The following is a 57,671-nucleotide window of genomic DNA, read 5'->3' as shown; positions in this document are numbered from 1 at the left end:
AAATCTTCACCGCCAGATGATAATGCAAGCACAAATGATGAAATGCTTTCCCAAGCGCTGCTGCAGAAATCTTCAGGCTTTTCCCATCCATTAGCAATAAAAGTGTCTCCAAGCTCTACATCACATTCATGTTCCATTGGATTTTCGTATTTTTCAATCAAGTCATCATATCTTGCTTTTTTCATTACAGTGATTTTTACTTTTTTCATCATAGCACCTGTTTAAATATCTCTTGGTTTTTTTATTTATTTTTTATTTTTTCTTAAAAAATTTTAAATACTTTATTCTATTAAAATTTAAAATGGAATATAAAGGTGGGAAGATAAAATGGATAAAAAATTGATTTTCAGATATGTAATGCTTATTGTTGGAGTAAGTATAATGTCCTTAGGTATCTCATTATCCATTAAAGCTACTTTAGGAACTGCCCCAATATCTTCTGTTCCTTATGTTTTATGCATTATTTTTCCTTTAAGCGTTGGAGTATTTACAATACTTTTCAATGCACTTCTTGTTTTATTTCAAATGCTTCTTCTCAAGAAAGTTACAGTTTCACAGATTGCACAAATGCTTATTTGCATATTATTTGGGTATATGATTGATTTCACCCTTGGGTTCCTAAGCTTTATTAATCTCACTGATTACATCAGTCAATGGATTTTATGTATTGTGAGTTGTTTTGTTCTTGCTTTTGGTTTAACCATTGAGGTTAAGTCAAATCTTACCATGCTTCCAGGTGACGGTGCAGTTCTAGCTATTGCAGAAGTATTGAATAGGGACTTTGGAAAGGTAAAGCCATTTTTTGACATATCTATCATAACTATGGCTGCAGTTATCTCATTCATATTCTTAGGCCATCTCGAAGGAGTTCGTGAAGGAACCATTTTTGCAGGAATTGTTGTAGGTTTCATCATCCAATTTTATGATAGGATTTTTGGCAAAAAAATTGATGAATATTTAGAAGATTAACTGATATTTTTTATGAGAGAAATTTTCCAATAATTTCATTTTTATAAGAATTTCTGATTTTTTCAAAAAAGACAAATTTTCCTTTTTTTAATAAAAATACTCTTGTTTGTTCTTTATTTTTTGTTCGGGGGTTTTAAAATTTTATTATTACTCAAATAACTTTTTTTAATAATTTGCAAAAAATTTTTTCTATTATATAAATGTTTTGTTTTGATTTTAACATTAAACTTTATAAAAAGCAAATACTATAAATATAATTGTGATATTATGGTAGTTAAAATCGCTATATTAAGAAGTGGTAATATTGGTTCTTCACCAATATTAGATTTATTATTAGACGAAAGAGCAGACAGACCAAACATCGACGTAAGAGTATTTGGATCTGGAGCAAAAATGAACCCTGAACAAGTCGAAGACGTTGTACCTAAGTTCAAACAATTCGACCCAGATTTCTGTATTTTCGTAAGCCCAAACCCAGCTGCACCTGGTCCAGCTAAAGCAAGAGAATTATTATCTGCAGAAGATATTCCTGCTATTATCATCGGTGACGCTCCTGGTAAAGGTAAGAAAGACGAAATGGATGAACAAGGTTTAGGTTACATTATTGTTATGGCTGACCCAATGATCGGTGCAAAAAGAGAATGGTTAGACCCAACTGAAATGGCTATCTTCAACGCTGACATCATTAAGGTATTAGCTGAAACCGGTGCTTTAAGATTAATCCAAAAAACCATTGACGGTGTAATCGAAGCTGTAGAAGCAGGTAACGAAATCGAATTACCTAAACTCATTGTAACTGCTGAAAAAGCAGTAGAAGCAGCTAAGTTCCAAAACCCATACGCAAAAGCAAAAGCTATTGCTGCATACGAAATGGCTGGTGCTGTAGCAGGTTTAGACATGAAAGGTTGTTTCATGACCAAAGGTTTCGAAAACTTCATTCCTTTAGTAGCTGCTGCTCACGAAATGGCTGCATGTGCTGCTGCATTAGCAGCTGAAGCAAGAGAAATTGAAAAATCCAACGACACTGTATTAAGAACCCCTCACATGAAAGAAGGTAACGTTGGTTGCAAACTTGATTTAATCAGCAAACCAGAATAAGTGTATTGGATTTAAGTAGCTTTTTAGCTACTTATTTTTCTTTTTTCTTTTTTAAAACAAATTCAAATCAAATCAAATAAATCAAATCTCAAATCAAACCAAAATTTACTTTTTTTATTTTTATTTAAACTCAATTTCAAGACTTTTTATTTAATAATTTAATTCGTTAAAATACTAACAATATGATTGAAATGCTATCATTTTTTTATGGTGATGTGAAATGCCTTCTATAGATTACTTTGAATGTGAGGATTGCGGATTCAGATGGAAAGATCAGGGACCATTGCTCTTTTGCCTAAATGAGGACGGCGAGATTGAAGAGTATATCCTGATTAGAAAAGCCTATGATTTGGATAGGGATTCCTTAATCTCAGGAGACATTGTCGAAACTTATTGCGTGAATTGCGATAGGAAGATAAAGCTATACATCATATCCGTCATTAGGAATCCATCTGATGAAGATGAAGCTATTTCCTTAATAGAAAACTTGGCTAAGGAAAATAGGATTTCCAATGAAATCCTAAAGCCATTCATAAAATCTTCAGATTTGAAGGATGACTGTTATATTGTAGACCTATCAAGAAACTTCCACTCTTCAAAGAAGTATCACTGCCCTAGCTGTGACAGTGAGATTCCAAAATATATCCTATCAAAAAACAAATGTCCAAAATGCAATGGTGAAATAAAAGTAGTTGATGGGATGTGCTTGGATAAATTCTAGAGAAATAGATTAAGAAATCATTAAAAAGTTAAAAAAATAATAAAAAATAGATTAAAAATAAATTTAAAAAAAGAAAAGTAAAAAAATAAAAGGCCAAATAAACCTTTAAGTTACAATACGCCTTTTGTACTTAAGATCTCATCATGCTCTATCTTACATGCATCATACAATGATTTTGCAAATGCCTTGAAAAGAGCTTCGCATTTGTGGTGGTCATTTGAACCTTCACAGGTTCCATAGACATTGATCTTTCCGCTTGAGGCAAATGACTCAAAGAAGTGAACTACAACATCACTGCTCAAATCACCGATCTTATCGCATTTAAAGTCAAGCTTCATATTGCAGTAGCTGCGGCCGCTGATGTCTATGGCAACTGTTGCAACGGAATCATCCATAGGGACAATCGCATGGCCCATTCTTCTGATTCCTTTCTTATCGCCAATAGCTTCAGCAAAAGCCTCACCTAACAATATGCCAACATCTTCCACAGTGTGGTGGTCATCTATTTCAATGTCACCTATTGCCTTGATCTTCAAATCAATGAAGCTGTGTTTTGAAAATGATTCCAGCATGTGGTTGAAGAAATTGACTCCGGTGTCAATTTCATATTTTCCGCTTCCATCAATATTCATTTCTATTTCAATATCTGTTTCAGATGTCTTTCTTGAAACTTTAGCTGTTCTAGTCATTGAATCACTCACTTGATTTAAGTTTTATAATAGTATGATATAGTCAACAATTTATCGCAAAATTTTAAACTATAATTTAATTAAAATAACGATTAATAATTCATTCATCTGGCGCATTTCTCATAATTTTAATTGCATCTGGACCGCATTTCATTGCACATAATGTACAAACATGACAATAATCCAGGTTTGATACATGTGCAACCTTATCAATTGTCCAAATATATCCACCTTTAGGGCAAATTTCCTTGCAATTTCCACATGCGGTGCATTTGTCCTCATCAACTATAATTTTTAAAATAATATCACCATTGAATAAATCTGTAAATAATCTTATTTTGTTTAATCTATATAAAACTATAGGCTAAATTATTAGATTATCTTATTTTTAAGCATTTAAAAAATGATTATAATTTTAAAGTAGCTATTGACAATGCCTTGAATCCAATGTAAACTTCTTTTCCCAAACTCAAATCTAAGTCTTTTCCTGCAGACAAGGTAATGTCTGAGAAAATATCCACTCCGCCAATATCTATTTTAACACGAATCATCTCATCCTGAAGCTTCATTTCAGTAACTCTGCCTTTGAAGATATTTCTTATGCTGGATGTTTGAGGCTCCAACATTATGAAGATATTGTCATAGCTTATTAAAGCCAATATCTGATCTCCAACTTTATATTCCTTTTTCAAAGGAATTGTTATGGTCAATTCATTCATTTGAATTTTCATGACCCCTTTTGCCTTATCCACTTCAAGAATTTCCGCTTCGATTTCGTTGGTTTCCCTGTGGAGTTCCATGATGGCATTGATCTTTTTGCATTCCTTCAATATTTGCAAGCCCTCTTCGGTAAGGGTGGTACTGCCTCCACCACCGCTTCCTCCTTTTTTTGTGCTTACAATAGCTATATCCAAAGCGGATTCTATTTTGTCGATATAGTTCAAAGCGGTTCTGTAAGAAATTTTAGAACGCTTAGCCGCTTCTGTAATGGATCCGCTTTCATTAATATAAATCAATAGATTGAATTTCTTTTGATCCAAAAGAAAAGAATTTCCATCAATATTGATCTTATATTCAACACCAGCCTTAACTTCAGTCATTTTAATCGTCCCTTTTACCTTATTAACAACTTATTTTATAAAAATTACCCTTTATTGATAGTTAATATATACTTTTTATTAATTAAACTTATTTATTTTAATCTAATAATCGATAAAATTTTCAAAGTTTAACAGTGGTTTAAATCGTGATTTTAGCTAAAAAAAGAGTTGATATTCATTTTTATTCGTTATGAGCAATATTCGTAATCGATAATTTGCTTATAAAGGGCATTTTCCTTTTCAATCGATATAAATTAACTAAGGAAAGTTTTAAATCATGATAAAAATAGTAAGGCTTCAAATTTAATTAAAAGGTAAAAATCTAAAAATAGAATTAAATAATAAAAATAATTGATTTTAAGAGCTGTATTTATCGATGATATCCAATAGCTTGTTTGCATATTTTCTTAAAGGTCCTAATTTTGTGGTAAATCTTCTGAATCCTGCCACATCATCATGTGACAAGGTTTTAAGTGCCACTATTGCAATCATGTAGATTATAGGACAGATGATCAATCCTGCAATCAATCCATAGCTGTCGTTTGGAAGCACAAATACAGGCAATGCCATGATCAATGAAGCTATTGTGACTTTGGCGAGGAACATGTAAGGGGCATGGGTCTTTGTCAATCTGAATTGAAGCAGGAACATTGGAATCATCATTATGAATGAAGCTATTGTGGTTGCAAGCGCTCCCCCTTCAATGCCGTAGGTAGGAATCAGATACCATCCAAGGCCTAAGGTGATGATACATCCGAATATCAAAAGGTACATTGGAATTCTTGGGTTTCCTATACCCTGCACAATGCTTCCGGAAATTGTGTAGATTGAATAGAATGTCATGCCGATAACAAGAATTGCAAGGGACATTGCACCGTTCATGTATGCAGAATTGGTGAAGTATACAAGCCCCATGATTTCCTTTGCGAATATTGCTATTCCCACACACATAGGGATTACAAAGAACATTCCGTATTTATAGGATGCATTCACATATTTTTCAAGAAGGTTCTGGTCCTTTAGGGCATATGCTTCAGATGCCGCAGGCAGTATTGTGGTTGCAAGGGAGCTTGAGACGATCAATGGAAGCCTTGAGATAGGGTCTGCAGCTGTGAAGTAACCGATTGCGGTTGCAGCCAAAAATCCTCCCATAAGCAAGGTGCAGATACTGTAGATACCCATTTCAGCAAGTGCGGTGATTGTCACTGGGATTGAAAAGAAGAGCAACCTTTTTGCAAGGCCCATTTCCTGTTTGAATGTGAACTTGAAGTCAGGATTTGCAGGAGGTATGTACTTTCCCATATATCTTTTGAATATGTATACTGCAGAAACTGCAGATGCCGCAAAACCGAGAACGGAACCTAATACTGCACCAAAGGTGGACAATCCTAAAATTACAAGTGCAGTTGCAAAGAGAATCATGAATATCTGTTCGATTGCACGTGTGTAAAGGATGTATTCCATTTTGTATACACCTTGGAAGGCACCTCTGAATGCTCCTACAATTACACTGAAAGGAGTGATGAGACCTACAGCCTGGAGAGGCAATAGCGCTTCAGGCTTGTGATAATAGTTTGTAATGATAGGTGCGGCTACAAATACCATGACCAGTCCAAAGAAGAATCCTAAAAAGACCATTATCTTCAGTGCTGTAAAGACGGTCTGGCGAGCCAAGTCCTCCTCATCGAGAGCATTGTACTCAGATACGTATTTAGCTATTGCAGGCGGAAGCCCTGCCGCAGACAATACCTGGAAGATTCCTTGAAATGGAGTTGTAAGTCCAAGTATACCATATGCTGCAGGTCCTAAAAGTGATGCCATAAGGAAACGGTAAAGGTATCCTCCCACACGGAAGATGACATTACCAATCAGGATTATTGCACTTCCCTTAGCCACTTTGGAACTTCCAGTCGCTTCGCCCATTTTTTCACCATCAAAATTAAAAAGAAGTATTTTTTTTATTTAATATTGTTTTAAACTTAAAACAATTAATAATTTCTTATATATTATAATTAGATATTCCTATATAAATTTTTAGTTATATATCTTTTGCAAATCTCTTAAAGTCATTAGGCATCATGATTTGAATTCCAATAGGAACTCCTTAAAGTGACTTATGGTCATATCCAATGTCTTAAGGCCATACTCATCTTCCTTGACTCCATCTGCACCATCGTCCTGTGACCAAAGGCATGCACCTAAGTTGGCACCAAAGGATCCTCCGCTCACCGGTATGATTTTATTCAATAGGTAGAATGTATTGATTTGCTGAATGGCCAATTCCTGACCGCCGGACCTGTCTCCTCCAACGACTATTGAAATCCCTACCTTGTTCTTGAAGATATCCAAATCTTCCATGATCATGGCCTGGCATCTGTCGATTACGGCCTTTAGTTGTGCGGAGATGCTTCCAAAATGAATTGGACTTGCAAGTATGATTCCATCAGCTTCCCTTAGGGCTTCATAGATTTCATCCATGTCATCAGCTATTGAACATTTCCCTTTGCTTCTCTCGCAGTCGTTGCAATGAGTGCATGGAGAGATGTTCCTATCCTTTACAGATATGAATTTTGTTTCAAATGAATCTTCATTTTCCAATTCATCCAATGCCCTTTTCAGCAAATATTCGCTGGCTCCTTCCCGTGGACTTCCACAAATTCCAACAATTTTCATTATCTTGCCCCATTTTTTATTTTTAAATAATTATTTTTTTAAGTGATAATTTCTTAAGGATTGTTTTTTAACTATACATATTTTTATAATAACTTTGATTAAAATTTACTTTTTATTTCCTTAAAAAAATTATAAAACTTATATAATATAAATCATATATTAATATTATAATCGAATTTTATTGACAAATTTTTGTCTTGAAAACGATGTTTTTAATTTTTAATTTTTTTTAATGGTTATATTCTAAATGGTGTTTTTATGGATTTCGTAAAAGGTATTGTTAAAAAATATTTTAGGTCTTACAATAGGACATTGAAGGATGGTACTAAAAAGACCTATAAGACAGAACAGGTTCAGGTCACTGTATCCAAGTCTGACAATATCTTTGAGGATAAGGAAGAGGTCTTCATCCTATCACAAGCCCAAGCGGAAGAGCTTGAAGAGCTTGATGAAATGCAAGCGGCAATGGAATTGTTCAACGCCATGTTAGCCGATGAGAATGAAAAGCTAACAAAGGAATTGACCGAAGTCAAGGATGAATTGATTGACAATGCCTCAAAATTGGAGGCTTTCACAGTTGAATTGGATGAAAGCAAATCCGAACTTGGGGAATCCAACAGGAAACTGCTTATTTTAAAAGAGGATTGCTCAAATCTAAGGGATCAGCTTGAGGAAAACAAGAACACCATTTCCAGTTTAAGAAAACAATTGGAAGACAAGAACTTCATCATTTCAGATTTGAATGATGATTTGGCATTGTTGAATGAAAAATTAAGCAATGGAGAATCAGATGATTCCGAGTTCATCAGCAATGAGCAGTTCACATCCAGTTCAAGTTCCTATACTTTTGACGATTATGTGGAATTGCAGAAAGAGTACATAGCATTGCTCAAAAAATACGAAAGGTCTCAGGAAGACCTATACAATGAGAAAGTCAAGGTCATCCACTATAAGAATCTCTTGGATAAATTCAAAAACTTCATTTTAAGAATACAATAATTTATTATTCTAACAAATATCAACTACTTTTTTTTTAAAATTAATCTTAAAAACAGTTTATTTAATAGCTATTTTTTCTATTTTTAAATTTTTAAAAAAATTAGTAAATTTTAGTCTTTTCATTGATTTTAAATTTTTAAAAAAATTAGTGATATAGAAGTTAAAACTTTAATGAAAACTTCTATAAATTCAAAAATCTTGTTTTGATTAGAACATGTCTTTGGCATTTCCTCTGTAACCCATGACAGGTTCCTCATCCTCATCGATTTCATCGTCAGGATTTGGATTCCATCTCTTTAGGTTTGGAAGGAAGTTGCAAAGCAAACCGGTTGCTTCCTCTTCACGCAAGTCAGGGTTTCTCTTCATCATCCTTTTTGCATGTCTAATGATCATTTCGTTTATGGTTATGTCAGGTTCTGTAAATTCTCCATTTTGGAAACAGTCTTTACAGTAATCCATATTCTGACTGCCATCTTCATTTGTACCGCAGTCATTTCTTCCCATAGGTCTGCCGCAAGAATTGCAAAATCCCATATTTTCACCTTTATTGTTTGGTTCTTAAGCCATTGGCATCATGATAATTCTTATTTTCAAAAATCATTTAAAAAAAATAGCTAATTAGAATAATCTAATTAGCTGATGCCTTAATAATTTTTATTGACGAACTTAGATTTGCTCATCATCTTCCATGACCACTCTCATGTGGTTTGGATCTACAGGCATTTGTGCCAAGAAGTCTTCTGCAGCTCTTCTTGGGTCACCGGAACCGATGATGTATCTTCCTGCAATGATGATGTCTGCACCTTTTTCAAATGCTTCAGGTGCTTTTTCTGGAGTTACTCCTCCAGCTACAGCAACTAAACCGCCAGTGATTTTCTTGATCTCTTTGATGTTACCCCATGCGCTTACGTCATCAAGGTTCTTGCCTTCAGCTCTAAGCTTACTTTCGAGGTCAACGTTTCTGTGCAATAGAACGATGTCAGGCAAGTACTCCTTGTTGAGTTTCTTGAGCTTTTTGGTGAAGTCATCCACATTCATCATATCGAGGATGGAGTAGATTCCTTGTTTTTGACATTCGTGGATAGCCTTTTCAATGGATTCAATGGTACCGAGACCGGAGATAGCCACTGCATCAGCAGTTTCATCCGCAGCCATCTTGACTTCAACCCTACCTACATCCAAGGTCTTCAAGTCAGCAATGATGAATCCGCTTGGAGCCAATTCTCTGATTTTACCAACTACGCCGACACCGAATTTCTTAACAAGAGGAGTTCCTGCTTCAAGGAGGATTCTTTCTCTGTTAGGGAGTTGCTTGATGATTCTTTCCATAACTTCCAAGTTGTCAAGGTCAAGAGCAACTTGCAAGTAAGGTGGTTCGTAGAGCTTGATTGCCTTGAATCCCATGATTGCGTGGGTTCCACGGTCTTTTTCGTATAATACCTTGTCAATGTCAGGGTATCCTTTCAATGCTCTTTTGATTGCAAGCTTGGTTGCAGCATAATTGTATTGGTAAATCTTTCTGTAGTCTTCAGCAGCTGGGCTGATGAATACGCTTGCATTGATTACCCAGTCTTCCACTTTGTCTTTAGGGATGATTCCTTCTTCCACACAGTCAGCTACTGCTCTACCTACAGCGGTTTGAGCTGGTCCAAAGATCTTGCTTGCATCCTCTAAGTCACCAACGGTTACCTTAGGGATGATGATGGTAGCTGGCTTGGTCATTAGGTTAGGTCTGATTACACTGAGCAATGGAGTGTGTCCAACAGATAATTGGCTTAATCCATTAGCAAATGCGTTTCCTACAGGACCGTCTTTTTCACCAATAAGTAAATCAACGTGTGCTAATTCGTCTCCGTCTCCAATGAGAGCTTCTCCTATAAACATTTCATATCCTCCAATTTCAAGAATAATTTATAATTTTGATTTTTAATTATCATTTATTTAAATCATTTATTTAGTTTAAATACTCATTTATTATTTTCATAAAATCTAAGTATTTATACAATTATAATTTATGTTTTAATATAATATATAGTTAAGTAATTTAAATAATGTGAAAAATAGTTTTGATATTTATAATAATTGATGAAAAAAGAAAAGTGATAAGTTGATTTAATTATACTTTATGATATTTATGATGAAGAAAAGAAAAGTGATAAGTTAAAAAAAATAAGGGATTATGGATAGATTACCCCTTCAGGCACTCCATAATCTTTATATTTTTGAGCAATCTTATCAATGGTTCCATCTTCATACATTTCATTTAAGGTTTCTTGGACCTGGTCTCTCAATTCAGTATTGTCCTTTGAGAATCCGACACCATACTGTTCAATGGATAATGGAGTTTCCAAGATTTTATAATCTCCCTCATCATATTTTGTATTGATTATGTATTTCATGACATCACAATCGCCAAGAACAGCATCACAGGTTCCAGATTCCAAATCCATGAATGATGTATCATATTCTGTTATTTCATTGACATTTCCAAAACTGTCTTTTAAGGTCTGATTGTTTTCAAGAGCGTTAAGGGCACTGCTTCCCATCTCCACATCTATAGCCTTTCCTTTCAAGTCTTCAAATGAGGAAATGCTGGAATTTGCTTTCACTACAAATACTTGGGAATTGTTGAAATATGGTTCGCTCCAAGCGTAATCGTCTTCACGACCATTGATTGTAAATCCGCTCCAAATGCAGTCTATAGCACCAGAGTCAAGTTCCGCTTCTTTAGTGTCCCAATCGATTATCTGATGTTTCACCAATGTCCAATTGTTTCTGTCACAGACTTCCTGAGCCAAGTCCAAATCGAATCCGGTCACTTCACCATTGTCATCTGTATACTCGAATGGTGGAAATTCAACGAAATATCCGACAACAAAATTGGTTTCATTATTTTCAGCGCTTGAACCATCACCTAGAAAATCAAACCAACCTGCACTAACTGAGCTTATCATCAAAAATGAAATAAGCAAGACAGTTAAAACCATAAAAATTCTCTTTATATTAATCTTAAGCCCCTCCAATAAAAATTAAGGCAATCCATATTCAATAAAAATTATACGGAATAAATTGTTCAATAATAATTGTTCATATTACTATTTATTCAATTTAATATTTAAATATAGGATTGTTAATCAATTTAAGATTTAAAAAGAGCATGAAAAAAAATAAAATTTGTTCCTATACGAACATATAAAAAACTGTTAAAAAAAAAAGAAATTATAAGTTGATTGAATCAACTTATTTGAAATTAATTCTTTCTGAAACGTTTCTTGGCAATGGAAGTCTTCTGAATGGCATTCCTTCGGTTTCTTCCTTGACAGATGCGATAAGTTCATCTGCAGTCATATCAAGCTTTTCACCGGTTTTTCTTACGGTTACATTGTAATTGTCGGTTTCAACTTCCTTATCACCAATCACTACAATGTAAGGTATCCATTCCTTGGAAGCGTTTCTGATTTTCTTACCTACCCTGTCATCACTGTTGTCGACATCCACACGAATGTTTTCAGCTGCAATTTTGTCAGCCAATTCGTTAGCATAGTCTAAGTGTTTTTCACCGATTGGCAAGATTCTAACTTGAGATGGGCTTAACCAAATCGGAAGCATTGGGGATATTCCATCCTCTTTTGCAGTGTTTTCAAGCAAACTGCAGATAACCCTTTCCACACTTCCGGTAGGGGAACAGTGCAAGATGATTGGGTTTTGAGGATTTTCGTTTTCGTCAACATATTCGATGCCGAATCTTCTACCGCTTTCAACATCTATCTGTACGGTAGGATTTTCGATAGGTCTTCCTAGGTAGTCGATAGCTGCAAAGTCGATTTTGCAGGACCAGTAATGTTTTCTTTCAGGCAAGATTTCGAGTAACAATGGCTTGCCGATTCTTTTTGCGGTTGCTTCCATCCATTCCTTGTTTTCTTCGTAGAAGTCTTCGGTTGCCCTGAAGATCGCTTCGTAGTTAACATCAAGGTCAACACCGGTTTGGACACACATGTCAACTTGAGCGTCAAACTCATGAAGGGCTTGTGGCATGTCGGCACAGAAGCTGTGCATATCAGGCATGGTGAATGCCCTTAGTCTCTTAAGACCTACAACTTCTCCTCTTTTCTCGAATCTGAAACTGTAGGTGGATAATTCGTAAACCTTTGCAGGGAGGTTTTTCCAGGTAAGGAAAGATCCGCCAAGAACTCTGAATGCACCGAAACAGCATGCAAATCTGAGCATCAAGTCCTTTTTGGTTGCGGTCTTGTATTGTCTTTCACCGAACTTTGCCGCATGTTCCCTGATTGCATCGTTTGCAAGGTCATAGAAGATTGGAGTTTCAATAGGCATTGCGCCTAAGTCAACTACAAAGTTGTAAACGTAATCTGCAAGCAAGTCACGAACCAATCTGCCTTTCGGATACCATTTGAGGTTACCGATGTCAGAGGCAAGTTCATAGTCACATAATTCCTTTTCCCTCATGATCTTTACATGTGGAGGTTCCCCTTCATCGGAAGCACCTTCTCCAAGTTCGTATGCAACCAGTTTTTCCAAGTCCTTGCTTTCATAGTTGTATTTCTTAGGGTCAAAGGTTTCCCCGTCCTTGAATATTAACCAGGTGGATGGCTTTTTCTCTTCTTTTTCTTCCTCTTCTTCAGCGTCTGCAGTGATGGTTCTTGAAAGTTCAGACAATGGGTGTCCTTTACAAGAAATTTCAAATGCCTTATACCAGCCGAATGGAACTCTAAACACATCCAATCCTTCTTCCTTAAGTGCCTCTTCAGCATCCTTCAATATCTGCACTGCCACTTTAGGGGCACCAAGGGATGAAGAAAGGTGAGCATATGGGTACAAGACGATTTTTTCTGCATTGACTTCTTCGTTGGTTTTGATGACTTCAGCAACCAAATTTTTAACGATAGCGCTTGGATTTTCCTCATCCTCTTTTTCAATGGATGAGAAAACGACCAAAGCTTCATCGAAAGCCCCATTTTCCTGAGCTTCCTCAATTTCTTCAGCTACTGGAGTTTTGTTTTTTACTTGATATTTTATATAATCAGAGTGAATAAGTAAAACTCTCATATTTTCACCGTTTTCTAATTTAAGTAATTTTTGATAAATATTAATTATAAATTTTAATTTACAATATAATATTATAGGTTTATTTTTTATATTATTTAATTATTAGTAATAATCTTGATGATTTGATTATTTGAAAAATAGATTAGAAAAATAAAAAAAATGGCATTTGAATGAAAATAAAAAAAGAATTTAGATTAAGGATTTAATCTAAAATTAATTTCAAATCAGGGTTTTCAACTGATGCATCCTTGAAGGTGGCTATCAGGTCTTCATCAAGTTCGGAGCTGTCCTTGATGATGATTATCCTTTCATCCAATTCACAAAGGCAATCATATAATGCATCAAGATTTTCACCGTAATAATCTGGGAAATCCAGTTTTTCCTTTATGTATTCATGGGGATTTTCCTTCATTTCTTCCCCATACAAGACTATTTCATTCATGTTATCTATCATCTTTTTCAGTTTTTTTCTAAGTCGTCTGTTTTCCAATAGTTTATTTGTCATATGAATCGTTATTTTATGGTTTCAGTTTATTATTTAGCTTGATTAAAATTGATTTTAAATCTTTTTTAAGTCAAATGCTCAAAGCTTGCGTAATGATCTCCAGTATAGTAAACCTCAAAGTCATCAGTGGAATAAACTATCCTTTTAGGTCCTCTGCTGCTTGCACCTAAGGTGTCGATGTCACATTCCTTATACTCATGGGTTATAGGCAAAATGGATTGACGGTTTGTAAATATGTCCCCTCCAATGCATTTTCCAGGAGCGTATTTTTCAACGCTTCCACCATGCCATCCAAGAGCCTTCGCTTCCCTTTTGGTTATGTAATTGGAAGGAAGCTTGTGATATTCAACGATATATGCCGCAACCTCTTCCTTTGAGTCATAGGTTCCATCTTCTGTAATGTCAATACCATCCACCACAAGAGCTGAAGAGTCGGAGTCGGAATCCTCTCCGATGCAACCGCTGATTGCCACAACAGCAAGCAGAATGATTAATATTAATCCGATTATTTTCCAGTTTTTCATTTTCAATCACTTTTAGTTTATTAAGAATATTGCTTAATTTTAGTTTATTTTTCATTTTTAATATAATTTTTTAAGTTTTTTCAATAAAATTTTTTAATAAATCTTGTTTTAGATAATTTCTTTAAAAAAAACTTCTTAATTGGATTAATTTTTCTTAAAGTATATAAAATATTATGAATATAAATTTAATAGTACAAATTATTGTAAAGTTCATTTATTGATTTTTTAATCAATAAAATCAGTTTTAATTATTTTTATTTTTCATGAGGGGAATCTTTGTGGACAAGAAAAAGATATTGATCATTGTAACAGGCAGAGGCTTAGGTGGAGATGCCGGAATAGCATTGAATGTTTACAATGCACTCAAGAAGAGAGGATATGATTGTGAGATTGCACTGGATGAATCCGCTCCAGGTATCCTGTTCAAGAAGAACAATATAGAGTGGAATAAGGTAATCATTCCACAGGCTGGAGGCCATTCCGCAACAATCACTACCACCATCAAGGCAGCTGTCAGAGCTGTCAGGGCTGTTTTCAAAACAAGAAAGCTATTGAAGTCCAAAAAGTTCGATTTGGAACTGGGGATTCTCGGTGGTGGAGCCATTGTAGGAGCACTTGGCGCAAAGCTTGCAAGAATCCCAACCGTAAGTCTTTTGATCACTCCACTTGATACCAAAATATGCAGTCATATTGGAACTCCAATAATATTGCCTGAAAACAACTTGTTCCTCTCAGAAGACATTCCAGACAATATGGTGAAATCCTTCTTGCCTGTAAATGAAAACATCACTCATGGAAACAAGGAAATTGCACTCGAAAAGATAAAGGCCCATTGCAGTGAAGTCAAATCCAAAAACCCTGATGCTATCGAGTTTGATGAAAGCAAGCCGACAATCGTTTTCTCATCAGGCTCTTCATTGTTTGAAAAGACAGCGCAGGCCATTGACCAGTTCTCAAAGTACTGTGATAAATATAATCTTGTCTTGGTAGGTGACCCTTTACAGGAAGAGTTTTACAAGTACATCGATGAGACAAAGATAATCAATCTTGGATTTATCGATTGGGTGAATGACTTATTGTGCTTGGCTGACCTTGCAGTGCTCACCAATGATGGATTGATGCTTCATGAGGCCATGGTATGCAATTTGCCTGTTGTAATTTTAAAAAGAGTGAAATATGGCAGATACCACGATATGGTTTCCATATTCAAAGGCGCAACTGTTGAATGTGACCTTGAGGACTTGGATGAAAAGATCTTCGAAGTCATGGACAATTACGATGAGTTTGCAAAAAGAACCGATGAGTACAGGACAGCCATTTTGAATGTGGATGAGACCATTTGCGATATTGTTGATGAATCATTGAAAAAATAACTATTTATCTATAATTCCATTATTCTGTTTTTCCTTTGTTTTTCTTATTTTGTTTAGCTTTCATCTTATTGAACTGATTCAGGAATCTCTCATCAAAGTTCTGGCAAATGTCCTCATATCTGTTCTGCACACCTACAGATGTTTCAGGAAGCACGGATTTCTCTTCTCCTGTAAATTTTACTATAGTACGGAAAAGCTCTTTTCCATCTCTAATTATGATTTTCACAAATTTGATGTCTGTTTCTATAATCTCTAGATTGTCCAGTTTAGCTTCCTCAAACATTTTGATGATTTCCAATTTCTCACCATTGATATAACACTCTGGTGTTGCAAGGATTCTTATTGGAATTCCTCTTGGAAGTTCCTTGAAGGCCTTTATAAGAGCTTCCCCTTCACCTTCAAGCAGGAATCCTATTCTCATGTTGATTGATTTTCTTGCTCTTTTGACAATTTCTAGCTCTTTATTTATGATATTCTCGCTTGTTTTAATCAACCATACAGGAGCTTGAATTTCGGATATTTGGTCATTATAAATCTCGTCTAATTTTTCTTGTGATAATTCAAGTTCCTTAATCAGTTCCCCTTTTTTCCTTTTGAATATTTCGTTTGGAGGAACAACTTGATATAGAAGAGGTCTTGTATGTGTTATTGTAATGAATCCTTTTTTATCAAGTTCCTTTAATGTATTGTAGATTTTTGATCTTGGAATTTCAGATGTCCTGGCTATTTCTTCAGCTTTTCCGGATATTAAGTTGGTCATTCCTATGTATGCCTTTGCTTCGTATCTTGTAAGGCCGAACTTTTGTAATGATTCTATTATTGATTCCATGCAATTCCTCTCCTAACTATATATTACTCTATTATTTTGTTTTATAAATATATTTTGTTACTTTTCACCCTACACTAGTTACAAAACCTTTATAAGTACTATAAGGAATATCTTTAATTACATAAGAATAAAAATAGAAAAAATTTCTTATATAGTTCAAGCCATTTAAGCAATTGAAGGCTTGCATTATTAAAATTCTTATTTAGGCCTATTTATTGATTTTGATAAAACTATGTTGCAATTGAATTTCTATTTTCTAGTCTTAAGAGAAGTAAAATTTGATTTAAAATTAGGAAAAGGATGTGTTTTTAATGAGTGATTTCAACATGTTTTGTTATCAATGTTCCCAAACTGCAAGAGGAACTGCATGTACAAATGCAGGGGTATGCGGTAAAAACGGTACCGTTGCAAGACTTCAGGACAATTTGATCTTTGCAATGAAAGGTATTTCCGCTTACAACTACCATTGCAATGAATTAGGAGTAAGGGATGAAAGTGTAGATGAATTCTTGACTAAAGGATTATACTCCACTTTAACCAACGTAAACTTTGATGTAGGAGATTTAGTTCAATTAGGGCTTGACTCTGGTGAAGCAAACTTTAAAGTTATGAAAATGCTTAAAGAAGCTCACATCAAGAACTTTGGCGAACCAGTGCCAACTGAAGTAAAAGTTGGAGCTCAAGAAGGTCCAGCCATTATCGTAACTGGCCATGACTTAAAAGCTTTAGAAGAATTATTAAAGCAAACCGAAGGAACCGATGTAAAGGTCTACACCCACAGTGAAATGTTGCCTGCTCACGGATACCCAGAACTTGCAAAATATGAATCCTTGGCAGGTCAAATCGGTGGAGCATGGATTGACCAAAAGAAAGTGTTTGCAGAGTACAATGCAGCTATCTTAGGAACTACCAACTGTGTATTATTGCCAAAAGCGGAATATGCAGACAGATTGTTCACCATGGATATAGTAAAGATTCCTGGCGCACAGGTAATTGAAGATTACGACTTCAAGCCATTGATCGATAAGGCTATTGAATTAGGCGGACTCGAAGCTGAAGAACTCTCAACTATCACTACCGGTTTCGGCTTAAGCACTATTTTATCCTTAGCACCTCAAATCAAGGAATTAGTGCTTGCTGGAAAAATAAAGAGATTCTTCCTTGTAGCTGGATGTGACACTCCAAACCCAAGGATGAGCTACTACAGAGAGTTTGTTGAAAACTTGCCTGAAGATACAATTGTGCTCACTTTAGCATGTAATAAGTTCAGGTTCAACGATCTTGACTTGGGAGACATTGAAGGAATTCCAAGACTATTGGACTTAGGCCAATGTAACGATGCAATTGTAGCCATTGAACTTGCGGTTGCTTTATGTGACCTGTTCGAGATGGAATTGAATGAATTGCCTCTTACCATCGTATTGAGCTGGATGGAACAAAAGGCAGCAGCTATTCTCTGGACCTTGTTATACCTTGGAAAAACCGACATGTTCATTGGACCGGTTCTTCCAGCATGGGCCAATGAGGATATCTTGAATGTCTTGGTTGAAAACTTCAACTTGACTCCAATATCAACTCCAAAAGAGGACATTAAGAAAATAATGGGATAATATTAAATCCCTTTCTTTATTTATTTTCAAAATTCACATAATAAAAATAAATATTAGATAAAAGTTAAATTAAATTAAAAGGAGAAATTACTATGGAATTAAAAGGAAAACCAATTGAAATGGAAAGCTTGATTGAATATCAGGAAGGCTCCGTTGTAAGTATGGAAGTCATCAAAAAGGAACTTGGTACTGTAACCATTTTTGCATTTGACAAAGGTCAAGGGTTAAGTGAACATAGTGCTCCTTTTGATGCTATGGTTCAAATAATCGATGGTGAGGCTGAAATCACCCTTGCAGGAGAACCTCATACAGTCAAGAAAGGTGAGTTTCTGATCATGCCTGCAAACGTTCCACATGCCTTGCAAGCAGTAAACGGACCATATAAAATGGTTTTAACCATGATTAAATCTGATTAGATTTAGTCATTTATTTTCTTTTTTTCAATTTTCTTATTTTATTTATATTACAGATTTTCTTACTTTTCAACTTTTTACTCATTTTAGAATTATTTTTAAATTAAATTTAATAAACATTAATTACTAATAAATAATTAGTAAAATTATTTTAATGATTGATTAAGAAATAATTCAAATTGATTCTTATTGGATGATTAATATGAATAGTGATAACATAAAGACAGGAGTTCAGAGGGCACCACACAGATCATTATTGCGTGCCTGCGGATTGAATGATGATGATTTCGATAAGCCATTCATTGGGATTGCAAACAGTTACACAGATATCGTACCTGGCCATATTCACTTGGGGGAATTGGTCGATTATGTAAAGGAAGGTATCAGGGCAGCTGGAGGAATTCCATTTGAATTTGACACAATGGCCATCTGTGACGGAATTGCAATGAACCATGACGGTATGAAATATTCCCTTGCTTCACGTGAAATCGTAGTAAGCACTGTAGAGAGCATGACCATGGGCCATTGCTTTGACGGTCTTGTACTCATTCCAAGCTGTGACAAGGTTGTTCCAGGAATGCTGATGGCAGCTGCAAGATTGGATGTTCCGTCCATCTTTGTAACCGGCGGGCCTATGGAACCGGGCAGTTTCAAAGGCAAGAATGCAGATTTGATCACCGTGTTTGAAGCTGTCGGTGAACTGTCTTCCGGCAAGATTACAGAAGATGAATTGTATGAACTCGAATGCTGCGCCTGCCCTGGAGCGGGAAGCTGTTCAGGATTATTTACAGCAAACACCATGGCATGCATTACCGAAACCCTTGGTATGAGTTTGCCTACCTGTGCTACTGCTCTAGCATTAAGTGATGAGAAAAAAGATTTGGCGATAGCAAGCGGTAAAAGAATTGTGGAAATGGTCAAGGAAGACTTGAAGCCATCTGAAATCATGACCCAACCTGCCTTTGAAAATGCAATTGCAATGGACATGGCCCTTGGCGGATCAAGCAACACTGCACTCCATATTCCAGCTATTGCATATGAGCTTGAGGAAAAAGGTGTTCATGCAGACTTGGACCTATTCGATGAAATCAGTGAAAAGGTCGCACACATTGCACTCCTATCCCCTGCAGGACAAGACACTATGGCAGACTTGCATGATGATGGAGGAATTCCTGCCGTACTCAAAACAATTGAATCCAAATTGGATACAACTGTCATGACCTGTACCGGAAAGACCTTGGAAGAAAACCTAAAGGATGCAAAGGTAAGTGGAAACGGAGTCATCCACTCACTTGATGACCCGATTCATGAAGCTGGAGGGCTTAAGGTACTCAAAGGAAACCTTGCTCCAAACGGTTCAATCGTAAAGTCTGCTGCTGTACCTGAAGACTTGATGCAGCTTAAAGGACCGGCTAAAGTCTATAACAGTGAAGAGGATGCTGTAGAGGCAATCTTCAACCATGAGCTTAAGGAAGGGGACATTCTTGTTATCAGATGCGAAGGACCAAGAGGAGGTCCTGGAATGAGAGAGATGTTGAACCCAACTTCAGCCATCATGGGAATGGGCATCAAGAATGTAGGCCTTATCACCGATGGTCGTTTCTCTGGCGGTACAAGAGGCCCTTGCATAGGTCACGTATCCCCTGAAGCCATGAGCGGCGGACCAATCGCAGCACTCAAGGATGGAGACATAATTGAAATTGACATAACCAATGGAAAATTAAGCGTCGAATTGTCTGATGAGGAAATTGCAGAAAGAATTGCAAATGCAGATCTTCCTGAGAAGAAGGTCAAGGGATGGTTGAACATCTACAGACGTTCAGTATCCTCAGCAGATGAAGGAGCTATTTTAAGATAGTTCCTATTTTCTTCTTTTTTTTTAAAATTTTTTAATTCTTTTTTAGATGACTTAGATTAATTTAAATGTTCTATTATTTTTGCTATTTTTAATTAAATTTAAATATTTTATAAAAGATATTAAATATATTATAGGCATTAAGAATTTATAAATAATCAAAATTCTTAATTATTATAATTCTTATTAATTTATTCTAAAAAATATGAAAAGGTGTTATTTTGGAAATAGATTTAAAAGAAATAGCAATTTATATTGTCCTTATCATAGCTGTCCTTATTGTTGCACAGCACTTGAATGTTGTTGTATCCGGCAGTATGGAACCTGTAATGTATAGGGGAGATATTGTAGTGCTTGAAAAAGCTAATCTATTAGGATTCAATGAATTCAACGTAGATGACGTTGACGTTGGGGACATTGTGGTTTATGTAACCCCTCATCATGATGGGCCTATTATCCATAGGGTTATTGAAAAGGGTCAGGTCAATGGCACTACCGTATTTAAGATCAAGGGGGACAACAATGATGTTGCCGATCCGTTCTTGGTGACTGAAGGTCAGATCACCTCAAGGGTATTGACTTTTAATGGCCAACCAATAATTATTCCTAAAATAGGATATATCTCCATATGGCTAAGAGGACTTTAATATTTCATGATTAATTATATTGATTTTATAATCATTTTAACTGATAGTTTTTTATATTAAATCAATTTTAATTAATCGTTATTTTTATTATTTTAATAATAATTTTTTTATGGAAAATGGTTTTGATTTTCGCCTATGGCGGAAGCCATTTAATGAATATAAAAACTGTTTTCAATTTCAATTAAAATTTATATTTATCGGTGTTTATATGTACTTTAAAATAAAATCAGAAGCTCAAGAAGCTTTAAAAAAGGCAGTTGATCAATTCGACTGTGATTTTGATGATGAGATTAAGTTGGAGTTTCCGCCTAATCCTGAATTAGGTGACTTGGCAAGCACTGTTTCATTCCAATTGGCCAAGCATTTGAGAAAGGCTCCAAATTTGATCGCTCCTGAAGTCGTGGAAAAGATTGAACTTCCTGAAATTTTCGAAAAGGTTGAAGCTACCGGACCTTATGTAAACTTCTTCATCAATCATGACATCTTTGCAAAGCAATTGTTGGATTCCGTAGATGAGGATTACGGAACCCTTGCAAAAGTTGATGAGAAGATCATATTGGAGCACACTTCAGCCAATCCTAACGGACCATTGCATATTGGCCATATCAGGAACTCCATATTGGGAGATTCCTTAAGAAGGCTTTTGACAAAGGCAGGAAGGGAAGTGGATACCCAATACTATGTAAACGATATGGGAAGGCAATTGGCCATGATAGTTTTCGGTATGGAAGAGCTTGGACTCAAGCTTGAAGACCAACCTTCCGAGAAAATCGACCACAAGGTTGGAGAGCTCTACTTCAAGGTCAATCAGATGTTGAAAGAGGACGAGTCATTAGGTGAAGGTGTGGATGCAACCATCAGAAAATATGAAGGGGGCCCATCCGAACTTGATGAGAAGTTCGAATATGCGGTAAACAGCTGTCTTGAAGGAGTAAGGGAGACCTTGAAGAGAATGAATGTGAAGCATGACGCATTTGTTTGGGAAGGACAGTTCGTTAGGACAGGCATCGTTGACAATCTTACCCAAGAATTGATCGATATCGGCTATGCAAGATATGATGAAGTCTTGTATCTTGACTTGACTGAATATGATATTGACAAGCATCTTGTACTTAGAAGGGCAGACGGAACTTCCCTTTACTCTACAAGAGACATTGCATATCACATATACAAATCCAGAAAATGCGATAAGATACTCGACATCTTCGGTTCTGACCATAAATTGGCTGCAAGACAAGTTGAACTTGCCCTTGAGATTCTTGAGGAAATTGAGCCTAACAGTGACAAGATGGAAGTCATCTTCTATGAATTCATCACCTTGCCTGAAGGATCCATGTCCACAAGAAGAGGAGTGTTCATCTCTGTGGATGAATTGATGGATGAGGCTGTAAAGAGAGCTAAGGAAGAAATTAGCTCAAGAAGGCCAGACCTTGATGAGGAAACAGCTGATGAGATTGCCGAAGAGATCGGTATCGGTGCAATCAGATATTACATTGCAAGATTATCTCCTGAAAAGCACATCACTTTCAAATGGGATGAGGCATTGAGCTTTGAAAGAGGCTGCGCTTCAATTCAATACGCTCATGCAAGAGCCTGCAAATTGCTAAAGAAGGCTCAAGATGAAAAGGGCATTGACTTAGCAAATATTGAGGCTGAAGAAAACTGGTCATTGGATGACAATGAGAAAGAATTGGTAAAATTGATTGCCAAGTTCCCAAGCTTGATTGAAGATTCAGCAAATATAAAAAGAGTTCATCCGATTGCACAATACTGTCAGGACTTGGCTGGTGCATTCAACAGGTTCTATAAGGCAGAGCAAGTAATCGGCTCTGATGTGGAAAATGCAAGATTGATTTTAGTTGAAAAGTCTAGAATCACATTGAGAAATGCATTGGACATTTTAGGAGTAAGTGCTCCGGAGATGATGTAGCCAAACTTTTAGAAAAAGTTTGATCAAAATTCTTTTCACTAGTTGGGAGTATTTACTCTAACTAGTTTCTTTTTTTATTTATTTTTAAAATTTTAAAACAAGCTATTTTATTTTTTTTTAAATTATAAAATGAGTTTTTTATTTATTTTTTCTATTTTTAATTAATGATGATGTGGGATTTATTTAAGCTATTTTTGCAAATGGTGCATCATCAAGTGATTTCATCCAATTGATTACAGCTCTTGTAATTGGATAGACTATGATTTCATAAAGTATTTTGAATGCTCCTTGGCATATAATCATTGTAATTATGACATCATTAGGCATGGTGCCTGCAAAGGCTATTGAAATGAATAGTATTGCATCCAATCCTTCACCGAAGAGTGTGCTTATTGAACATCTTGCAAAGAGATAGTCTGTGTATCTTTCCTTTAGGACTTTCATGAAATATGCATTCACATAGGATCCTACAAGATATGAGATGAAGCTTGCCAAGAGGATTCTTGGTGTGCTACCTAAAATGATGCTGAATGCATTTGAGCTTGCAATGTCTGTTCCAGGTAAAAAGATAGCTATTTGATATGCGACAATTGCAATCACGTTTATTATGAACCCTAAATAGATTGTTCTTTTTGCAAGGGTGAATCCATAGATTTCTGTTAGAACATCCCCTACGATATATACAATAGGAAATATTACCACACCGCATGGCAATATGATATCGTATAAGGAAAATGTCTTTGAAGCAAGGATGTTTGATATTAAAAGACATCCGCAGAACAATGCAGTGATGATCGGATACAGTTCCATTTGACTAGGCTTACTCTTTAAAATTGTCATTCTATCACAGATTTATCTTAATGTCTTCTAATATTTTTAAAAATCCTATTCTTTGAGTAATGCTTCAACTCTTTCCTTGGCTTCTACAACTTCAGAGTCGGTATTGTCGAATTCCAAGAACTTTTCATAGTTTTTGAGAGCGCTTTCATACTTCTCTCGGTCCTCTTGGATAATGCCGATTTCGTAGTAGGTGTAGTGATAGTTCGGATTGATTCCAAGTGCAAGGGAGAATGCTTCAAGCGCATCGTCATCCTCTTCCAATGCATGCAATGCAACACCTTTGTTGTGATAGGCGTTTTCCAATTCGAAAATGGTCTCATAAGGATTGTCAGTATATCTTTCAATGCATTCATCCAAAGTTTGAACGGCCTCCTTATGCTTTTGAAGCTTGATTAGGCAGCTTCCTTTTAAAAAGAGAATATTGGAATTGTTTTTGTCTGATTTTAAAGCTTTATTGTAAGTCTTTAAGGCGTCATCAAATCTTTGATGGTTTTCAAGGACATATCCTTTGCTCATCAAATCGTAAATGTCACTCACTTCGGTTTCCATTACAATGTCATAAACTTTTGAAGCCTCTTCGTAATTGTCCATAAGTTCATAAGTGTTTCCTTTGGAAATCAAGGCGGAAAGGTTGTTCGGATCCAATTCCAATGCATTATTGAAACAGTCCAAAGCATCTTCAAATTGCTCTGTAATGGTTAGGACAGTTCCCTTCTGAATGAATTCCTGAGCAGTGCTAGGTTCAATGTCAAGCATTGCATTCATGTCGTCAATGACCCTTTGCTCATCGATTTCCATGCTGTTTCCAGGCTTTATGATATCTTCATCGCTTAATGCGCGAGATTCATTTTCAGCCATTTCCTCGTTTTCTGCCATCAATGTCTGGAATTCTATAGAGTTCATCAGGATGTTTGCAACTTCAGGATACTCTTCAATGATGATATCCATGTATCTCGCTGCCTCTTCCCTATTGTTTTCTTGAAGTGCAATTGTAATCTTGTTTACTAAATGTTCTAATGCAGGGTCATTAAAGTCCATATTTCCACCCTTTCCTAAATACTATAATTATTCTTTCATATAATGATTAATATTATTGTTTTTAAAAAACAATAATTAAAATGATAATTGGAGTCGTTAAATTGTCTAATTCAGTATAATTTTTTGATTCTTTGATTTGGAGTTGAACCGTTTATTGCAGTTCTTTAAGGAAGTAGTATAATACAGCCTTTTGTGCATGCATTCTGTTTTCCGCTTGGTCGTATATTACAGAATGAGGGCCGTCAATCACTTCAGCGCTCACTTCCTCTCCTCTGATTGCAGGCAAGCAGTGCATGAAAATCACATCATCATCTGCCAAATCAATAAGTTCCTGATTTACTTGATATGCCTTGAAGTCCTCTCTTCTCTTATCCGCTTCCTTCTCATCACCCATACTTACCCAAACGTCAGTATAGATGACATCAGCGCCGCTTACAGCAGCCTTCACATCACTTGTGATGGTGATGGTTGAATTGTTCTTTTCGGCATACTCTTCAGCTTTTGCCACAATTTCAGCGTCTGGTCTGTATTCATCAGGACAGGCTACTGCCATATCCATTCCCAAGCATCCGCAGATCAATAGAAGGGAGTTGCATACATTGTTTCCATCACCGACATAAACGAATTTGCCATCAAATCCTCCTTTATGTTCCTTGACAGTCAACATGTCTGCCAATGCCTGGCATGGGTGTTCCAAATTGGTCAATCCGTTTATGATTGGAACGCTTGCTTCATCCCTAAGCTCTACAACATCATCGTGTTCGATTGCTCGAATCATTATTGCATCACAGAATCTTGACAATACCTTTGCTGTATCCTTGATAGGTTCCCCTCTTCCCAATTGAAGGTCATTGGAGGATAAGAAGAGTGCGGTTCCACCCAATTCATACATTCCAACTTCAAAGGAAACTCTTGTTCTTGTGGAGGACTTTTCAAAAATCATAGCCAATTTTTGGTCCTTAAGAGGTTTTTCCTCTATCTTTCCAGCTTTAAAGTCACTAGCAATATCTAAGATTTTAGTGACTTCATCTTCAATATCACTTACTGATAATAGACTTCTCATTTTAGACTCCTTCATAAAATTTATTTAAAATACTTATTTTCACTATAATAAAAATAAATATATATTTTTAATAATATTAAAACTTATCACATTAAAGCGTATATTTTATATAAAAATAAGTAAAAATAGTTAAAGAATAGTTAAAAAATACGCATAAAATAGTTTTTGTAAAAATAGAAAAATAATTATTGAAAATTATCAACCAAATCCTAAAAGTCGGAAAGTGTTCTTTGCTTCAAGTCAGTTTCCACATGGGCTTTAATGTTCTCTTCTCTAGCCAATTTGACAAGTCTTCTTTGGTATATTAAAGCCTTTTTAAACTGATTCTTATCATTCAAGTATGATATGATATCCTTAAGGCCTTGGATTTCCTCTTCAATAGTGTATTTTCTAGTGATTTCTGTATTATCAGTTGTTTCCAATATGTCTTCTTCCTCTTCTTCAGGGTTGATTATTTCTGAGAGAGTAACTACACTTTTTTCTCCAAGTTCAGACATTTCTTCCAAAATTTCGTTGGTTTCTTCCATCACTTCCAGAGCTTCATTGCTTTCTTCAGTTTCAGCTGATGTTTCAACTGGACTGTCTTCCGGCTCTTCCTTTTTAGGCTCTAGGAATTTTCTTAATTTGGCTCTGATTGCCTCTAGATTGAAATTGGAATTGGCTATTTGCTCCTTAGGATTTTCAAGGATAAGCTCCAGATATTGATAGGATGTCTTCATAACGTTTTCCACAAAGTTTTCAAGTTCATGGGGAACCTTGCTTTCAATGAACTCCGCATCGTTTTTTATGCTTTCGTAATTGTCCTTGACCATTTCATTCAATACAAGAATGGTTTCCAGATTGTCTATCAACAGTCCTCCTGCAAGGTATGATTTTACGATTCCTTCACTTGCCAGGTTTTGGGTCTTGAGTTCAAGATAGTTGTCAAGGGTATTATAGATTTTTAAAAGCTCTATCTCCTGTCCTTCCTCTAGAAAACTAGTGAGTTTGATTTTATATTCATTGATGAGTCCTATGAACTCATCGTTGTTGTAATATTCCACAAGGAGATCTATCTTCAATAGAATAAGGTTTTCTTCAGCGACAGTACTGTCTAAATATTCATCACAAAGTTTTAAGGCCTTTTGGTATTTTCCCTGTCTTTCTAACTTTTTCACCTTTTTCAAGGTTGTGTTTTTGGATTTTGCTGATTTAGACATAAAATCACCGAATTATTTAAAAGTATTAGTGAGTTAATTAGTTTAAAACTAATTAACTTTTGGATTTATAAAAATTAAAAAAACAATTAATTTTTAAATTATCTATTCATTTCTGATTGCTTCCATATGATCGATACGTTTTTGGATTAAGGCTTGGGTACCAACGTCTCTTCTATGGTAAACGTTTCCACCAACTAAGCCGCAAGCCTCTTCAGCTATTTTTTCAGCTTCAGCAATGGTTTCTCCTTGAGCAACGATTCCTAAAGCTCTTGAACCGGAGAGGTGAATTCCATCTTCCTCTTCGCTTACAGCTGCATAGAAGACTTTTGCACCGAGGGCTTCAATTGCTTCCTCATCTACTTCGATAAGCTCTCCTGCATGAGGGGTGTCTGGGTATCCGTCAGGTACGATGTATTTGCATACGGAAGCCAAATCCTCAAACTCTACATCTCCAAGAGTTCCATCTACAATTGATTTACAGATGTTAATCATTGGAGTCTTGAGTAATGGAAGTACGTTCATTGCTTCAGGGTCACCGAATCTTGCGTTGTATTCGATTAATTTAGGGCCTTCGTTGGAAAGCATGAATTGACCATAGAGGATTCCTTTGTATGGAGTGGTTTCCTTAGCTATTGCCTTCAATGTTTCCTTCATGATGTCAACAGCTTCGTCATAGTCTTCTTGGCTTAAGAATGGCAATAGACCTCCTACATCTGAGTAGGAACCCATTCCACCAGTGATAAGGCCTTGATCGTTTTCAAAAGCGTGAGGGTGGTCCTGTGCCGCAGGCATTGGAGCCAAGTTTTCACCATCGCAGAATGCTTGGATGGTAAATTCTTCTCCAACTACTTTCTCTTCAATGATCACTTGTGCAAATCCGCCCATCGCATTGTCCATAACCTCTTTTGCATAGGCTTTTGCATCCTGATTGTCCTTAAGGTGGTCACCTACGATCTTTACGCCTTTACCGCCGGTCAATCCTACAGGTTTCACTACAACATCCTTTTCATATTCATCCAGGAATTTGCTGATGTCTTCGTAGTTGTCAAATACCTTGTAGGTAAGGGATCCCTTGATTTCGTATTTTTCAAATAGGTTTCTCATAAAGGATTTGTCTGTTTCAATCCTTGCGGATTCCTGTGCCGGTCCGACACAAGGGACTCCAACCGCTTCAAGAGCATTTACGATTCCTTTTCCAAGAGGGGATTCAGGTCCGATTACAGCCAATTCGATTCCGTTTTCCTTTGCGAACTTGGCCACTTCATCAACTTCTCCTTCATCTCCCTTTTTGAAGGTGGAAATCTTGCTGATTCCAGGGTTGTTCTTGCTCATGTAAGCATATAATTCCACATCATCTTTTATCAATGCATCACAGATTGCATGTTCTCTTGCACCGGTTCCAACAACTAATACTTTCATTTTTAATCTCCCAATAGATTGGATTTTTGATAATTCTATAAGATTTTTTTAAAATTTGCAAATTTTAAATATATATTAATTCTTATGTCTTTATTAGTATATATTTTTTAAAAATCATATGTTAATATTTATATCTATCTTAGGATATATATTATTATATTACAAATCAAAAGAATAAAATTTAATTTTCTCATCCTTTGAGAAAATGATTATTTTATCAAACTTATTAAATATTTATTAAACGAAAGGAAGGTAGAGAAATGAGAGGCGGAGACGCTATAATAAAAGCTTTGATGGATAAGGGTGTAGACACCATATTCGGTTACCCTGGAGGTACCGTAATTCCATTTTATGACATGCTATATGACTCAGACTTGAGACATATACTTGTCAGACATGAACAATGTGCAGCGCATGCTGCAGAAGGTTATGCAAGAGCTTCTGGTAAAGTTGGTGTCTGTTTAGCCACTTCTGGCCCTGGTGCAACAAATTTGGTTACCGGTATTGCAAATGCATATATGGATTCATCCCCGATAATTGCAATTACCGGACAGGTGGTTAGTAATTTAATTGGTAATGATGCATTTCAGGAAGTGGACATCATGGGTATTACAATGCCTATTACAAAACACTCATACCAACCGAAGGATGCCAATGATATTCCAAGTATTATTAATACCAGTTTTGAAATCGCTTCAACTGGCAGATGCGGACCTGTATTGATTGATGTTCCTAAGGAAGTGCAGGAACAGGAATTGGATGAATATGTGTTAGGAACAATTCCAACTCCAGGTTATAAGCCTACCCTTAAAGGTAATTCAAAACAGATTGCAAAAGCTGCAAAAATGCTTCTTGAAGCTGAAAGACCATTCATTTTAGCTGGTGGAGGTACAATTTTAGCAGGGGCTTCAGAAGAGGTCAAGAAACTTGCGGAATTGATCAATGCTCCTATAGCCACTTCATTGATGGGTAAAGGAATCATCGATGAGAATGATGACTTATCCATTGGAATGCTTGGTATGCATGGAAAGCAGGTAGCTAATCAGAATGTAAACAAAACCGACTGCTTGCTTGCAATCGGATGCAGATTCTCTGACAGAACCACCGGTAAACTTGAAGAGTTCATACCTGATGCAAAGGTCATCCACATTGACATCGATCCTGCTGAAATCGGAAAGAATGTTGCTGTAGACTTGCCTATTGTAGGTGATGCTAAGATTGTATTGAATCAATTGATTAAAGAGTTGGAAGCTAATCCAAGTGATAGGAATGCTTGGCTGAAATCTATTGTAGACTTTAAGAAATCTACTATACCAAGAGTCAGCTATGAGGATATTCCTTTAAAGCCTCAACAGGTAATCAAGGAGATTGCAGCTTCAATCACAGAAGATACAATTGTAACCACTGATGTAGGTCTTCACCAAATGTGGGCAGCTCATTTCCTTGACATTTCAAAACCTCGCAAGTTCATATCTTCCGGAGGTCTTGGAACCATGGGATTCGGTTTCCCTGCAGCTATTGGTGCAAAGGTAGCTTGTCCTGATGATGCCGTACTTGCCATTGTAGGTGACGGCGGATTCCTTATGGTATCCCAGGAATTGGCTACAATCAAAGAGCATGACATTCCTATAGTCATTGCATTGCTGAACAACAGAAAACTGGGAATGGTATACCAATGGCAAAACAAGATGTATGATAAGAGGTACTCCGAGACAGATTTAGGAAACAGTCCTGATTTTGTAAAATTGGCTGAAAGCTATGGAATCAATGCAGAAAGGGTTGAGGAAGTTGACAAGACTCAAGAAGCATTGTCCAAAGCCCTTAAGGATAATGAGTCCATTCTCTTGGAGATTACTGTTGAGAAGGATGAGTTCATTCCTATGTTCCCACCAGGTGGAGGTATAAATGACCTTCTTGGTGAGTATAAGTACGAAAAAGATGTTGAAGGAGGAAAATAAAATGAGCGAAAAATCTCATGTTATTAGTACTTTGGTTGAACACAAGCCAGGTGTACTTCAAAACGTTGCAGGATTGTTGAATAGACGTGGTTTCAACATTGACAGCATCACTGTAGGTGCATCTGAAGTTGAAGGCTTGGCCAGAATGGTTTTCGTTGTAAAAGGCGATGAAAAGGTCTTGGAACAGGTCATCAAGCAATTGCATAAGCTTGTTGATGTTGTAAAGATCAAGGATCTTGACCCTGAATACGTATTGAAAAGAGAGCTTTGTTTAGTAAAGGTTAAAACAACTAGGGAAAAATCAAGGTCTGAAATCATTGAATACGCAGACATTTTCAAAGCAAAGATCATTGATGTATGTGATGATTTCATTACAATGGAAGTTACAGGAAATCCTGAAAAGATTGACTCATTCCTAAGATTGATGAAACCATTCGGAATCAAAAAAATAGCTCGTACTGGACCTACTGCAATTGCAAGAGGTCATCATTAGATAATAATTTTTAACTATTTGAGAGTATAGGCTCTTTAAATAGTTACTTTTTTACTTTTTTTACTTTTTTTATTAGAATAATTCTTTTACTTTTTTTACTTCTAAGGATTTTAATTTTTTTAGATAATTTATTTTTTTATTTTTTTTCGAGGGATTTTAATTTTTTTATTAGAAAAATTCTTTAACTATTTTTGGATTGATTTATGAATCTACAGTTTCATATTCGTTTTCGCATTCTTCCTTGAACTTTTTAATGAACCATTTGGCCCAAACATATCCTACTGTTCCTCCCAAGAAGCATCCAAAGACTACTCCTGCATAGATTCCAACAAGTCCCCATCCAAAGGTAAAGCAGAAAAGATATGCAAATACGCATTCAAATATAAGGGATCTGAATAATGTGATGATAAGTGAATTGGTTCCCTTTCCCACTCCTTGAAATACCATAGAGGACATCATACCATGAGGTACCGCAATCACGAAGAAGCTCAATACACTGAGTGCAGTTGCTATCTCTCCGGATAATGATGCGCTTGCGCTTGTATAGCTGAATATGGTAGCGAACTGATTTGAGAATATGACCATTATCGCTCCAAGAATGATTGATATTGCAAGTCCCAATTTAATGGAATAGCTATGTCCTATCTTAAGGTTTTCAGGATTTCTCGCTCCATATGCGACTCCCGCTACAGTAATCACAGCTGTTCCTATACCTATCAGAGGGAGTATGGCCACTTGTGTGATTCTTATTGAAGCGGTATAGACCGCCACTGCAGTTGTTCCTGCTGCAATTACAAGCATGGAATTAATCAGAATTGTAAATGCGGAAAATATCACATTTTCCAGAGTTGATGGGATTGCAACTTGAAATATGTCAATCAATATTTTACTGTCAAATTTGAATCCTTTAGGGTTCAAGTCAAGGAAAAGGTCCTTCTTTCCCCAAATCCAATAACTCATGACAATGACTGAAATGGCTCCTGAAATAACGGTTGCCCAAGCGGCCCCAGCTATTCCGAGACCGAAATAATAAATGAATATAGGGTCTATGATTATGTTTATTATGGAGGTGATTGCAATTGCAATGGTTGCCCTCCTCATATCCCCTTCGGATCTAAAGATTGCTGACAATACTGATGAGAATACAAAAACGAATAGGAATCCAAAAACGATATATGCATAGTCTTCAGCATATTCTATTGAATTTCCCGCACCCATAAGCTTGAGGATAGGGGTGATTGCTATAAGTATTATGATTGTGAATATTACGGATACAACTATTGAAAGGAAAATTCCATGCAATCCTGCATTGTTTGCTTGCTTATAATTTTCAGCGCCGATATGTCTTGCAATCAGTGAGTTTGCACCTGCACCGATTCCATTTCCAAGCCCTACTAGAATCATGTACATCGGTGCAATGAATCCAATTGCTGCCAATGCATCCGGACCGAGGCCTGCAACCCATATGCTGTCTGCAAGATTGTATAAGGTTATTAAAAACATAGACAGTATCATAGGGACACTAAGCTTTCTAATAGCCCTTTTAGGGTCTCCGGTAATCATTTCAATATTGTCGTTCCTTTCTTCAAACATATTTTTCCCATTCATTAAAATTATTGGATTTTCTTATATTGATAAGTTTTATAAACTATTAAAATAAATATATACACATTATATTTAATTCTATAAATTAGTATAGACACTCAATTATTTAAGTATATTGTTAGGAATAAAGTTCCGGAACTAGTTTAACATTAAATATAATTTGGCTAAAAATTAGCTTTAATATTTATAAAATTATTAAAAAACTTAAAAGGAGTCTTTAAAGATGAAAATGTATTATGATGACGATGTCGACGCAGAAGTAGTTGCAGATAAGACTATTGCTGTAATCGGTTACGGAAGTCAAGGACGTGGTCAATCTAGAAATATGGCTGACAGTGGATTGAATGTTATTGTCGGTCTTAGAGAAGGAGGTTCATCCTGGCAAAAAGCTATTGATGATGGAATGAATGTAAAAACCATTGAAGAGGCTGCAGAAGCTGCAGACATCATTCACATCTTGCTTCCTGATGAAACCCAAGAAAAAGTTTACAAAGAACAAATCGCTCCTTATGTTGAAGCTGGAAACACCATTTCATTCTCTCACGGTTACAACATTCACTTTGGCTTGATCCAACCTGGAGAAGACGTAAACATTGTAATGTTTGCACCTAAAGGTCCTGGTTCCCGTGTAAGAACCACTTACCTAGAAGGTTTCGGTATTCCTGGACTCGTAGCTATTGAACAGGACGCTACCGGTGACGCATTGCAACTTGCATTAGGTATGGCAAAGGCAGTTGGACTTACCAGAGCAGGTGTAATTGAAACCACCTTCCAAGAAGAAACTGAAACCGACTTGTTCGGTGAACAGGCTGTATTATGCGGTGGTCTCACTGCATTAATCAAAGCAGGATTCGAAACTCTTGTAGAAGCAGGATATCAACCTGAAATCGCTTACTTTGAAACCTGTCACGAAGTTAAGCTCATTGTAGATGACATCTACGAAAACGGTATGGCTGGAATGTGGCATGATGTAAGTAACACTGCTGAATACGGTGGATTAACCAGAGGCGGAAGAGTAATCACCGATGCTACCAAAGCTGAAATGAAAGCGATCTTAGGTGAAATCCAAGACGGAACCTTCAAAAAACAATTTGCAGATGAAAACGCAACTGATGCAGCAAACTTAAAGGAAATGAGGGCTGCTGAAGAGCAAACTGACATCGAAGTTGTTGGTAAAAGATTAAGAATCGCTTGTGGATTACAAAAAGAAGATGAATAATTCTTCTTTTCTTTTTTCTTTTTTTTAAACAATTTTTAATTGTTCGTTTATATATTAACTTTTTTTAGAAATTTTTTATTTTTTTCATTAAATCTACTTAAAGGTCCAATAGGTATTGAAAAATTATATTAACTAATAAAACTATATTAGAAAATATGAATGCAAATAGATTTGAAACTTTTTATGATGCTGTTCTAGCGATTGTCATAACCATTTTGGTGTTGAAAATCCCTCAACCATTAGGTCCGACTTGGGGAGCTTTTTCTGCAAATTATCTGACTTTTTCAACATATTTTATAGTATTCCTGGCAATCATCAACATTTGGTATAACAATCATAAGCTGTTTCAGAATTTTGATGAAATAAACAACATGTCCCTATTTGCATATGGATTTTCCCTTTTCTTAACTACACTATTCCCATATTTCGCATTATGGATTTCAATGAATCTGTTCTCATTGACTGCTGAAACAGTTTTCGGATTGATCATACTTTTTGCAAACATTTCTCATATCATAGCATTATTTGCAGTTTTTGGAGCTAATGGATATATTGAAAGATTAGAGGAATTCAACATCAAGCCAATTCATTTGCTGTTGCCTATCATCATTTTGCTGATCGGTTTCATAATTTCATATACAATATATCCTCCAGGAATTTATCTGGCGAGTCTGCTTTCTGTAATCATAAGCATCATTTACAATAGGGTGCAAGGCAAAGAATTTGAAGACACAGAAAGATTTGAGGCATTGATCGATGCGATTGTAGCCATCATCATAACAATCATAGTGCTTGAAATTCCATTGGCTGCAGATGGCAGCTTGGCGGCATTATTGGAATTGAAGCTTGAATTTATAGCATACATAGTCAGTTTCATTGTTTGCTTCAATATGTGGAAACTCACTTATAATGTATTTGCCATTGTCAAGAAGATCAATTATAAGGTGATTTGGTCTACAGCTTCCATGCTGTTTTTCTTATCATTGATTCCTTATTTGACAACATTTGTTGCTATGAATTTCCATGAGTTTGTGCCACAATGTCTGTATGGAATAATCTTCATGATAATTTCCTTATGTTCCGTCATTTCCACAATTGAAATGAAAAAGCTGGATGAATCAAATCTATACTTGCAAAAGGCATTTGACAATTACAATAACTTCTTCATAACCATTGTACTCACATGCATTTTCATAATTATCGGTTACTACTACTGGCCTCCGATAATAATCCTGTCATGCTTATTGTCAATTATCATTCAGTGGATATTCGTTTCAAAGAAGATAAATCTACTTGACATTATTTAATTTTTTTAACTTAAAGCAAATTTAAAATGCTTAAAATTTATTTTTTTTAAATATTTAATTGATTTAAAAAGTTTTCAATAGATTTATTTTTTATAATTCTTTTTTTAAATTTAAAAGCTTTAGTAAATTTTTTCTTCCGATTCTTTTTTCAAAATATAAAAGTTTTTAAATAATTTACATTATATATTAAATTAGTTTTGAATTTACAAGTGATTAAAATGGTATATGTAGGTATGGATCATGGAACTACTGGAATTTCATTTGCTATAATGAATGATTCAGAGGTTCTTGATGTTTTTAAGATATCCCGTGAAGATAGTAAGGCTGGAAAAGTGTCAGCCATTGAAGAATTGTCCAAGCGTGTGGATTTGGATGATATTGAATTAATGATTATTACTTATGCTATGGGAGATGGAATCAGCACAATTCTTCCAATGGAAAGGGTTGAAAACAGAGGAATTCTTTCAATCGGCGGCGCAGGAAAGGTAACCGGTGGAGGAACTTCAGTTTACTCTGAAATAGAAAATTCCAATTTGCCTGTATTGATGATTCCAGGAATCCATAAGAATTGCGAGTGGCTTGACCCTTTGTTCAGGGCAGCCTATTCCCATCATGCAAGCCCGGAAAAGATTAGCATTGTCTATAATGCATATCTTGAAACCAATTGGGAAAACATGATAGTGGCGGACATCAGTTCCAACAGTGTTGACCTCTTGATTGAGGATGGAATAATCAAGGGAGCCATTGATGCCTGCTGCGGTGCGATGGGTGTTGTCCATGGACCTCTTGATTTGGAAATGATTCGGGACATAGATGATGGAAAACGCACTGCAAATGAATGTTTCTCACATGCCGGTGCCATTAAAATAGCCGGAATCGATAATAAGGTTGCATTCATGAAGGATGAGCTTCTAAACAACTATAGAAATGGTGATGAGAAAGCCAAATTGGCCATTGACACCATGATTATGACTGTGGCTATGGAAATTGCCGGTTTAATTGCAGTCAGCAAGAATGAAATCGAAGGCATTGTCCTCACTGGTTCTATGGGTTCCATGAAGGATCCTGTTGATTTCGAATTAGAATTGAACAAATACTTTAAGAACAAATACCCAACTAAAATCATTTCCAGTGAGTCTGGAGCTATTGGCGCAGCACAGATAGCAAGAGACATTGCTCATGGAAAAAGAGAGATCATGGGTATAAAGGTTGAGTTATAGGTCCCAGCTTTTTTATTTTTTTATACAATATATTTTTTAAAATATATTTTTTCTTTATTTTTTTAATTTTCTATTTTTTTTAAAAAAGAGTTTAAAGCTTTTATTTTATTGAAATTCCTTTTTATTTTTCTTTTTTTTAAATTATGATTTTTCTCTGTAGAAAAATTAAATTAACCAATAAATCTAAAAAAGTAGCGAAAAAAGTTATTAAAAAATAAGTTTTGTTTTTAAAATTTTAAAAATAAAAAAAGAATGTAGATTAATAATTAAATTATTAAACTACCAACCAAGACAATCATTCCCACTATCCAACAGTAGTAGGCAAATATGTCCAGGCTTTTTTCCCTAACGATCTTAAGCAGGAAGCTGATTGCAAAGTATCCGGAAATGACTGCAACGATAAATCCTGCAATGCATGCTCCCATTTCTACATTTGCACTGCCCAAATCTTTAAGCTGGAATACTGCAGCTCCCAAGATTGCCGGAATTGATATGATGAAACTGAATTTGGCAGCGAATTCCTTATCCAATCCTGCAAACAATCCTGAAGCTATTGTTGTACCTGAACGGGAAAGTCCTGGAAGTATAGCTATTGCCTGTCCGCATCCCATGATAAGAGCTTCCTTAACGCTTAAGTTTGTCACATTGATTCTGCCGCTGTTCATTCTTTGGGAAGCGTATAAGAGACAACCGGTAATCAATAATAGGAATGCAGGAATGGTCAATCCAGTAAACATCTCTTCAATAATGTCATTGAACAATACTCCAACCACTCCTACAGGAATGGTAGCCAATATTGTCAGCCAAGCCAATTTCTTATAAGGGTCCTTTTTGATTTCTGGAATGAATTTCCCTTCCTTTAAGTCGATGAGGCTTGATAAGAATCCCTTGATCATTTCTATGACATCATGGTAGAAATATGCTATTACAGCTACAAGGGTTCCCAGATGCAACAATACATCAAAAGCAAGTCCGACATCAGCCACACCTAATGCCTGTTGGGCAAAAATCAGGTGGGCGGAACTGCTTACAGGTAGAAATTCAGTTAATCCTTGGACGAGTCCAATGATTATTGCTTGAAAAATATCCATAGTTTCACCTTTTTATTCTAAATAGTAAAAATTCTTTAAGCATTTAAGTTTGAAAAATTTTATAAAAAAAATAACTTATGCCATTGACATAAGTTATAGATTTTATCAGTTTCCATTTTCATTCAAAATGGCCATTAATTAAAATAATCAATTCCTTTGCTTATTCAACAAAGGTTAACCAATTGTGAATGTCTTCGGATCTTCCGTATACTGCGTCGAAGTATTTTTCTTGTAATTCCTTGGTTACAGGTCCTCTTGATCCGATGCCGATTTGTCTGTTGTCGATTGCACGGATTGGAGTAACTTCTGCTGCACTTCCAGTGAAGAAGACTTCGTCAGCTAAGTATAATCTTTCTCTTGAAATGGTTTCTTCAGAGACTTCATAGCCTAAATCTTTTGCAATGGTCATGACACTGTCTCTGGTAATTCCTCTAAGGATGGAAGAACCTAAGTCTGGGGTAATGAGCTTGTTGCCTTCAACTATGAAGATGTTTTCTCCACTACCTTCTGCAACGTGGCCGTGGTAATCCAATTGGATTGCTTCATCGTATCCATGTTCTCCAGCTTCCAAGTTTGCAAGCTGTGAGTTCATGTAGTTAGCTGCAGCCTTTGCAAGAACAGGTAAGGTACCTGGTGCAGGTTTTCTCCAGGTGGAAATACCGATGTTTGCACCTTGTTCCATTTCCTCTTCACCGATGTATGCTCCCCATTCCCATACGGCAATGGTGGTTTCTACAGGACAGTTTAATGGGTTTACACCTAACTCCCCAAATCCTCTGTAGGTAATTGGTCTGATGTAGCAGCCTTTTAAGTTGTTTACTTTAATGGTTTCTACGATTGCATCGCAGATTTCTTCTTGAGTATATGGAATGTCCATTTTGTAAATTTTAGCGGAATCAAATAATCTTTGTACATGGTCTTGTAAACGGAATACTGCAGGTCCATTTTCAGTTTCATAACATCTAATACCTTCAAATACTGCAGATCCATAGTGGACTACGTGTGCGAGAACGTTGATTTTAGCATCTTTCAATGCAACAAATTCTCCATCCATCCAAACTTTTAAATTTTCGTCGAATGCCATATTATTCACCTTTTTGTTTTTTAAAAGTAATTTCTATTAATGTCTTGTAGTTAGTTTTAAGGATTGTTTTGTTTAATCAGTTGTTTTAGAAGCTGATTAAAACTTTTTAAAAAATAATTCCTTTATTAATTATTTATTTCTTATATTTTAAATATATTGCTTTATTTAAGGCATTTTAATTTTAATTTATTCTTTTTTATTCAATTTCAGCCTATTTTTTCTAAAAGGGTTTTATTTCAAATCTTTTTCATCGAAAGTTTTAAATAATATGTTAACAATATTTAGTATGTAGTATGGTTCCGTGGTCTAGGGGTATGATATCTCGCTTACAACGAGAGGATCACGAGTTCGAATCTCGTCGGAACCACTCGTCCAAGCTTTTTGAGACTTCGTCTCAAAAACCTTGACCAAAACTTTTTTCTAATTAACTTTTTATGAATTAATTTTTGTTTTATATAAATTTTAATTCTTTTTTGCAATGGTTCCGTGGTCTAGGGGTATGATATCTCGCTTACAACGAGAGGATCACGAGTTCGAATCTCGTCGGAACCACTTCTCAACTTTTTTTTTATTTTCGCAATTTTCATCCACTCTTTTTTTTAAAATTTTTAGCTATTTTCATAATTATTTTTCAATATTTTGTTCGTAAAAAATAGAATTAAATGTAATTTTAGAGTTTAAAAAATAGAACTTAAAAAAAGAAAAAAAGAAAAATGGTGGTTTAAAATTAAATTAAGATTTGGTTGAAACGCTTTTAGTGAAAAAACACTTTTAGAAGGCAACAATCAATATCATAATTATTATTAATGAAATAAAGAATATGACTGTTCCTTTTACTAAAATGTCCGCTTCTCTATCGGAATATATTACAATTCCATATGATAATATCAATGCTATTATCAGTTCAGCAATGCCTAAGTATCCTGTAGGCACTCTTATCATTTTTCCAAGTATAAATCCTATCAGATATGCAACAATGACCACTGCCGCAACGGCTGCTATAGGATTGGCCAATATAGGTTTTAGAATCTCCATAATAGGCTTGCTTGGCTTTTGAGGAACATAGCTTCCATAATTGCTTAATGCGTTTTCTGAAGAAGACATGAATCTATGTTTGCTTTGAGGGCTGCTTCTTCTTTGGCTGAGGGAATTGTTCATTCCATTTCTTGAAAGGGAAGGAACTCTTCTTCTTTTTGGAGCTTGCTGTTGACGGCTTGAGAACAATGAGCTGGTCGGACCGGAATAGTTGTCTCTAGGAGTCTTGTTCAGGAACTCGGCACGGTATAAGTCATCATCGTATTCATCGTAATGGCTCAATTCCAAACCGCCGACTTCATCCTCATAATATTCCATGTCTTCAGCATACTCTTCGTAGCCTTCATAAGCCCCTTGGAGCCTATTGTATGACCTGTCATCATAATCATAAGCGCTGCTATAATTTGATGTGTTGTCAATATAATCCCTGTTGACATCTCTATGATAGAATGAATCGCTATCAATGTCTGTCAACCTATCTCTACGGTCTAATCTTGGTTTTGTTTCCTTGTTTTTGTTTGAATATTTCTTAGCTAAAGTAACAAGGTTGTTCCTGTCGATCAGTTTTATCTTTCTCTCTTCAGCATATCTTTTTGCTTGTGATGAGAAACCGGAACTGGTCACAACGGCAACTTTAGATGCCCTAAGCTTTTTGCCGATGACTTCCATTTCCTTTAAAACATCGATTCCGACTTCCCAGTCCTTGTCGTAGTTTTTACATGCAACGACCAGACCAAAATCACCCATGGATGTTTGCAGGATTGCGTAAATGTCTACAACCTGTTGGGATGTCTTAAAATTTTTATAGACTTTAAAGCCAGAATCTTCAAGAACTTTAGCTATAAAATTCACTAATTGTGGCTTTTCCACGGTTTCACCTTATCTTAATTTTAATATAATATATTTATATTTTCTCAATATATAATTTTTATTAAATTTTTCTAATATTATCTCTATTTTTATTAATTTTAATTAACTTTTAGAAAATTTTTAGATATAATAAAAAATTTTATAATCATGAAATCATATAATATATAATAAGGAAATAATCTAAAATTTATGGATTATTTTAATTTCATATTGTTTTAATTATAATTTTAAGGAATCGTTTATTATGTTATCTATTGGTCAATGTTACTTGGATTTTGTTGAAAAAATCTTAAAGGAAGGTAAGGAAACCTATAAGGACAGCGATCATCATTTAAAGGAAAGTCTTGGTAATTATTATTATATTGATGATCCATTGGATTTGAAATTCAGGGCAAAATATCAGCACATGACTCCTGAATTGATGTTGGAAGAGATTAAAAGCGGCAGATTTGACATTCCTTCATGCCCTATCAAAGGTGATGCATTGTATGAATATGTAAAGTCCTTTGAAATAAGGGACGATCAGGGTTTTGTCTACACTTACCCTAACCGTATATTGGAGCATTTCGGTGTGGACCAATTCGAAACCATGAAGCAAAGGATCCTGACCGCTACAGGAAGTAACCGTGCAGTAGCTGTCACAATCGATCCTGCATTGGATGGGGATAGGGAAGACATTCCATGCCTTCAGGTATTGCAGATTCTTGTAAGGGATGGAGAACTTACCATTCACTGTTTCTTCCGTTCCAATGACATCTTTGGAGCATTTTATTCCAACATGTTTTTCATAACCTATATTGGAATTAAGATGAAAGAGGAAGTGAACAAGGAGATTATGGGAGAGAAATTAAACTTCGGCGGTCTTCATTACCATTCAACTTCCGGTCACATATACAATAACGATATGAGAGCGGCTAGAAGATTGATTTCCGCTAATAAATAATTTTAGAGGCAATCCATAATTGCCTTCTTTTTTTATTTTAAACATTTTGATGAAACAATCTATCAAATTTCCAATCTAATTTTTATTGATGATTCATATGAAAATATTATTATCTAACGATGATGGCGTAGACGCCTCCGGTATTTTGGCTGCAAAGGAGGTTGCAGATGAGTTTGGGGAAACTTATGTTGTCGCACCAACCAAGCAGCAAAGTGGAATCGGTCATGCATTGACTCTATTTGACCCTCTTAGAGTCTATGAGACCAATTTGAGAGATGGAACCACTGGTTATGGTGTTTCAGGCACTCCGACCGATGCGGTTACCATTGCCATTTATGCTCTTATGGATGAAAAGCCTGATTTGGTGATTTCCGGAATAAATACCGGTAGAAATACCGGTAAGGGAGAGCTTTCAACCTCAGGTACCTTAGGGGCTGCAAGTGAGGCGGCATCATTGGGAATCCCAACAATTGCAGTAAGCCAGCATATTCCAAGTGATGACATCAAGTTTGAGGAAGGGCATATTGAAATTGACTTTTCATCAAGTCAAAGGGTTTTAAGAGACCTTATTCAAAAGATCATTGATAATGGATTTCCGGAAGGGGTTGACATATTGAATCTGAATGTTCCTGAAAACCCTCATTCATACAAGCCTGTCATCTGTCCATTGGCAGTTAGGATGTATGAGCCTGTTGTTGAAGAGAGAATAGACCCTAGAGGAAGGCCTTACTATTGGATCAATGGGGATTTGTATATGGACAATCCTGAAAATACCGATGACTATATCATCCTGGAAGAGAATTTGCCTACCTTGACTCCGTTGATATTGGACATGGGTCATGATTTGGATGCCTTAAGAGAGTGGTATGACAAATAAGATTTTTCAAATGAAAATTTAATTTTATTTCATAATACACAAACAATATATAACATAAGATACATAATAGAATTAATTATAATTGAAATTCAATTTCTAAAAAATTTGAGGAGATAAAAATGTCTGTAAATCAACTTGAAGCAACATTGCAAGCTGTAACACACACTTTAGCAAAATTGGAAAAAGAAGGATGCAATGATGAAAAGCTTTTAAAAGAGCTTAGAGAAGAAAGAGATAAAATCTTGCATGAATTGAACTTAAACTGATTGATCATATTTAATTTACCAGTTCCAATTCAATTCTATCATTAAATAAGTTTATAATGGATTAAGGATAAATAGTATTATTACTTAAATTAATAATAAATATCTATTAAATTTTATTTTATAATTTTATGAGGCTATATAATGAGTGACAATTTCCAAGTAAATAAACAATTTGCCAGATTCAAAGGCAAAGATGTTCTCATTGGTTTAAAAAACTGGGAAGAAGTAGAAGGAAAAATAATTACCATCGATAACTTTTTAAACTTAGTTTTGGATGATGGTGAAGGTTTAAAAGTTATTAAAGGTGGAAAAATAGCATTTATCTCTATTCAAGAATAACTATTTTCTCTTTTTTCTATTTTTCTTTTTTTAGTATTTTTCTATTAATATTATTTCAGTTCGCTTAAGGCCTATTTTTTTAATTTTCACATTTGTTTTAATGATTACAAACTATTTTCCATTTCAAAAAAATATAGTTAAACCAAATCAATGATTTAACTATTATTTTGCTATTTTAAAGAATAATCAATTAGTTGCAGGCATCTTCAATTGATTCCCTGATTTCATCAATGCTGTTTCCTAACATAAGGGCCAGGAACATTGCTCCTCCAGCGCCCGCACCTTCCTTAATGAATCCTTGGGTATAGTTTTTAAGGCCTTCAATGCGGGATATTTCAAAGTTAGGGTTTACTGCATTTACGGTTATGTCTCCGATTTGATCTATGATATCGAGAATGTCTGCAGTGTCATCCTTCACCACAAATGAGGTAGTTGCAAGGCAACAGTTTGAGAAGTCAAAATCAGGATCCAATGCCTTTACAATAGCGCAGGCTGCAGTAAGTTGTGTTCCACCTGCCAATACAACAGGGACTTTTGCACCCATGATTACTCCTGCAACTGCCGGAAGCATGCAGTCTCCAACAGCCCTCACCACATCGAAAGGATCATTGTCTTTGGATTCTTCCAATCCTGCATTCTTAAGTCCTTCCTCAACGATTGCATTTTTCATCTCATGAGGGTTTGTGTCCATGCATCCGCTGACCTTTCCTTTTGCATCATAGCCAAGTCCAACCAAAACTCCAAGGGCAGTGGTTGTACCTGCAGGAAGGCTTTCTCCAATCACGATGTAGTCATGCTTTTCAGATAATATTTCAGCAAGTTCAAATCCTTTTTCAAAAAGCCCTTCAGGGTCTTCCACAGCTTTTCCGCTACGGATATCCTTACCCCATTTGCCGTCGCTAATGTCAAAGACATCAGAGTTTGCCTTTATTTCGCTTCCTGCATCAAGAACCATTACAGGACAATCGCAAAGTGCAAGGGAACCTTTTGTAATCATTGATGGAGTAGGGGTCACAACCTCTCCAATTATTGTTTGTGGAATGTCGCTCATGCATTTAACTTCACCCTCCAGGATAAGTTCTGCATCTCCAGCAGGAGTGTATTTTGTTAATTCTGGAGTTGCTCCAGCACCGGTAAGTCCCGGAATCCTGGAGGTTTCAGTTGTAGCTATTGTACAAATAAAAATAGGGTTTTTAAATTTTGGAAGCTCTTTCACTAATTTATCTGATCCGTAAGTCTTTAGTCCTTCTATCATTTTATCATCTTAAATTATTATTTTCATTAATTTTTTTGATAAGTTTAATCATATCATTTCTATAAATATATTATGGATAAAAATTATATAAATGTATGTTAATAAATTATTTTAAATAATTGATTGATTACATTAATGTCAATTATCTGATTTTAATTGAAAATTTTTATGAATGGTGCATTGAAATTGATATCTTTAGGAATTGAAGGAACTGCGGAAAAGACTGGAATAGGAATTGTAGACAGTGATGGCAATGTATTGGCCATGGCTGGAAAGCAATTGTATCCGGAAGAGGGAGGCATACATCCAAGAGAGGCAGCTGAACATCATGCCAAATGGATTCCTCAACTCATTCCACAGGCTATGGAAGAGGCAGGAATTGGCTATAAGGATATTGATTTCATCTCATTTTCACAGGGGCCTGGACTTGGCCCTGCACTTAGAACAGTTGCCACTTCCGCAAGAACTCTTGCATTGAGCCTTAATGTTCCAATCGTTGGTGTTAATCATTGCATTGGCCATGTTGAAATAGGAAAATTGGATACTGGCGCTCGTAATCCAGTAACACTTTATGTAAGCGGAGGAAACAGTCAAGTGATTGCATATGAATCCGGAAGATACAGAATCTTTGGTGAAACATTGGACATAGCCATTGGAAACTGTTTGGATCACTTTGGCCGTGAAACCGGTCTTGGCCATCCGGGAGGGCCGGTCGTTGAGAAATTGGCTAAGGATGGTTCATATATTGACTTGCCTTATGTCGTAAAGGGTATGGATTTCTCATTTTCAGGTTTACTCAGTGCAGCGCTTAGAGCTCATAAGAATGGCGAAAGGATAGAGGACATTTGCTTTTCACTTCAGGAAACCGCCTTTGCAATGCTGGTTGAAGTGACTGAAAGGGCACTTGCCCATACTGAAAAGGATGAGGTTCTATTATGCGGTGGAGTTTCCGCAAACAGCAGGCTTAGGGAAATGATGCAGATTATGGCAGAGGAGCACTATGCCAAATTTTACATGCCTGAGATGAAATACTCCGGTGACAATGGTGTGATGATTGCATGGCTCGGCCAATTGATGTATAAGGCATATGGCCCACTTAAAATAGAGGACACAAACATCATCCAAAGATTCAGAACCGATGAAGTGGATGCCCCATGGGTCGACAATAGAAAGGAAAGGTTGAATCTTCCTAAGGAGCTTCGTGCCAAAGGAGCCGAATCTGACATTTATGAGGCGACTTGGCTTGGAAGGGAAGCAATTGTAAAGAACAGGGTTTCAAAATCCTACAGGATTGAAGAGATAGACAACAAAATCAGAAAGCTTAGAACCAAAAGCGAGGCAAAGATACTGTCGGACGTTAAGAAGACCGGTGTGAGGACTCCTATTTTATACGATGTCGACTTTGAGGAGAAATCAATTGTCATGGAAAAGATCAATGGCTCTTTGGTTAAGGACGTCATGTCAAACATCAATGATGAGAAAAGAAAGGAATTGGCAATTGCAATTGGTGAAAACATCAAGGCATTCCATGATGGAGACATCATTCATGGTGACTTGACAGGTTCAAACATGATTCTAATCGATGAAAATTTAGACAATGTCAATGATAATTTAGCTATTTTCGACTTTGGATTGGGCAAATACTCTGACTTGCTTGAAGACAAGGCAGCTGATTTGTTGGTATTGAAGAAATCATTCCAAAGCATTGATTATGATATAGCTACTGAAACATTCACTTGGATTTTGGAAGCTTACGATAGAGACAATCAATCTAAAATGGCAAATAAGATTGCTGAAATTGAAGGTAGGGGAAGATATACTCACTAAAACAAGCTTTTTATTGGCCTTCGGCCAATAAAACCTTGACCAAAAGTTTTTTCACTAGTATTTACTATTTTTTTTTTAATTTGAAATTTTGTTTCAATTTTTCAGATAAATATATTAAAACTTTTTTATATAATAAAAACTATGATAACATTTATAACTGGGAACGAACATAAAGTAAAAGAAGCAGAGAATATTTTCAAACTTTTTGGTGTTGAACTTGAGCATATTGATCTAGGCTACATGGAACCTCAGGGAACCCTTGAGGATGTGGCAAGATTCGGTGCTAAATATGCTTGCCAAGAGTTAAATCGCTCTGTGATTGTGGAAGACGCTGGTTTGTTCATAAGAGCTTTAAACGATTTTCCAGGGACCTATTCTAAATTTGTTCAGAATTCACTTGGAAACCAAAACATATTAAAACTTATGGATGGAGTTGACGATCGATACGCTGAATTCAGGTCAGTTATTGGCTATTGCACACCCAATTCTGAGCCCAAGGTCTTTTTAGGGCGTGTCGAAGGTCAAATAGCTTTTGAAGAAAGAGGCAATCTTGGTTTTGCATATGACCCTTTATTCATAATAGAGGAAGAAGGCAAGACCTTTGGAGAACTTACTACAGAAGAGAAAAACCAGTATTCACATAGAAGAAATTCTTTAGAAAAATTTATCAACTGGTATGTAAACCAAGATGATGAGCAATAAATTTTTCAGATATCTTTTAATTAACAAAATTATCATAGGCAATTTAATCTAAATTGCTTGTTTTACTGTAGTTTAATTGATAAAATTTGAAAACTTATTGTTTTTATTTAGGTTAGGCCTGGATAATTTTTTAAAGATTTTTTCAAACTTGAATTTAAAATAATTTTTTAATGATCATTTTTATAAAAATTATTCTTAAGATAATTTTTTTTAATGAATTGTTAAGGATTATTCTTTGTATAATTTTTTCAAAGCATTGTAAATGATTATCTTGAAATAGTTTTTTCATTAATTTTTCATTAATGATTATTTTACAAAGGACCTTACTATAAATAATCAAAAAACTTATTGGAGAGGATATTTATGGCAAGACCAGAATGGATCGCATATTCTAATGAAGAAATCGAAGAATTTATTGTAAAATTCAAAAGAGAAGGTAAAACTGCAAGTCAAATCGGAGTAATTTTAAGAGACCAATACGGTATTCCTAGTGTCAAAGAAGTCACTGGTGAAAAGATTACCCAAATCTTAAAAAGAAACGGACAAGCAGAAGAGTACCCTGAAGATTTAATGAATTTAATCAGAAGAGCAGTAAATATCAGAGATCACTTAGAAGAAAACCCAAAAGACCTTCATGGTAAAAGAGGATTAACTATCATTGAATCTAGAATCCGTAGATTAGGTAGATACTATGCAAAGAATGGCCAATTACCAGAAGGATGGAGATACGATCCAACAAAAGCAGCACTTCTCGTTAAATAGAGACAATGAAAAATTTGATTCTCTATTAAGTAGAGGATGCGAAGCTTCAGATATGCTTAAGGAGCATATCGAAAATGATAACATTATAAGACTAATTTCTCATAATGATGCTGATGGAATATCAGCAGCAGGTGTTATAGCCAATGCCATCAAGGAAGAGGGAGGACAATTCCACATAACAATTGTTCCTCGTCTAAAGAGTGATGTCATAAGGGATGTTGCAAAGGAAAAATATGAATTGTATGTTTTTTCAGATATGGGCAGTGCCTGCATCAAGCAACTCAATTCCCTAAAGGCCGATGTCATTGTTGCAGACCATCACCAGCCAAGTGCCCATGAGCCTAAAGAGAATCTTGTTCATGTCAATCCCCACTTGTTTGGCGTTGACGGAAGTCGTGAAATAAGCGGGGCAGGTTCCAGCTATCTGGCGGTCAGAGACATGGGCAAGAAGCATTTAGCTTATATGGCGCTTATTGGTGCTTTTGGCGATATGCAGTGCCAGAACAGATTTATCGGTGTGAATCAATTAATATTGAAAGACGGTCAAGAGGCAGGCAATCTAGAAATCCATGAAGATTTGAAGATAGTCTCTAAAGCACAAGAGCCTTTATTCAAATCAATCGCTTATACCTTGAACCCTCCACTTCCAGGATTGACTGGAAGCTTGGAGAAGTCTCAGGAACTCCTTGAAAAGATGGGTGTTTCCTATGGCATTAAGTTCATTGAATTGGAAGATGAGGAAAAGGATGTTGTTAAAGATGAACTTGTAAAGGTAAATCCTCAAATATTTGGGGACGTTTACAGTGTTCCTCGTGAGCATCCTGTCTTACGTAATTTAGAGGAATATTCTGCAATCTTGGATGCTTGTGGTAAAAACAAGGAGTATGGATTGGCGCTTAGCATTGTTCTCGGTGAGAGGAAAGAGTCTTTGGATAAGGCTCTCGATCTTCAGAAGACTTATAGGAACGACCTTACTAAAGGGTTTGATTGGATCAGCCGTGAAGGCGCCCAACAATTGAATTACATTCAGTATCTCTATAGTGAGGACAAGGTTCTTAAAAGCATTATGGGAACAATTGCAGGTGTTGGAATGTCTGCTAAAATCCTAAATGACGATAAGCCTATTTTAGGATTGTCCAGACTGCATAAGGATATTAAGGTTTCCGGCAGAGCAACACGCCCAATGGTTGCACGTGGAGTTAATTTAGGCAAAGCATTAAGTGAAGTCGCAGTTAACTTCGGCGGGCAAGGTGGCGGACACGACATAGCAGCTGGCGCTATGATACCTTATGAAGCTAAGGATCAATTCTTACATTTAGTTGACCAAGCTATTGAAGCTCAATTAAATAGTTAAGATTGTTCTTAGCTATTTTCTTTTTTAACTTATTTTTAAAAAAAAACTTTGAATAAACTTTTTTTTCTGTTTTTAAATATTTTTTTACTTATCTATCATTGCTATTTTTTTAAACCTATTTTTCTTTAATTTTTCAAAAAGTTTATAATTAGAATACAAAATTTCAAATTTCCATTCCTATTTTTAAAAAAGTTTTTTATAATTAAAATACATAAATTATAATGTTATATTAATAAACTGATGATTAGTTAAATTAATTTTTTATTATTTTATCATTAATTGGAAGGACTCTTATGAATGTTGATAAATTAGTTGGCAATACACCAATGATAAAGATTGATTATGAATATGAAGGAAAGAAAGGGAGCATTTACACTAAAGTTGAATATTACAACTATTCCGGAAGCATAAAGGACAGAATAGCCTTATACATCATTCAAAAGGAAAAGGAAAGAGGCAACTTGAAGGATGGCCAGCCTATCATAGAGGTTACAAGCGGCAACACTGGAATTGCCTTCAGTGCTGTCGGTGCGCTTTTCGGCCATGAGGTTCATATTTTCATGCCTGATTGGTGTTCCCTTGAAAGGCGTAAGCTCATTGAAATGTATGGCGCTAAGATTCACTTGGTATCCAGAGAGGATGGAGGATTCAAGAAGGCTCTTGAGATAGTGGATGAAGTTGCAGATGAGATAGGTGCCTACAAGCCTCTTCAGTTTGACAATGAATTGAATGTGGAGGCACAATACATGACTACAGGTCAGGAAATCATTGATGCAATTCCAGATGTAAACGCCTTTGTTTCAGGAATTGGAACCGGCGGAACCCTAATGGGAATCGGCAAAAGATTGAAGGACCATAATCCTGATGCCAAAGTCTTTGCATTGGAGCCAAGCACATTGTCCATTCTTAAGATGGGAATGGATGAAGGAAGCCATATGATTGAAGGAATTGGAGATGACTTCATTCCAGGAATCGTTGATGAGGAATTGATTGATGACATTGTTCTCATTCACGATTACGATGCAATCAACATGTCCAAAAGGATAGCTCAGGAATTAGGTTTAGGTATCGGAATTTCAAGCGGTGCAAACTTCTTGGCAAGTGTAATAATGGACAATGACGATTTGAAGATAGCCACTGTATTTCCGGATGACAACAAGAAATACATAACTACCAAATTGTCCGAACCGATTGATGAAGATCCTGAATTGGTTTCCAATCATATAAAGCTTGTAGGCTTTGAAGTGCTTTAAAATCAAATTATGTTTCAATTTCCATTTTTAATCAATTTTTCAATCAATTTATATTAATTTTTTATTCATAAACACCGGGGAATTTTATGTTTTTAACTAAAGAAGAAGAGAAAATGGCTAATGGTGAATATGGGGAGACCATTAGAAAGAGTATGGATATCCTGATTGCTTTGGGAGACATTTACGGTGCAGAGAAGTTTGTAGACATCAAATCCGCGCAAGTGTCTGGTGTATCCTACAAGACCATAGGTCAGGCAGGACTTGAATATCTTGAAGACCTTGCAAGCACTGCTGAAATCATCTATAATGAAAACGGCACAATTAGCGATAAAAGTGGAATCGCAACAATTTCAGCAACATTGAACCCTGCCGGAACAGACCTTGACAATTGGGAGGATTTCGGTTTTCCACCGGAATTTGCCAAAAAGCAAGTTGATATTTGCAATGCCTATGGTGCTCTTGGAATAAGCACAACCTGTACATGCACCCCATATCTGATTGGGAATGTTCCAAGATTCGGAGACCATGTCTCCTGGTCTGAATCTTCTGCAGTTGCCTATGTGAATTCCGTAATCGGTGCAAGGACCAACCGTGAAGGAGGTCCTGGGGCATTGGCTGCAGCCATTGTAGGAAAGACCCCATTATATGGATTCCATTTAGAGGAAAACAGAACTGCAAGTTTGCTTGTGGATGTGGAATGCGAGCTTGAAAGGGCTGATTTCGGTGCTTTAGGATATGCAGTCGGGCAAGTGGTCAAGGACGGAGTCCCTTACTTCAAGATGCAGAACAAGTCCTACCAAGTTGAAAACGGCAATCTGAAAGCTCTTGGTGCTGCTTTGGCATCTTCTGGTGCGGTAGCATTGTATCATGTTGAAGATATCACTCCAGAGTACAGGAATGCAGACATTGCTAATGTTGATGAGAAAATCACAATCACCAAAGAGGACATTCTAGAAACAAGAGAAAAATTGTCTTCCGCTGAAGGTTATGCCGATTTGGTCTGTTTAGGTTGTCCGCACGCTTCCCTTGAGGAGGTCAAGGAAGTGGCTGAAATTGTCAAAGGCAAAAAGATCAAGAACGAGCTTTGGGTATGCACCTCAATCAATATCAAGGAAGCGGCTAAGCGTTTAGGCTATCTTGAAACCATTGAAGCTGCTGGCGGTAAGATCTGCTGTGACACCTGTATGGTGGTTGCCCCAATCGAACAGATGGGCTATGAGGTAATTGGAGTGAACTCTGCAAAGGCAGCCAATTACGTGCCTTCAATGTGCGGATTGAAAGTCATCTATAATGATATAGAAAATTTACTCGATTTCGAATAGATTTATTCTTTTCTATTCTTCTTATTTTTTTGTTTATAATTATTTTAATTTTTATTTTTCTTCATAACTATTTCTTAACTAATCTTATCCAAATTTGCCTAATTTTTTAATAACATTTAAGTTATATAAGAATAATAAATAATATCATATAAATCTATGAATCATTTTCTTAGATTTTAAAAAATTCAAAAATACTAATAAAATTACATAAACCTTTTAGGAGTGTCAATTAATGAATGTTATTGTTGTAGGAGCAGGAAATGCAGGTCGTCCTGTTGCAAGATTATTAAACTATGCTGGCCACACGGTAAAGATAACCGATCCCAAGAATATTGAAGACTTCCATATGGATGTTCAAAAGACTTTAAGACTTATGGAAAGCGAAGGAGTGGAACTGGATTTAGGCGTATTCGAACCAAATCTTGAAGGAATCGATACAGTTTACCTATCTCCAACAGTTCCGGAAAATGCTCCGGCTTACAAGATAGTCAAAGAGGCAAATCTCAATGTCTTCTCAAATGATGATTTCGGAAGATTGGCAGACAGCTTCATTGACATCGACATCATTGGAATCACAGGCAGTGTAGGAAAGACCAGTACCACACATATGGTCACTGAAATCTTCAGAACCGCCGGATATCAGGTTTGGATCTGTTCTTCCATGACCCAGAACCTTGTAAGTGAGGTCATCGTTGACGGAATCATCAAGGGAATTCCGGAAAAATCAGACATTGCCGTTTTGGAGCTTCCTCACGGTACTGCAGGTTTGATGGCAGAGCTTAAGCTTAAGGTAGGGGCACTCTTAAACATTTATGAGGAGCATTTGTCCGAGTTTGGAGGTTCAATGGAACGTTACACCCAAAGAAAGATGTTCATTGCAAAAAACAGCGAAAACTTCATTACAAGCATTCATTGCAAAGACACCGTAAAAGAAGCAAGACCTGATGCAATCTTTTACGCAATGGTTAAGGATTTGCCTGGATATGACCCATCCAAAAAATCCGAATACTTCGATAAGGTGGCAAACTTTGAGGAAATTGCCATCGGCGAAGGTCAAGTATGTAATTTTATTGGTGACAGCGCCAAAGGCGCTATTGATATCGCTTATAAATTCAGAAACAAATCCAATGAACTTAAAAAAGGCAACTTCACTTCTGACTTCCATATGATGAGCTATTACTATGAGAATGCAGTTGCTGCAACAGCTATTGCAATGGCTTATGGATTGCCTGTAGAAATCATCAAGGAAGGACTTGCAAACTTCAAGGGACTTTCAGTTCATATGGAATACATTGGAGACTATAACGGTAGGGAAGTTTACATTGATGCTTCCTACTTAATTGAAGGTATTACTGCTGCACTTGACTTCTTAGGTGACAGAAGCCTTGTCCTATTGCTTGATAACTTTGACACTTCAACTTACAGGGACAAGAAGGAAACAGGTAAGCTTATGGGTAAGTATGCTAATGTAATGGTAGCTACTGGATTCAATGAGGTTTACCAAAGAGTTGACTTGGAACCTGCACAGGAATTGCTGGATGCTGCAGTAGACTCTGATGCAGTTAAGGTAATTGCAGGAACTATGGAAGAAGGTGCAGAACTAGCCATTAAGTATTCTAAACCTGGAGACACTATCCTTCACTTAGGACCACAACTCATGCAGGATCCTGAAGGAATTATGGAAAAAATAGTAACTGGTTTAGAAGAAGGCTGTAAAAAATATGAATAGCCAAGCTTTTACCCTTCGGCTAAAACCTTGACCAAAATTTTTTCCTCTATTATGGAGTAATGATATTTTTTCTTTTTTTAATTAATTTTTATCTTTTCATGAAGGTGTTAAATTGAATAGTTTAGAGCTCTCTTCTATGTCTGATGAAGAATTGGCTTCATTGGATTTAGAAAATAAAACCTTTGGTGTAATTGGTGTTTGTGGAGTTGTAGGAAACTTGGTTGCAAGAATCCTTATGGATAGGGGATATTCTGTTGTTGGAACAGATATTTCATCTAAGGAAGATTGCAGATTCTATTCCTCGTTTGAAGGCTATGACATTGAAATATTCTTTGGAGGACATCCTGAAGAATTCTTTGAAAAGATAGACTATATTGTTCCACCTCCAAGCATGCCTTCCAATGCTAAGGTTTTAAGGCTTGCTTCCAATAGAGACATTAAGATCATTGAACTTGGAGACATCTTTAAGCTATTCAAGCCAGATAAGCCTGTAATGTGCATTGGCGGAACCAATGGTAAGACCACCACAACCACTCTTTTAAAGCATATTGCATATTCCGCTGGAATTAGGCCTTCTGAACATAACCTTAAGGGAATGCAAGGAAACAATGAATTCATTCCATCACTTCAAACCAGATTGAATGGTGATTTGGCTATTTTGGAAACAGGTACTGACGGTACTCCTGGCGGTTTGAAATCCATTATAGACTTGACTCATGCTAATTTTGGAATTTTGACAAACATTACTGTTGACCATTTGCAGGATCCTCACGAAAACGATGAGGCTGATTTTATTACAAGAAGCTTTTTAGAGTATGCTAAAGTAAAAGGGGAACTTGTAAAGGGGATTGAAGAGAATGATGGTACATTAATCTACAACAGTGATGACCCAACAATTGTTGGCCTTTTCAAAGAGATTGACTTTAAGGGTGATGCAATAAGCTTTGGTCTTGAGGATGAGCCATGCAGAGTATCTACCAAACCATGCTGGTGTGGCAGAGACATTGAAATAAACGAGCTTATTTCAGGTTGCGGAACCTTTGAATGCGAGTGTGGAATAAAGTATGAAAAGCCAATGTATTTGGCTAAGGATATTTCCCTTAAGGAAAGAACCTTCACTTTAGAATCTCCTGAAGGCAGTTCCACTTTTACCATTTCCCTTGATGGATTGCACAATGTCTACAATGCAGTTGGAGCTATCATTGCAGCAAGAAGGTTCCTAAAATTAAGTGATGAGGAAATCCAAAAAGGACTTTTAAGCTTTAAGGGAACTGCTGGAAGAATGGAGATTGTTGCTAAGATGGACAATAGGATTGTTATGGTGGATTATGCCCATAATCCTGCAGGTGTAGAGACCATCCTAAAGGAAATCACTAAGATTTATGGTGACACAACCGTTGTCATTACAATCACTTCCGAATCAGGCCATGAAGGAGACATTGAAATCCTAGAGAAGGCATTGGACAATGTGAAATATATTGTGCCGGCTTCCCATGATTCAAGGCTCGTAGTGGATGAGCTTTTGGCAGCTGCAAAAGATGGAAAAGCTGACTTTGGCTATGAAGCATTGAAGAAGACCTTTGTATTCACTGATGTTGATCCAGAACAGGCATCCAATTTCACATTAGGTGCAAGTGCAGATCAAGTGGTTGAAGGTGTAAAGGCAGCCTTAAAGACAGATTCCAATATAATCATAATCCTTGGTGAAGCAGGATTCAAGTTCAAATTGGATATTGCTGATTATTGCAATGGATTATAAAATGCCCTAATTTTACTATTTTTTATATTTTTTATTATATTAATTTATAATCAAATTTAAATTTTTTTCAAAAAATTGTTCTTTTTTTAAACAATTATCAATTTTTTTCAATGACTATTTATTAAATGTAATTTTAATTTATATGTAACCATATTAAGTGATTATATTTTTTAAACAGAATTTAAATAATGTTCAATTTTATATATAAACAATGGAATTTTGGTTGTTTTTAACTAAATTAAGTATTGACTTATTAAACAATCTTTAAAAAAAATTGAATAATTTTATATATGATTTCATATAAATATAATCGTACATATTATTATATATAATAATATATTCGTATAAAAATCGACTATAAAAGGGGTGTGTTTTAGATTTTAGCATATTTTTTTTAGATAAGGTGGGTTATTTAAGTTAACTTTTATTTCTGAATAAGGGATCTTTATGGAAATCTTTTTCATAAATTTCTTTTATTTTTGAAATAATTTTAATTTTTTTAGCTTAAATGCCCCATTTTATCTGATTAAAAATTATGCTGATTTAAGTATACCTTTTTTTGGAGGAATTCTTTTGAAAAAATCGAATAAGATAAGTGTATTTTTATCATTTGTGCTTATTCTTTTACTTGCTATCGGCGCAGCAAGTGCAGCCGATGATGCAATAATGACGGATGATGCCAATCTGGCAGCCGTTGATGAAGTACAAGCGGTAGACAATACACATACTTCTGACGAAATTTATGCCGAGTCAACTGATATCGTTGTTGCTGATACCGGTGACTCAGGTGATTCTGATGTGATATCAGATGGCACAGGATTACAAGAAATATCCGACAATGGTGATGAGGGAGCTGTTGTCAGTGATAATGTAAATCCGAAGAATGTGTTGAAAGCTGAAATAGACTCTGATGAACCATTACGTGCTGAACCTGATGGCACTTTTAGTGATTTGTATGATTTTCTTAGAGAGTCAGTCTCCTCTGGTACTGCTAATTTAAACAGAAATTATGTTTATAACCCTGCTACTGATAGTAATTATCAAAATGGTTTCAGTATTTCCAATAATTTTACTATTAACGGTAACGGTTATACAATTGATGGTGGAGGTGTTGTTACTAGGTTCTTTAATCTCCAAGGATATACTAGTGGTACTACATGGAGTACTACTTATAATGGTTATACATATAATTTTAATGATATAAACTTTCAAAATTTTTATAGGTCAGGCACTACTATTGGTGGAGTTATCGTCTCTCAAGAGTATCCAAATATAATTACAATTTCTAATTGTAACTTTACAAATAATAGAGGTTATCGTGGTCCAGCAGTTTATGTTTCAGTAACTACTAATAGGGTAGGTAATACAGGTAATGTAACTATCACTGGATGTGTATTTAAAAATAATAGTGCTTCAAATAGTGGGGGAGCTATTTATTCTGGAATTAGTAGTGGAAATAGTAAGCTCACAATTAATAATAATGTATTTGTAAACAATACCGCATCTGGTAGTGGTCAAGCAATATATTATGTTAATAACTATGCTCCAGATGTTAATTATAATTGGTGGGGCCAAAATGGTTGGAGTAATGGATTTGTAGCTAACTCAGGTACTAGGTATATAATACCACAATATTCCTATCAAGCTGCATTAACTCAAAAAGATGACACTACTGTTGAATTAACCTTAGTATTAAATGGTAGTTCTGCTCCTTCAGGCTCTACTTTACCTTTACGTGATGCTACTTTCTCCATAAGTTCAGGAACTATTGACCCTGAAAGTGGATCAGTAACATATGGTTCTCCTCTTGATGCAACTTTCAGCATTACTGAACCTGTAACCATTACTGCTACAGTAGATAATCAACCACTTACTATAAATATAGACAGAGTTCCAATTACTGTTACCAGTACTGATGTAACTGTTACTTATCCTGGCACTGGTTCTGTTGCTATTACTGCTAGTATTGCTGGAACTTACAGTGTCAAAGTAGGTGATACTACATATCCTGTTACCGTTACAGAAAATGGTGGTACTGCTAGTGTTAATATTCCTCTATCAAATGTAGGTGAATATGGAATTAGTGTTACTGCTGATTTAGGTAACCCATATATTCCTGTTGATACTGGTATTATTAATTATTACAAAGTAATTGCAGGTAGTATTACTGTCACTGGTCAAGGAACTACTGTAACTTATCCTGAGAAAGGCACTATTGTAGTAAATACTGATGTTGCTGGTGCTTACACTATTACAGTCGGCGATAATACTTATGATGCTACACTTGTTGCTGGTGATAATGACTTTAATATACCTGATGTATTTGATGCAGACACTTATGATGTTAAAGTATCTGCTAATATAGCTAACTATAATCCTATAACTGAACAGTCTATTGCTACTTATACTGTAGAAAAAGCTGATTCTAGTGTTAGTGTTGATTCTATCAGTTTCACTTATGGTGAATCTGGCAGTGCTACTGCTACTTTGGATGGTGCTACTGGTTTGAATGCTGTTATTGATGGTTTTGCTGATGCTGTTAGTGTTTCTGGTAGTGTGATTACTGTTTCTGGTTTGCCTGCTGGTGATTACACTATGGTTGTGACTACTGTTCCTGATGCTAACCATAATGCTGTAAGCATTAATGTTGATGTGACTGTTGCTAAGGCTACTCCTGTTGTTAGTTTGAGTGCTGATAGTGAGGAGATTATTTATGGCGATTCTGTTACTTTGACTGGTGGTGTTGTTCCTAGTGATGCTGGTGCTGTGACTTATTGGGTCAATGGCAGTGAAGTTAATAGCAATGTCTTGTCTGGTTTAGGTGCTGGTACTTATACTGT

The 57,671-nt window shown here is 35.9% G+C and carries 51 protein-coding genes and 2 tRNA genes (1 of these 53 running past the window's edge); 30 read left to right on the top strand and 23 right to left on the bottom strand.

Features of this window, described 5'->3' with window-relative positions; genetic code table 11:
- A protein-coding gene (locus tag IJE13_RS08510; protein ID WP_292779412.1) for a TIGR04076 family protein crosses the window boundary here: on the bottom strand, positions 1-209 show its 5' portion. Its footprint begins 106 nt before the window's first position; only the first 209 of its 315 coding nucleotides appear in the window; it begins with the start codon at positions 207-209; its stop codon lies off the left edge, out of view.
- Positions 210-327: 118 nt separating this feature from the next.
- Here IJE13_RS08510 and IJE13_RS08505 point away from each other — a divergent pair, with 118 nt between their 5' ends.
- From IJE13_RS08505 to IJE13_RS08495, 3 genes are all read left to right on the top strand, one after another.
- Positions 328-969, top strand: a complete 642-nt coding sequence (locus IJE13_RS08505) for a DUF6198 family protein (protein WP_292779410.1) — start codon at positions 328-330, stop codon at positions 967-969.
- 267 nt (positions 970-1,236) lie between these two features.
- Positions 1,237-2,067, top strand: coding sequence for a F420-dependent methylenetetrahydromethanopterin dehydrogenase (locus IJE13_RS08500; RefSeq protein WP_292779407.1), 831 nt, complete (start codon positions 1,237-1,239; stop codon positions 2,065-2,067).
- 220 nt (positions 2,068-2,287) lie between these two features.
- Positions 2,288-2,788 carry a hypothetical protein gene (locus IJE13_RS08495; RefSeq protein WP_292779404.1) on the top strand — a complete coding sequence of 167 codons (501 nt, stop codon included), beginning with the start codon at positions 2,288-2,290 and terminating at the stop codon, positions 2,786-2,788.
- A gap of 110 nt (positions 2,789-2,898) precedes the next feature.
- On the opposite strand, the gene hisB is transcribed toward IJE13_RS08495, so the two are convergent.
- The 5 genes from hisB to IJE13_RS08470 all read right to left on the bottom strand — a co-directional run bounded on the left by hisB (position 2,899) and on the right by IJE13_RS08470 (position 7,250).
- Positions 2,899-3,477 (bottom strand): imidazoleglycerol-phosphate dehydratase HisB, encoded by a 579-nt coding sequence (hisB, locus tag IJE13_RS08490; protein WP_292779402.1) that lies wholly within the window; start codon positions 3,475-3,477, stop codon positions 2,899-2,901.
- A gap of 100 nt (positions 3,478-3,577) precedes the next feature.
- Positions 3,578-3,766, bottom strand: a complete 189-nt coding sequence (locus IJE13_RS08485) for a 4Fe-4S binding protein (protein WP_292779423.1) — start codon at positions 3,764-3,766, stop codon at positions 3,578-3,580.
- Between the two features lie 118 nt (positions 3,767-3,884).
- Positions 3,885-4,577, bottom strand: coding sequence for a TOBE domain-containing protein (locus IJE13_RS08480; RefSeq protein ID WP_292779400.1), 693 nt, complete (start codon positions 4,575-4,577; stop codon positions 3,885-3,887).
- Positions 4,578-4,934: 357 nt separating this feature from the next.
- On the bottom strand, positions 4,935-6,500 hold the full coding sequence (locus IJE13_RS08475; protein WP_292779397.1) for a flippase: 1,566 nt from the start codon (positions 6,498-6,500) through the stop codon (positions 4,935-4,937).
- A 153-nt stretch (positions 6,501-6,653) separates the two neighbouring features.
- The gene (locus IJE13_RS08470) at positions 6,654-7,250 is read right to left on the bottom strand and encodes a flavodoxin family protein (protein WP_292779395.1); all 597 of its coding nucleotides are present in this window, start codon (positions 7,248-7,250) and stop codon (positions 6,654-6,656) included.
- A gap of 258 nt (positions 7,251-7,508) precedes the next feature.
- Here IJE13_RS08470 and IJE13_RS08465 point away from each other — a divergent pair, with 258 nt between their 5' ends.
- The gene (locus IJE13_RS08465) at positions 7,509-8,249 is read left to right on the top strand and encodes a hypothetical protein (protein WP_292779393.1); all 741 of its coding nucleotides are present in this window, start codon (positions 7,509-7,511) and stop codon (positions 8,247-8,249) included.
- A gap of 207 nt (positions 8,250-8,456) precedes the next feature.
- Here IJE13_RS08465 and IJE13_RS08460 read toward each other — a convergent pair whose 3' ends face one another.
- From IJE13_RS08460 to IJE13_RS08435, 6 genes are all read right to left on the bottom strand, one after another.
- Positions 8,457-8,783 (bottom strand): zinc ribbon domain-containing protein, encoded by a 327-nt coding sequence (locus IJE13_RS08460; protein WP_292779391.1) that lies wholly within the window; start codon positions 8,781-8,783, stop codon positions 8,457-8,459.
- Positions 8,784-8,915: 132 nt separating this feature from the next.
- Positions 8,916-10,133 carry a bifunctional 5,6,7,8-tetrahydromethanopterin hydro-lyase/3-hexulose-6-phosphate synthase gene (locus IJE13_RS08455; protein ID WP_292779389.1) on the bottom strand — a complete coding sequence of 406 codons (1,218 nt, stop codon included), beginning with the start codon at positions 10,131-10,133 and terminating at the stop codon, positions 8,916-8,918.
- 293 nt (positions 10,134-10,426) lie between these two features.
- A complete protein-coding gene (locus IJE13_RS08450; RefSeq protein WP_292779387.1) occupies positions 10,427-11,236 on the bottom strand; it encodes an amino acid ABC transporter substrate-binding protein in 810 nt (269 codons plus the stop codon).
- 253 nt (positions 11,237-11,489) lie between these two features.
- Positions 11,490-13,316: a threonine--tRNA ligase gene (locus tag IJE13_RS08445; RefSeq protein WP_292779385.1), complete on the bottom strand. Its 1,827-nt coding sequence runs from the start codon at positions 13,314-13,316 to the stop codon at positions 11,490-11,492.
- A gap of 202 nt (positions 13,317-13,518) precedes the next feature.
- The gene (locus IJE13_RS08440; protein WP_292779382.1) at positions 13,519-13,821 is read right to left on the bottom strand and encodes a barstar family protein; all 303 of its coding nucleotides are present in this window, start codon (positions 13,819-13,821) and stop codon (positions 13,519-13,521) included.
- Positions 13,822-13,886: 65 nt separating this feature from the next.
- Complete coding sequence (locus IJE13_RS08435; RefSeq protein WP_292779379.1) at positions 13,887-14,345, bottom strand: ribonuclease domain-containing protein; 459 nt, start codon at positions 14,343-14,345, stop codon at positions 13,887-13,889.
- A 278-nt stretch (positions 14,346-14,623) separates the two neighbouring features.
- Here IJE13_RS08435 and IJE13_RS08430 point away from each other — a divergent pair, with 278 nt between their 5' ends.
- Positions 14,624-15,718 (top strand): glycosyltransferase, encoded by a 1,095-nt coding sequence (locus IJE13_RS08430; protein WP_292779376.1) that lies wholly within the window; start codon positions 14,624-14,626, stop codon positions 15,716-15,718.
- A 19-nt stretch (positions 15,719-15,737) separates the two neighbouring features.
- Here the strand turns inward: IJE13_RS08430 and IJE13_RS08425 are convergent, their stop codons facing one another.
- Positions 15,738-16,547 carry a helix-turn-helix domain-containing protein gene (locus IJE13_RS08425; RefSeq protein WP_292779373.1) on the bottom strand — a complete coding sequence of 270 codons (810 nt, stop codon included), beginning with the start codon at positions 16,545-16,547 and terminating at the stop codon, positions 15,738-15,740.
- A 311-nt stretch (positions 16,548-16,858) separates the two neighbouring features.
- Between IJE13_RS08425 and hcp the strand changes: the two genes are divergently transcribed.
- The 5 genes from hcp to argS all read left to right on the top strand — a co-directional run bounded on the left by hcp (position 16,859) and on the right by argS (position 23,002).
- Positions 16,859-18,157 carry a hydroxylamine reductase gene (gene hcp, locus IJE13_RS08420; RefSeq protein ID WP_292779371.1) on the top strand — a complete coding sequence of 433 codons (1,299 nt, stop codon included), beginning with the start codon at positions 16,859-16,861 and terminating at the stop codon, positions 18,155-18,157.
- 86 nt (positions 18,158-18,243) lie between these two features.
- Positions 18,244-18,573 (top strand): cupin domain-containing protein, encoded by a 330-nt coding sequence (locus IJE13_RS08415; protein ID WP_292779421.1) that lies wholly within the window; start codon positions 18,244-18,246, stop codon positions 18,571-18,573.
- 199 nt (positions 18,574-18,772) lie between these two features.
- Positions 18,773-20,428: a dihydroxy-acid dehydratase gene (gene ilvD / locus IJE13_RS08410; RefSeq protein WP_292779369.1), complete on the top strand. Its 1,656-nt coding sequence runs from the start codon at positions 18,773-18,775 to the stop codon at positions 20,426-20,428.
- 218 nt (positions 20,429-20,646) lie between these two features.
- Positions 20,647-21,072, top strand: a complete 426-nt coding sequence (locus IJE13_RS08405) for a signal peptidase I (RefSeq protein WP_292779366.1) — start codon at positions 20,647-20,649, stop codon at positions 21,070-21,072.
- Between the two features lie 208 nt (positions 21,073-21,280).
- Positions 21,281-23,002 (top strand): arginine--tRNA ligase, encoded by a 1,722-nt coding sequence (gene argS, locus IJE13_RS08400; RefSeq protein ID WP_292779364.1) that lies wholly within the window; start codon positions 21,281-21,283, stop codon positions 23,000-23,002.
- Between the two features lie 183 nt (positions 23,003-23,185).
- On the opposite strand, the gene IJE13_RS08395 is transcribed toward argS, so the two are convergent.
- From IJE13_RS08395 to purD, 5 genes are all read right to left on the bottom strand, one after another.
- Positions 23,186-23,842 (bottom strand): queuosine precursor transporter, encoded by a 657-nt coding sequence (locus IJE13_RS08395; RefSeq protein WP_292779362.1) that lies wholly within the window; start codon positions 23,840-23,842, stop codon positions 23,186-23,188.
- A gap of 45 nt (positions 23,843-23,887) precedes the next feature.
- Entirely contained in the window at positions 23,888-24,880 is a 993-nt protein-coding gene (locus tag IJE13_RS08390) for a tetratricopeptide repeat protein (RefSeq protein ID WP_292779359.1), read from the bottom strand.
- Positions 24,881-25,031: 151 nt separating this feature from the next.
- Positions 25,032-25,943 (bottom strand): ornithine carbamoyltransferase, encoded by a 912-nt coding sequence (gene argF, locus IJE13_RS08385; protein WP_292779356.1) that lies wholly within the window; start codon positions 25,941-25,943, stop codon positions 25,032-25,034.
- A 209-nt stretch (positions 25,944-26,152) separates the two neighbouring features.
- The gene (locus IJE13_RS08380; protein ID WP_292779353.1) at positions 26,153-27,142 is read right to left on the bottom strand and encodes a hypothetical protein; all 990 of its coding nucleotides are present in this window, start codon (positions 27,140-27,142) and stop codon (positions 26,153-26,155) included.
- A 102-nt stretch (positions 27,143-27,244) separates the two neighbouring features.
- On the bottom strand, positions 27,245-28,561 hold the full coding sequence (purD, locus tag IJE13_RS08375) for a phosphoribosylamine--glycine ligase (RefSeq protein WP_292779350.1): 1,317 nt from the start codon (positions 28,559-28,561) through the stop codon (positions 27,245-27,247).
- 260 nt (positions 28,562-28,821) lie between these two features.
- Here purD and IJE13_RS08370 point away from each other — a divergent pair, with 260 nt between their 5' ends.
- Together IJE13_RS08370 and ilvN are read left to right on the top strand one after the other, a co-directional pair.
- Positions 28,822-30,519, top strand: coding sequence for an acetolactate synthase large subunit (locus IJE13_RS08370; protein ID WP_292779347.1), 1,698 nt, complete (start codon positions 28,822-28,824; stop codon positions 30,517-30,519).
- A 1-nt stretch (position 30,520) separates the two neighbouring features.
- Positions 30,521-31,012 (top strand): acetolactate synthase small subunit, encoded by a 492-nt coding sequence (gene ilvN / locus IJE13_RS08365; protein WP_292779344.1) that lies wholly within the window; start codon positions 30,521-30,523, stop codon positions 31,010-31,012.
- A gap of 201 nt (positions 31,013-31,213) precedes the next feature.
- Here ilvN and IJE13_RS08360 read toward each other — a convergent pair whose 3' ends face one another.
- Positions 31,214-32,605: an MATE family efflux transporter gene (locus tag IJE13_RS08360; protein ID WP_292779342.1), complete on the bottom strand. Its 1,392-nt coding sequence runs from the start codon at positions 32,603-32,605 to the stop codon at positions 31,214-31,216.
- 235 nt (positions 32,606-32,840) lie between these two features.
- Here IJE13_RS08360 and ilvC point away from each other — a divergent pair, with 235 nt between their 5' ends.
- The 3 genes from ilvC to IJE13_RS08345 all read left to right on the top strand — a co-directional run bounded on the left by ilvC (position 32,841) and on the right by IJE13_RS08345 (position 36,363).
- Positions 32,841-33,836, top strand: a complete 996-nt coding sequence (gene ilvC, locus IJE13_RS08355) for a ketol-acid reductoisomerase (RefSeq protein WP_292779339.1) — start codon at positions 32,841-32,843, stop codon at positions 33,834-33,836.
- 155 nt (positions 33,837-33,991) lie between these two features.
- Positions 33,992-35,143, top strand: a complete 1,152-nt coding sequence (locus IJE13_RS08350; RefSeq protein WP_292779336.1) for a TMEM175 family protein — start codon at positions 33,992-33,994, stop codon at positions 35,141-35,143.
- A gap of 218 nt (positions 35,144-35,361) precedes the next feature.
- On the top strand, positions 35,362-36,363 hold the full coding sequence (locus IJE13_RS08345) for a methanogenesis marker 12 protein (RefSeq protein WP_292779333.1): 1,002 nt from the start codon (positions 35,362-35,364) through the stop codon (positions 36,361-36,363).
- A 266-nt stretch (positions 36,364-36,629) separates the two neighbouring features.
- Here the strand turns inward: IJE13_RS08345 and IJE13_RS08340 are convergent, their stop codons facing one another.
- The gene (locus tag IJE13_RS08340) at positions 36,630-37,454 is read right to left on the bottom strand and encodes an undecaprenyl-diphosphate phosphatase (protein ID WP_292779330.1); all 825 of its coding nucleotides are present in this window, start codon (positions 37,452-37,454) and stop codon (positions 36,630-36,632) included.
- A 160-nt stretch (positions 37,455-37,614) separates the two neighbouring features.
- The gene (locus tag IJE13_RS08335) at positions 37,615-38,538 is read right to left on the bottom strand and encodes a branched-chain amino acid transaminase (RefSeq protein WP_292779327.1); all 924 of its coding nucleotides are present in this window, start codon (positions 38,536-38,538) and stop codon (positions 37,615-37,617) included.
- A gap of 295 nt (positions 38,539-38,833) precedes the next feature.
- Between IJE13_RS08335 and IJE13_RS08330 the strand changes: the two genes are divergently transcribed.
- Both IJE13_RS08330 and IJE13_RS08325 read left to right on the top strand, forming a co-directional pair.
- Positions 38,834-38,905 (top strand) — tRNA-Val (locus IJE13_RS08330).
- 113 nt (positions 38,906-39,018) lie between these two features.
- Positions 39,019-39,090, top strand: a tRNA-Val gene (locus IJE13_RS08325).
- A 219-nt stretch (positions 39,091-39,309) separates the two neighbouring features.
- Here IJE13_RS08325 and IJE13_RS08320 read toward each other — a convergent pair.
- Positions 39,310-40,443 (bottom strand): restriction endonuclease, encoded by a 1,134-nt coding sequence (locus tag IJE13_RS08320; RefSeq protein ID WP_292779324.1) that lies wholly within the window; start codon positions 40,441-40,443, stop codon positions 39,310-39,312.
- 244 nt (positions 40,444-40,687) lie between these two features.
- On the opposite strand from IJE13_RS08320, the gene IJE13_RS08315 reads away from it, so the two are divergent.
- The 4 genes from IJE13_RS08315 (at position 40,688) to IJE13_RS08300 (ending at position 42,868) form a co-directional block, all read left to right on the top strand.
- On the top strand, positions 40,688-41,386 hold the full coding sequence (locus tag IJE13_RS08315) for a thymidylate synthase (RefSeq protein ID WP_292779321.1): 699 nt from the start codon (positions 40,688-40,690) through the stop codon (positions 41,384-41,386).
- Between the two features lie 97 nt (positions 41,387-41,483).
- Positions 41,484-42,263 (top strand): 5'/3'-nucleotidase SurE, encoded by a 780-nt coding sequence (surE, locus tag IJE13_RS08310; protein ID WP_292779318.1) that lies wholly within the window; start codon positions 41,484-41,486, stop codon positions 42,261-42,263.
- Between the two features lie 119 nt (positions 42,264-42,382).
- Positions 42,383-42,529, top strand: coding sequence for a hypothetical protein (locus tag IJE13_RS08305; RefSeq protein WP_292779315.1), 147 nt, complete (start codon positions 42,383-42,385; stop codon positions 42,527-42,529).
- A gap of 141 nt (positions 42,530-42,670) precedes the next feature.
- The gene (locus tag IJE13_RS08300) at positions 42,671-42,868 is read left to right on the top strand and encodes an LSM domain-containing protein (protein ID WP_292779312.1); all 198 of its coding nucleotides are present in this window, start codon (positions 42,671-42,673) and stop codon (positions 42,866-42,868) included.
- A gap of 190 nt (positions 42,869-43,058) precedes the next feature.
- Here IJE13_RS08300 and cobT read toward each other — a convergent pair whose 3' ends face one another.
- Positions 43,059-44,123, bottom strand: a complete 1,065-nt coding sequence (gene cobT, locus IJE13_RS08295) for a nicotinate mononucleotide-dependent phosphoribosyltransferase CobT (protein ID WP_292779308.1) — start codon at positions 44,121-44,123, stop codon at positions 43,059-43,061.
- Positions 44,124-44,291: 168 nt separating this feature from the next.
- On the opposite strand from cobT, the gene IJE13_RS08290 reads away from it, so the two are divergent.
- From IJE13_RS08290 to IJE13_RS08250, 9 genes are all read left to right on the top strand, one after another.
- Positions 44,292-45,950 (top strand): bifunctional N(6)-L-threonylcarbamoyladenine synthase/serine/threonine protein kinase, encoded by a 1,659-nt coding sequence (locus IJE13_RS08290; RefSeq protein WP_292779418.1) that lies wholly within the window; start codon positions 44,292-44,294, stop codon positions 45,948-45,950.
- 141 nt (positions 45,951-46,091) lie between these two features.
- Positions 46,092-46,652, top strand: a complete 561-nt coding sequence (locus IJE13_RS08285) for an XTP/dITP diphosphatase (protein WP_292779305.1) — start codon at positions 46,092-46,094, stop codon at positions 46,650-46,652.
- A 363-nt stretch (positions 46,653-47,015) separates the two neighbouring features.
- Positions 47,016-47,414, top strand: coding sequence for a 30S ribosomal protein S15 (locus IJE13_RS08280; protein ID WP_292779303.1), 399 nt, complete (start codon positions 47,016-47,018; stop codon positions 47,412-47,414).
- Between the two features lie 52 nt (positions 47,415-47,466).
- Positions 47,467-48,768, top strand: a complete 1,302-nt coding sequence (locus IJE13_RS08275) for a DHH family phosphoesterase (protein ID WP_292779415.1) — start codon at positions 47,467-47,469, stop codon at positions 48,766-48,768.
- A gap of 293 nt (positions 48,769-49,061) precedes the next feature.
- Complete coding sequence (locus tag IJE13_RS08270; protein WP_292779301.1) at positions 49,062-50,021, top strand: PLP-dependent cysteine synthase family protein; 960 nt, start codon at positions 49,062-49,064, stop codon at positions 50,019-50,021.
- Between the two features lie 86 nt (positions 50,022-50,107).
- Complete coding sequence (locus tag IJE13_RS08265; protein ID WP_292779298.1) at positions 50,108-51,343, top strand: aconitase X catalytic domain-containing protein; 1,236 nt, start codon at positions 50,108-50,110, stop codon at positions 51,341-51,343.
- 232 nt (positions 51,344-51,575) lie between these two features.
- Positions 51,576-53,072, top strand: a complete 1,497-nt coding sequence (locus IJE13_RS08260; protein ID WP_292779295.1) for a Mur ligase family protein — start codon at positions 51,576-51,578, stop codon at positions 53,070-53,072.
- Between the two features lie 112 nt (positions 53,073-53,184).
- Positions 53,185-54,831 (top strand): Mur ligase family protein, encoded by a 1,647-nt coding sequence (locus IJE13_RS08255; RefSeq protein WP_292779293.1) that lies wholly within the window; start codon positions 53,185-53,187, stop codon positions 54,829-54,831.
- A gap of 573 nt (positions 54,832-55,404) precedes the next feature.
- Positions 55,405-57,671: hypothetical protein (locus IJE13_RS08250; protein ID WP_292779290.1), on the top strand; the 2,267-nt coding region annotated here is incomplete at its 3' end.

The organism is Methanobrevibacter sp. (assembly GCF_017410345.1).
Lineage (GTDB): Archaea > Methanobacteriota > Methanobacteria > Methanobacteriales > Methanobacteriaceae > Methanobrevibacter.
Note: the sequence above shows the minus strand (reverse complement) of the source record. Positions and strands in the feature narration are given on the sequence as shown.

Bases quoted from the DNA above. Each gene is read 5' to 3' on its own strand.
- IJE13_RS08505 (WP_292779410.1), top strand. From the start codon at position 328: ATGGATAAAAAATTGATTTTCAGATATGTAATGCTTATTGTTGGAGTA.
- IJE13_RS08500 (WP_292779407.1), top strand. From the start codon at position 1,237: ATGGTAGTTAAAATCGCTATATTAAGAAGTGGTAATATTGGTTCTTCA.
- IJE13_RS08495 (WP_292779404.1), top strand. From the start codon at position 2,288: ATGCCTTCTATAGATTACTTTGAATGTGAGGATTGCGGATTCAGATGG.
- hisB (WP_292779402.1), bottom strand. From the start codon at position 3,477: ATGACTAGAACAGCTAAAGTTTCAAGAAAGACATCTGAAACAGATATT.
- IJE13_RS08480 (WP_292779400.1), bottom strand. From the start codon at position 4,577: ATGACTGAAGTTAAGGCTGGTGTTGAATATAAGATCAATATTGATGGA.
- IJE13_RS08475 (WP_292779397.1), bottom strand. From the start codon at position 6,500: ATGGGCGAAGCGACTGGAAGTTCCAAAGTGGCTAAGGGAAGTGCAATA.
- IJE13_RS08470 (WP_292779395.1), bottom strand. From the start codon at position 7,250: ATGAAAATTGTTGGAATTTGTGGAAGTCCACGGGAAGGAGCCAGCGAA.
- IJE13_RS08465 (WP_292779393.1), top strand. From the start codon at position 7,509: ATGGATTTCGTAAAAGGTATTGTTAAAAAATATTTTAGGTCTTACAAT.
- IJE13_RS08460 (WP_292779391.1), bottom strand. From the start codon at position 8,783: ATGGGATTTTGCAATTCTTGCGGCAGACCTATGGGAAGAAATGACTGC.
- IJE13_RS08455 (WP_292779389.1), bottom strand. From the start codon at position 10,133: ATGTTTATAGGAGAAGCTCTCATTGGAGACGGAGACGAATTAGCACAC.
- IJE13_RS08450 (WP_292779387.1), bottom strand. From the start codon at position 11,236: ATGGTTTTAACTGTCTTGCTTATTTCATTTTTGATGATAAGCTCAGTT.
- IJE13_RS08445 (WP_292779385.1), bottom strand. From the start codon at position 13,316: ATGAGAGTTTTACTTATTCACTCTGATTATATAAAATATCAAGTAAAA.
- IJE13_RS08440 (WP_292779382.1), bottom strand. From the start codon at position 13,821: ATGACAAATAAACTATTGGAAAACAGACGACTTAGAAAAAAACTGAAA.
- IJE13_RS08435 (WP_292779379.1), bottom strand. From the start codon at position 14,345: ATGAAAAACTGGAAAATAATCGGATTAATATTAATCATTCTGCTTGCT.
- IJE13_RS08425 (WP_292779373.1), bottom strand. From the start codon at position 16,547: ATGGAATCAATAATAGAATCATTACAAAAGTTCGGCCTTACAAGATAC.
- hcp (WP_292779371.1), top strand. From the start codon at position 16,859: ATGAGTGATTTCAACATGTTTTGTTATCAATGTTCCCAAACTGCAAGA.
- ilvD (WP_292779369.1), top strand. From the start codon at position 18,773: ATGAATAGTGATAACATAAAGACAGGAGTTCAGAGGGCACCACACAGA.
- argS (WP_292779364.1), top strand. From the start codon at position 21,281: ATGTACTTTAAAATAAAATCAGAAGCTCAAGAAGCTTTAAAAAAGGCA.
- IJE13_RS08395 (WP_292779362.1), bottom strand. From the start codon at position 23,842: ATGACAATTTTAAAGAGTAAGCCTAGTCAAATGGAACTGTATCCGATC.
- IJE13_RS08390 (WP_292779359.1), bottom strand. From the start codon at position 24,880: ATGGACTTTAATGACCCTGCATTAGAACATTTAGTAAACAAGATTACA.
- argF (WP_292779356.1), bottom strand. From the start codon at position 25,943: ATGAGAAGTCTATTATCAGTAAGTGATATTGAAGATGAAGTCACTAAA.
- IJE13_RS08380 (WP_292779353.1), bottom strand. From the start codon at position 27,142: ATGTCTAAATCAGCAAAATCCAAAAACACAACCTTGAAAAAGGTGAAA.
- purD (WP_292779350.1), bottom strand. From the start codon at position 28,561: ATGAAAGTATTAGTTGTTGGAACCGGTGCAAGAGAACATGCAATCTGT.
- IJE13_RS08370 (WP_292779347.1), top strand. From the start codon at position 28,822: ATGAGAGGCGGAGACGCTATAATAAAAGCTTTGATGGATAAGGGTGTA.
- ilvN (WP_292779344.1), top strand. From the start codon at position 30,521: ATGAGCGAAAAATCTCATGTTATTAGTACTTTGGTTGAACACAAGCCA.
- IJE13_RS08360 (WP_292779342.1), bottom strand. From the start codon at position 32,605: ATGTTTGAAGAAAGGAACGACAATATTGAAATGATTACCGGAGACCCT.
- ilvC (WP_292779339.1), top strand. From the start codon at position 32,841: ATGAAAATGTATTATGATGACGATGTCGACGCAGAAGTAGTTGCAGAT.
- IJE13_RS08350 (WP_292779336.1), top strand. From the start codon at position 33,992: ATGAATGCAAATAGATTTGAAACTTTTTATGATGCTGTTCTAGCGATT.
- IJE13_RS08345 (WP_292779333.1), top strand. From the start codon at position 35,362: ATGGTATATGTAGGTATGGATCATGGAACTACTGGAATTTCATTTGCT.
- IJE13_RS08340 (WP_292779330.1), bottom strand. From the start codon at position 37,454: ATGGATATTTTTCAAGCAATAATCATTGGACTCGTCCAAGGATTAACT.
- IJE13_RS08335 (WP_292779327.1), bottom strand. From the start codon at position 38,538: ATGGCATTCGACGAAAATTTAAAAGTTTGGATGGATGGAGAATTTGTT.
- IJE13_RS08315 (WP_292779321.1), top strand. From the start codon at position 40,688: ATGTTATCTATTGGTCAATGTTACTTGGATTTTGTTGAAAAAATCTTA.
- surE (WP_292779318.1), top strand. From the start codon at position 41,484: ATGAAAATATTATTATCTAACGATGATGGCGTAGACGCCTCCGGTATT.
- IJE13_RS08305 (WP_292779315.1), top strand. From the start codon at position 42,383: ATGTCTGTAAATCAACTTGAAGCAACATTGCAAGCTGTAACACACACT.
- IJE13_RS08300 (WP_292779312.1), top strand. From the start codon at position 42,671: ATGAGTGACAATTTCCAAGTAAATAAACAATTTGCCAGATTCAAAGGC.
- cobT (WP_292779308.1), bottom strand. From the start codon at position 44,123: ATGATAGAAGGACTAAAGACTTACGGATCAGATAAATTAGTGAAAGAG.
- IJE13_RS08290 (WP_292779418.1), top strand. From the start codon at position 44,292: ATGAATGGTGCATTGAAATTGATATCTTTAGGAATTGAAGGAACTGCG.
- IJE13_RS08285 (WP_292779305.1), top strand. From the start codon at position 46,092: ATGATAACATTTATAACTGGGAACGAACATAAAGTAAAAGAAGCAGAG.
- IJE13_RS08280 (WP_292779303.1), top strand. From the start codon at position 47,016: ATGGCAAGACCAGAATGGATCGCATATTCTAATGAAGAAATCGAAGAA.
- IJE13_RS08275 (WP_292779415.1), top strand. From the start codon at position 47,467: ATGCTTAAGGAGCATATCGAAAATGATAACATTATAAGACTAATTTCT.
- IJE13_RS08270 (WP_292779301.1), top strand. From the start codon at position 49,062: ATGAATGTTGATAAATTAGTTGGCAATACACCAATGATAAAGATTGAT.
- IJE13_RS08265 (WP_292779298.1), top strand. From the start codon at position 50,108: ATGTTTTTAACTAAAGAAGAAGAGAAAATGGCTAATGGTGAATATGGG.
- IJE13_RS08260 (WP_292779295.1), top strand. From the start codon at position 51,576: ATGAATGTTATTGTTGTAGGAGCAGGAAATGCAGGTCGTCCTGTTGCA.